The organism is Paraburkholderia sp. SIMBA_027, assembly GCF_046535315.1.
In the GTDB taxonomy this organism is placed as follows: Bacteria; Pseudomonadota; Gammaproteobacteria; order Burkholderiales; family Burkholderiaceae; genus Paraburkholderia; species Paraburkholderia tropica.
Genome location: NZ_JAWRWY010000004.1, coordinates 401273 through 458943, shown reverse-complemented (window position 1 = coordinate 458943; position 57671 = coordinate 401273). Strand labels below are relative to the sequence as shown.

General features: G+C 64.5%; 46 protein-coding genes and 1 riboswitch (2 of these 47 running past the window's edge). Of the genes, 25 read left to right on the top strand and 21 right to left on the bottom strand.

All coding sequences use genetic code 11. From position 1 onward, the window contains the following. The 3 genes from SB764_RS10055 to SB764_RS10045 form a co-directional block, all read right to left on the bottom strand. A protein-coding gene (locus SB764_RS10055; RefSeq protein ID WP_183717000.1) for an ABC transporter permease crosses the window boundary here: on the bottom strand, window positions 1-1015 show its 5' portion. It extends 23 nt beyond the left edge of the window; only the first 1015 of its 1038 coding nucleotides appear in the window; the start codon lies at window positions 1013-1015; its stop codon lies beyond the left edge, outside the window. Between the two features lie 25 nt (window positions 1016-1040). Next, window positions 1041-2042, bottom strand: a complete 1002-nt coding sequence (locus SB764_RS10050) for an ABC transporter substrate-binding protein (RefSeq protein ID WP_410863446.1) — start codon at window positions 2040-2042, stop codon at window positions 1041-1043. A gap of 158 nt (window positions 2043-2200) precedes the next feature. Further along, window positions 2201-2626, bottom strand: a complete 426-nt coding sequence (locus tag SB764_RS10045; protein ID WP_410863444.1) for a VOC family protein — start codon at window positions 2624-2626, stop codon at window positions 2201-2203. Between the two features lie 113 nt (window positions 2627-2739). On the opposite strand from SB764_RS10045, the gene SB764_RS10040 reads away from it, so the two are divergent. Next, entirely contained in the window at window positions 2740-3615 is an 876-nt protein-coding gene (locus tag SB764_RS10040; RefSeq protein WP_322005754.1) for a LysR family transcriptional regulator, read from the top strand. A 113-nt stretch (window positions 3616-3728) separates the two neighbouring features. Here the strand turns inward: SB764_RS10040 and SB764_RS10035 are convergent, their stop codons facing one another. Further along, window positions 3729-5840, bottom strand: coding sequence for a phosphocholine-specific phospholipase C (locus tag SB764_RS10035; RefSeq protein ID WP_065061493.1), 2112 nt, complete (start codon window positions 5838-5840; stop codon window positions 3729-3731). 92 nt (window positions 5841-5932) lie between these two features. Next, window positions 5933-6298 carry a hypothetical protein gene (locus tag SB764_RS10030; protein ID WP_156773814.1) on the bottom strand — a complete coding sequence of 122 codons (366 nt, stop codon included), beginning with the start codon at window positions 6296-6298 and terminating at the stop codon, window positions 5933-5935. A gap of 417 nt (window positions 6299-6715) precedes the next feature. Between SB764_RS10030 and SB764_RS10025 the strand changes: the two genes are divergently transcribed. From SB764_RS10025 to SB764_RS10015, 3 genes are all read left to right on the top strand, one after another. Continuing rightward, window positions 6716-7975 carry a DUF2252 domain-containing protein gene (locus SB764_RS10025; protein ID WP_410863441.1) on the top strand — a complete coding sequence of 420 codons (1260 nt, stop codon included), beginning with the start codon at window positions 6716-6718 and terminating at the stop codon, window positions 7973-7975. A gap of 180 nt (window positions 7976-8155) precedes the next feature. Continuing rightward, a complete protein-coding gene (zapE, locus tag SB764_RS10020) occupies window positions 8156-9220 on the top strand; it encodes a cell division protein ZapE (RefSeq protein ID WP_410863492.1) in 1065 nt (354 codons plus the stop codon). 97 nt (window positions 9221-9317) lie between these two features. Beyond that, on the top strand, window positions 9318-9920 hold the full coding sequence (locus tag SB764_RS10015) for a flavin reductase family protein (protein WP_065061490.1): 603 nt from the start codon (window positions 9318-9320) through the stop codon (window positions 9918-9920). 2562 nt (window positions 9921-12482) lie between these two features. Here the strand turns inward: SB764_RS10015 and SB764_RS10010 are convergent. Together SB764_RS10010 and SB764_RS10005 are read right to left on the bottom strand one after the other, a co-directional pair. Beyond that, window positions 12483-13478: a ParB/RepB/Spo0J family partition protein gene (locus tag SB764_RS10010; protein WP_065061546.1), complete on the bottom strand. Its 996-nt coding sequence runs from the start codon at window positions 13476-13478 to the stop codon at window positions 12483-12485. Then, on the bottom strand, window positions 13475-14683 hold the full coding sequence (locus tag SB764_RS10005; RefSeq protein WP_065061489.1) for an AAA family ATPase: 1209 nt from the start codon (window positions 14681-14683) through the stop codon (window positions 13475-13477). The genes SB764_RS10010 and SB764_RS10005 overlap by 4 nt, the downstream gene beginning before the upstream one ends. A 737-nt stretch (window positions 14684-15420) precedes the next feature. On the opposite strand from SB764_RS10005, the gene SB764_RS10000 reads away from it, so the two are divergent. Both SB764_RS10000 and SB764_RS09995 read left to right on the top strand, forming a co-directional pair. Further along, entirely contained in the window at window positions 15421-15786 is a 366-nt protein-coding gene (locus tag SB764_RS10000) for a hypothetical protein (protein WP_183716997.1), read from the top strand. A 312-nt stretch (window positions 15787-16098) separates the two neighbouring features. After that, a complete protein-coding gene (locus SB764_RS09995; RefSeq protein WP_234774693.1) occupies window positions 16099-17427 on the top strand; it encodes a replication initiation protein in 1329 nt (442 codons plus the stop codon). 279 nt (window positions 17428-17706) lie between these two features. On the opposite strand, the gene SB764_RS09990 is transcribed toward SB764_RS09995, so the two are convergent. From SB764_RS09990 to SB764_RS09980, 3 genes are all read right to left on the bottom strand, one after another. After that, window positions 17707-18189 carry an SET domain-containing protein gene (locus tag SB764_RS09990; protein ID WP_074981800.1) on the bottom strand — a complete coding sequence of 161 codons (483 nt, stop codon included), beginning with the start codon at window positions 18187-18189 and terminating at the stop codon, window positions 17707-17709. Window positions 18190-18347: 158 nt separating this feature from the next. After that, on the bottom strand, window positions 18348-18740 hold the full coding sequence (locus SB764_RS09985) for a YybH family protein (protein WP_410863438.1): 393 nt from the start codon (window positions 18738-18740) through the stop codon (window positions 18348-18350). A 1-nt stretch (window position 18741) separates the two neighbouring features. Then, window positions 18742-19638: a helix-turn-helix domain-containing protein gene (locus SB764_RS09980; RefSeq protein ID WP_321871131.1), complete on the bottom strand. Its 897-nt coding sequence runs from the start codon at window positions 19636-19638 to the stop codon at window positions 18742-18744. A 150-nt stretch (window positions 19639-19788) separates the two neighbouring features. Here SB764_RS09980 and SB764_RS09975 point away from each other — a divergent pair, with 150 nt between their 5' ends. From SB764_RS09975 to SB764_RS09945, 7 genes are all read left to right on the top strand, one after another. Then, window positions 19789-20640, top strand: a complete 852-nt coding sequence (locus tag SB764_RS09975; RefSeq protein ID WP_183716995.1) for an SDR family NAD(P)-dependent oxidoreductase — start codon at window positions 19789-19791, stop codon at window positions 20638-20640. Between the two features lie 40 nt (window positions 20641-20680). Then, a complete protein-coding gene (locus SB764_RS09970; protein WP_410863435.1) occupies window positions 20681-22471 on the top strand; it encodes an FAD-dependent oxidoreductase in 1791 nt (596 codons plus the stop codon). 23 nt (window positions 22472-22494) lie between these two features. Continuing rightward, a complete protein-coding gene (locus tag SB764_RS09965; protein WP_176080934.1) occupies window positions 22495-22830 on the top strand; it encodes an NIPSNAP family protein in 336 nt (111 codons plus the stop codon). A gap of 384 nt (window positions 22831-23214) precedes the next feature. Then, the gene (locus SB764_RS09960; protein WP_065061482.1) at window positions 23215-23763 is read left to right on the top strand and encodes an acyloxyacyl hydrolase; all 549 of its coding nucleotides are present in this window, start codon (window positions 23215-23217) and stop codon (window positions 23761-23763) included. A 416-nt stretch (window positions 23764-24179) separates the two neighbouring features. Further along, window positions 24180-25001, top strand: a complete 822-nt coding sequence (locus SB764_RS09955; RefSeq protein ID WP_082992046.1) for an acetoacetate decarboxylase — start codon at window positions 24180-24182, stop codon at window positions 24999-25001. A 46-nt stretch (window positions 25002-25047) separates the two neighbouring features. Then, window positions 25048-25830: a 3-hydroxybutyrate dehydrogenase gene (locus SB764_RS09950; RefSeq protein WP_065061481.1), complete on the top strand. Its 783-nt coding sequence runs from the start codon at window positions 25048-25050 to the stop codon at window positions 25828-25830. An 18-nt stretch (window positions 25831-25848) separates the two neighbouring features. Then, window positions 25849-27120, top strand: a complete 1272-nt coding sequence (locus SB764_RS09945) for a DUF3734 domain-containing protein (protein ID WP_065061480.1) — start codon at window positions 25849-25851, stop codon at window positions 27118-27120. Between the two features lie 53 nt (window positions 27121-27173). Here the strand turns inward: SB764_RS09945 and SB764_RS09940 are convergent, their stop codons facing one another. From SB764_RS09940 to SB764_RS09920, 5 genes are all read right to left on the bottom strand, one after another. Then, entirely contained in the window at window positions 27174-28406 is a 1233-nt protein-coding gene (locus SB764_RS09940) for a mechanosensitive ion channel family protein (RefSeq protein ID WP_410863433.1), read from the bottom strand. Between the two features lie 179 nt (window positions 28407-28585). Next, complete coding sequence (locus SB764_RS09935; protein WP_410863431.1) at window positions 28586-29464, bottom strand: crotonase/enoyl-CoA hydratase family protein; 879 nt, start codon at window positions 29462-29464, stop codon at window positions 28586-28588. After that, window positions 29461-30324: a crotonase/enoyl-CoA hydratase family protein gene (locus SB764_RS09930; protein WP_074981788.1), complete on the bottom strand. Its 864-nt coding sequence runs from the start codon at window positions 30322-30324 to the stop codon at window positions 29461-29463. Before SB764_RS09930 ends, SB764_RS09935 begins: the two co-directional genes overlap by 4 nt. Before the next feature lie 31 nt (window positions 30325-30355). Beyond that, on the bottom strand, window positions 30356-33706 hold the full coding sequence (locus tag SB764_RS09925; RefSeq protein ID WP_410863429.1) for a carboxyl transferase domain-containing protein: 3351 nt from the start codon (window positions 33704-33706) through the stop codon (window positions 30356-30358). Continuing rightward, on the bottom strand, window positions 33703-35394 hold the full coding sequence (locus SB764_RS09920; RefSeq protein WP_410863427.1) for an AMP-binding protein: 1692 nt from the start codon (window positions 35392-35394) through the stop codon (window positions 33703-33705). The genes SB764_RS09925 and SB764_RS09920 overlap by 4 nt, the downstream gene beginning before the upstream one ends. A gap of 284 nt (window positions 35395-35678) precedes the next feature. Between SB764_RS09920 and SB764_RS09915 the strand changes: the two genes are divergently transcribed. From SB764_RS09915 to SB764_RS09895, 5 genes are all read left to right on the top strand, one after another. Next, a complete protein-coding gene (locus tag SB764_RS09915; protein WP_065061477.1) occupies window positions 35679-36641 on the top strand; it encodes a cyclase family protein in 963 nt (320 codons plus the stop codon). A gap of 149 nt (window positions 36642-36790) precedes the next feature. Next, complete coding sequence (locus SB764_RS09910) at window positions 36791-38494, top strand: class I adenylate-forming enzyme family protein (protein WP_410863425.1); 1704 nt, start codon at window positions 36791-36793, stop codon at window positions 38492-38494. Between the two features lie 131 nt (window positions 38495-38625). After that, a complete protein-coding gene (locus tag SB764_RS09905; protein ID WP_410863423.1) occupies window positions 38626-39375 on the top strand; it encodes an electron transfer flavoprotein subunit beta/FixA family protein in 750 nt (249 codons plus the stop codon). A 14-nt stretch (window positions 39376-39389) separates the two neighbouring features. Continuing rightward, window positions 39390-40322: an electron transfer flavoprotein subunit alpha/FixB family protein gene (locus tag SB764_RS09900; RefSeq protein ID WP_410863421.1), complete on the top strand. Its 933-nt coding sequence runs from the start codon at window positions 39390-39392 to the stop codon at window positions 40320-40322. After that, window positions 40312-41187, top strand: coding sequence for an HpcH/HpaI aldolase/citrate lyase family protein (locus SB764_RS09895; protein ID WP_080180888.1), 876 nt, complete (start codon window positions 40312-40314; stop codon window positions 41185-41187). The genes SB764_RS09900 and SB764_RS09895 overlap by 11 nt, the downstream gene beginning before the upstream one ends. 460 nt (window positions 41188-41647) lie before the next feature. Here SB764_RS09895 and gstA read toward each other — a convergent pair whose 3' ends face one another. Continuing rightward, a complete protein-coding gene (gene gstA, locus SB764_RS09890; protein ID WP_065058620.1) occupies window positions 41648-42259 on the bottom strand; it encodes a glutathione transferase GstA in 612 nt (203 codons plus the stop codon). Between the two features lie 141 nt (window positions 42260-42400). On the opposite strand from gstA, the gene SB764_RS09885 reads away from it, so the two are divergent. Further along, the gene (locus SB764_RS09885) at window positions 42401-42766 is read left to right on the top strand and encodes a winged helix-turn-helix transcriptional regulator (RefSeq protein WP_065058621.1); all 366 of its coding nucleotides are present in this window, start codon (window positions 42401-42403) and stop codon (window positions 42764-42766) included. Between the two features lie 19 nt (window positions 42767-42785). Here SB764_RS09885 and SB764_RS09880 read toward each other — a convergent pair whose 3' ends face one another. Further along, entirely contained in the window at window positions 42786-45539 is a 2754-nt protein-coding gene (locus tag SB764_RS09880) for a cation-transporting P-type ATPase (RefSeq protein ID WP_410863489.1), read from the bottom strand. A gap of 314 nt (window positions 45540-45853) precedes the next feature. Beyond that, window positions 45854-47365, bottom strand: a complete 1512-nt coding sequence (locus SB764_RS09875) for a CoA-acylating methylmalonate-semialdehyde dehydrogenase (protein ID WP_065058623.1) — start codon at window positions 47363-47365, stop codon at window positions 45854-45856. A 208-nt stretch (window positions 47366-47573) separates the two neighbouring features. Here SB764_RS09875 and SB764_RS09870 point away from each other — a divergent pair, with 208 nt between their 5' ends. From SB764_RS09870 to SB764_RS09855, 4 genes are all read left to right on the top strand, one after another. Beyond that, window positions 47574-48515 (top strand): LysR family transcriptional regulator, encoded by a 942-nt coding sequence (locus SB764_RS09870; protein WP_176082088.1) that lies wholly within the window; start codon window positions 47574-47576, stop codon window positions 48513-48515. A gap of 81 nt (window positions 48516-48596) precedes the next feature. Beyond that, window positions 48597-48794: riboswitch (cobalamin riboswitch) on the top strand. Between the two features lie 90 nt (window positions 48795-48884). Then, a complete protein-coding gene (locus tag SB764_RS09865) occupies window positions 48885-50831 on the top strand; it encodes a TonB-dependent receptor domain-containing protein (RefSeq protein WP_322007585.1) in 1947 nt (648 codons plus the stop codon). Between the two features lie 241 nt (window positions 50832-51072). Beyond that, on the top strand, window positions 51073-51471 hold the full coding sequence (locus SB764_RS09860; RefSeq protein ID WP_410863417.1) for a DUF4148 domain-containing protein: 399 nt from the start codon (window positions 51073-51075) through the stop codon (window positions 51469-51471). Between the two features lie 125 nt (window positions 51472-51596). Then, entirely contained in the window at window positions 51597-52397 is an 801-nt protein-coding gene (locus SB764_RS09855) for an alpha/beta fold hydrolase (protein ID WP_110328807.1), read from the top strand. Window positions 52398-52493: 96 nt separating this feature from the next. Here SB764_RS09855 and SB764_RS09850 read toward each other — a convergent pair whose 3' ends face one another. Both SB764_RS09850 and SB764_RS09845 read right to left on the bottom strand, forming a co-directional pair. Continuing rightward, complete coding sequence (locus SB764_RS09850) at window positions 52494-53213, bottom strand: YceH family protein (protein ID WP_410863415.1); 720 nt, start codon at window positions 53211-53213, stop codon at window positions 52494-52496. Between the two features lie 76 nt (window positions 53214-53289). Continuing rightward, window positions 53290-54342, bottom strand: coding sequence for a histone deacetylase family protein (locus SB764_RS09845; protein ID WP_065058630.1), 1053 nt, complete (start codon window positions 54340-54342; stop codon window positions 53290-53292). 284 nt (window positions 54343-54626) lie between these two features. Here SB764_RS09845 and SB764_RS09840 point away from each other — a divergent pair, with 284 nt between their 5' ends. Together SB764_RS09840 and SB764_RS09835 are read left to right on the top strand one after the other, a co-directional pair. Continuing rightward, entirely contained in the window at window positions 54627-56036 is a 1410-nt protein-coding gene (locus SB764_RS09840; protein ID WP_065058632.1) for a purine-cytosine permease family protein, read from the top strand. A 47-nt stretch (window positions 56037-56083) separates the two neighbouring features. Beyond that, window positions 56084-57496 carry an aspartate aminotransferase family protein gene (locus tag SB764_RS09835; RefSeq protein WP_183039516.1) on the top strand — a complete coding sequence of 471 codons (1413 nt, stop codon included), beginning with the start codon at window positions 56084-56086 and terminating at the stop codon, window positions 57494-57496. A gap of 60 nt (window positions 57497-57556) precedes the next feature. Here SB764_RS09835 and SB764_RS09830 read toward each other — a convergent pair whose 3' ends face one another. After that, a protein-coding gene (locus SB764_RS09830; protein ID WP_065058635.1) for a LysR family transcriptional regulator crosses the window boundary here: on the bottom strand, window positions 57557-57671 show its 3' portion. 809 nt of this gene lie beyond the right edge of the window; the window shows 115 of its 924 coding nt (coding positions 810-924); the start codon falls outside the window, past its right edge; the stop codon is at window positions 57557-57559.

Genomic DNA, 57671 nt, shown 5'->3' with positions numbered 1-57671 from the left:
GCCAGCCGAGCAGGCGGTCGCGCACGCGAAAGAGCAGCGTGATGAGGCCCGAGCACATCAGCGCCATCACGAGCAGGCCCGCGTACATGTTCGAATAGGCGGCCCAGCCCTGGGCCCATTGCAGATACCAGCCGAGCCCGGCTTTCACGCCCATCATCTCGGCGACGATGAGTACGGAAAACGACGCGCCCAACCCCATGAACAGGCCGACGAACACCGACGGCAGCGCCGCAGGAATCGCCACGCGCACGATCAGGAACGCGGGCCGCGCGCCGAGCGTGCGCGCGACGTCGTAGAACGCGGCATTCACGCTCGCCACGCCCGACCACGTGAGGACCGCCACCGGAAACGCCGTGGCGAGCGCGATCAGAAATACGCTTGCGCTAAAGCTCGACGGAAAGAAGAAGAACGCGAGCGGCAGCCAGGCCGTTGCGGGCAGCGGGCCGACGAGGCGCAGCACCGGATGCAGCCAGTAGCCCACCGCGCGCGACCAGCCGATGCTTACGCCGACGACGAAACCCGTCGCCGCGCCGATCAGATAACCAAACGATAGCAATCCGAACGAATGTGCCACGCTCGATAAAAGCCGCGCGTAATCGTCGAAGAACACAGCGATGAGCGCTTGCGGCGGCGCGAAGAACGGACGCGGCAGGATTTCGAGCTTCGCCGTGACGATCTCCCACGCGCTGATGCCGAACGCGAGCGCCAGCAACCACGGCGCGATGGCGGGCGCCACGCCCGCGCGACGGCCGCGCCAGGCGAGCAGAAAGGCCACGACGGCGAGCGCGAGTTCGATCGCCAGCAGCGCATCGGTGTGCGGCCAGTCGTCGAGGCTCGGCCAGGCGCGCGTGACGGCCGCCGCGCCGAGCCATGCGAGCGATGCCGCCCAGGCGGTCCATGTTGTCCAGCGTCCGCGCGCGGCGCGCGTGGTCGATGAAGGCGCGCGCGCTGTCGCGGCCTGTTGCGTCTGTTGCGCCGGTGGCAGCGTCAACGTTCGTGCTGCGCGAGAAGTCATGATCGATCGTCCTCCGTTGCGAGATTCAGGCCGCGCCGATCTGCGTATCGGACACGGCGCGCACATCGATGCGGCGCGGCAGAATGCCGTCGTCCACGGCTTTGTCGGCGACACGCTGCAGCGTCGTGACATCGTCGCCGGTCACGAAGCGCAGCCTGAGCGCGGAGCGCTGCGTGATGGTGAGCGCCGCCGTATCGGGCGTGCGCGTGAGCGTGCCGTAGACGCGCGCGTAGGCTTGCGGATTCGCGAGCGCCCACTGCCCTGCGTGCTGGATGCGCACGAGCACGTCGGCGATGGCGGCGCGCTTGAGCGGGTCGGCGTGCGCCGCGCCCGACGCGGTGATGAAGTTGAGGCCGCTGTTGATGCCCGTGCCGTCGCGCAGCACGCGCGCGCCGCGCGACACCGCGATGCCGTAGTACGGATCGAAGGTCGCCCACACTTCGAGCGCGCCCGAGACGAATGCGGCGAACGCATCGACGGGCAGGATGTAGCGCACGTTCACGTCGTGGCGCGACAGGCCCGCTTCGGCGAGCGCGCCGTAGAGCTGGAATTCGGAAATGCTGCCGCGCGCCGACGACACCGCGATCGTGCGTCCCTTCAACTGCGCGACGGTGCGGATCGGCGAATCCTGCGGCACGAGCAGGCCGAGTTGCGTGGGCGAACCGACGCGCGTCGCCACGATGCGCAGTGACGGATCGCCGGTGGCCGCCGCGAGCACCGGCAAGTCGCCCGCAGGCGCGATATCGACGGCGTTCGCGCGCTGCGCTTCGAACAGCGGCGCGGCGCCCTGAAAATTCGCCCAACGATAACGATAAGACGCGCCGTCGAGCCCTTTCGCGGCTTCGACGAGCGCGCGCAAACCGCCCGCCTGATCGCCGAGCACGAGCGTGACCGACACAAGATCGGCGGCGCTGGCATGGCGCGGCGCCGTCGCGAGGCCGAGCGCCGCGAGCGGCGCAGCGGCGCACGCGCCGAGCAGACGCCGGCGCAGCAGGAACGACGTGGAAGCGGAGACAGAAGCGGACATAGGCCCTCGCGTGCAATATGGCTGCAAGCGTAGCGACGATATGTACCGCTGAGAATTATTCTATTTCGATATGTTTATATCGAAACACTATTTATGTTTTGCATGCAGGACGCACTGTTTTCGTGCGCCTGCGTTCGGCCGACATTATTCAGCAAACGTCACTTTGCAAACAGTTGGCCGATATCCTTGAACGCCTTGAATTCGAGCGCGTTGCCGCACGGGTCGAACAGGAACATGGTGGCCTGCTCGCCCACCTGGCCTTGGAAGCGGATATACGGTTCGATCACGAACGCCGTGCCGAAGGCGCGCAGGCGCTCCGCGAGCGCTTCCCACTGCGTCCATTCGAGCACCACGCCGAAGTGCGGCACCGGCACGTCGTGGCCATCGACGGGATTCGTGTGTGCGCTTTCCTGCGACGCCGTTTTCGGATGCTCGTGAATCACAAGTTGATGACCGAAGAAGTCGAAATCGACCCAGGCATCGCTCGAACGGCCTTCCGCGAAACCGAACACGCGGCCGTAGAAGTCGCGCGCGGCGGCCAGATCGTAGACGGGAATCGCCAGATGGAAGGGGGAAAGACTCATGACGCGCTCCGGTTTGCGGGGATGGTGTCGTGGGGAAATCGCCTCATCATACGCACGGGTTTGGCTCAATGAAATCAATATATAATTGTCGAATACATAAAGGAAATTTGTGAATGATTCGTGAGCTGAAAACGCTGATTGCTGTCGCGCGCGAAGGTACGTTCGCCGCTGCGGGCAAGCGCATCGGCCTCACGCAGGCAGCCGTCAGCGCGCAGATGCAGCGGCTCGAAGCCGAACTGGGTTTCGCGCTTTTCGAACGCGAAGGCCGCCATGCGCGCCTGAACGCGCGCGGCGAGCAACTGCTCGTGCAGGCGCAGGAAGTGATCCGTCTCTATGGCAATCTGAGCGCCGTTGCCGTCGATCCGGCCGTCGAGATGCGCGTGACGATCGGCGCAATCGCTTCGGTGCAGCGCGCGCTGTTGCCCGACGCGCTCGCCGCGTTCTACCGGCAATGGCCCGGCGCGCACACGCGCGTAATTCCCGGTTTGTCGATGGAACTCATCAATCTCGTCGATGCAGGCGAAGCCGATCTCGCCGCCATCATCCGTCCGCCCTTCGCGCTTCAGAGCGATTTGCGCTGGACCTCGCTGCGGCGCGAACCGTTCGCGCTGATCGTGCCGCGTGCCGTCAAGGGCAACGACTGGATGGAGCTGATCGCCACGCAACCGTATATCCGCTATGACCGCGCGTCGTTCGGCGGACGTCAGGTCGATCGCTTCTTGCGGCGTATGCAGTTGAACGTGCGCGAGATCTGCGAACTCGACGAACTCGAAGCGATCGTCAAGCTCGTCGAGAATGGCGTGGGCGTGGCGCTTGTGCCGCAAACGGCCACCTACCGGAAATGGCCCGCGAAAGTGCGCGCGCTCGATCTCGGCCATCACGTGTTTCACCGCGACATCGGCATCGTGCATCGCGCGGCGCGGCAGATGAGCGAATCGGCGAAACGCTTGCTCGGCTTGCTGGAAGAACAGGCTCAGCGCGACGCCTGAAGCATTGAAAAAGCCACGGCGCGCCGCGCGGGCGGCACCGTGGCTTCATCTGTTCGAGCGCATGCGTCGGATGACCGATCGACGCACGCGCGCTCAAACGCTGTCGACAATCCTCATGCGCCGAGTGCCGGATCGCTATAGCTCGGACGGCCCGTTTCCACGTGGCCGGCAATGCGGCGCACGAACGTCGCGTCGCTATCGACGGTAATGGTCAGGTCGTACCAGCCGTGCGCGTTGCGCAGGTCGAGATAGAGTTGCTCCGTATCGCCGCCGCGCACCGTGTGCTGGATCTTCGTGCTCGGGTCATACGCGTTGACGATCGTGAACTGGCAGCGCGCGCGACCCGTGTTTTCCAGTCGCAGTTGCAGATTGCCGTTCGCCACGTCGTAGCCTTCCGCCACTTCCGGACGCGCCACGTCGCTGCCGAACCAGCCAGTCTGCACCTGCTTGCCCGCGAAGCGGCGCAGGAAGCCGTTCGGACCATGCACGGTGAAATCGTAGGCGCCGGTCAGGCCAATCGTGAGCTTGTCTTCAAGACGCTTGCCTGATTCCACCGTGTAGGTGCGCGGCGCATCGAGACTGCCCGCCGTGTAGAGCAGGAACACTGCGCCCGCGCGGCCCGTGTTGATGAAGTGCGCGGCCGCCGTGCCCGTCGACACGTTCGCGTTGAAACGCACGAACAGTTCGTACGGCAGCGCGCGTGCGTGACGCACGCCGGATTCCTGCTTCGGCACCGCGCCGACGGCCGGCGGCAGCGGCACGTAATCGGGGTGACGGTTCTGGTCCGGCGGCGCGTAGCCGGTGGTCGAAGGCAGCGTGGGCAGCGCGGCATTCGGCGTGGCGAAGTCGAACGCAGCGGTCAGGTCGCCACACACGGCGCGACGCCACGGCGTGATATTCGCCTCACGCAAATCGTGATGGACTCCGAAGCGTTTTTCGATGAAGCGAATCACCGAGGTGTGATCGAAGGTTTCGGAGCACACCCAGCCGCCGCGCGACCACGGCGAGACCACCAGCATCGGCACGCGCGGTCCGAGACCGTACGGCCCCGACGCGTATTTGCTGCTGCCCGGGAAAATCTCGTTGGTGGTATCGACCGTCGACAGACCGTTCGCGCTCGACGCGGGCGGGAACGGCGGCGCAAGGTGATCGAAGAAGCCGTCGTTCTCGTCGTAGTTCACGAGCAGCACGGTCTTGCTCCAGAGATCGGGATTCGAGGTGAGAATCTGCAGCACCTGATCCACGTACCACGCACCGTAGTTCGCGGGCCAGTTCGGATGCTCCGAATAGGCTTCGGGCGCAACGATCCACGAAACCTGCGGCAGCGTGTTGTTGGCCACGTCCTGCTTGAGCACGTCGAAATAGCCGCCGCCCGCGAGCACGTTCGTGCCCGTGCGCGCGCGATCATAAAGCGGGTTGCCCGGCTGCGCGTTCTGGTATTGCGTGAAGTACAGCAGCGAGTTGTCGCCGTAATTGCCGATATATGGGTTGTCGCCGGTCCAGCCCCACGCGCCCTTCGCGTCGAGGCCCTCGCCCACGTCCTGATAGATCTTCCACGAAATACCCGCGTTTTGCAGCACTTCCGGATACGTGGACCAGCCGTAGCCCGCTTCGGCGTTGTCGACCACCGGGCCGCCGCCGCTGCCGTCGTTGCCCACCCAGCCGGTCCACATGTAGTAGCGGTTCGGGTCGGTCGAGGTCAGCGTCGAACAGTGATAGGCGTCGCAGATCGTGAAGGCGTCCGCGAGTTGATAGTGGAACGGAATGTCGTCGCGCGTGAGATACGCCATCGTCGTCGTGCCCTTCGCCGGCACCCACTGATCGTAGCGACCGCCGTTCCACGCGGCGTGCGTGGTGGGCCAGTCGTGCGGCAGATCCTGAAGGAACTGCAGGCCGAGATTGGCGGCGGTCGGATGGAACGGCAGCACTTCGCCGACACCCGCTGCGAGCGGCTGATTCCAAACCGGCTTGCCATTGGGCAACGTGATGGCGCGCGTGTCGCCGAAACCGCGCACGCCGCGCAGCGTGCCGAAGTAATGGTCGAACGAACGGTTCTCCTGCATGAGAATCACGATGTGCTCGACATCCTTGATGCTGCCCGTGCGATTGTTCGCGGGAATCGCGAGCGCGTTGCGGATGCCTTGCGGCAGCATCGTCAGGGCGGTGGCCGAACCGGCGCTCATCGCGGCGGTGCGGAGAAAGTCACGGCGGCTTCTCGAAGTCATGTTCTGGTTTCCATCTTCAGGTTGAGAAAGCGCGCGCGATGCGCCGACGCCGGTTCGTCCGGCAAGCGGCAAACGTCGCGCGGCCGGGGGCGTCAATCGGCGGTGTGAATCTCGGGTGTGGCGAGTGGTTCGTTCTGCGCGCTTTGCGCGCCGTCGCTCGCGGAAGGCTGCGCGGGCGACCGCACGGTATTCGCCGGCAACGCGGTCGCGCTGCTGGTGGTATCGGTTGAGTTCGATGCAGTGGAATCGGACGCGGGCGCGAACGTGGCAGCGAGCGGTTGCTGCTGCGACGGCTGCGATGGCTGTGCTCGTTGCGCGGAAGGCTGCACGTCGGCCAGTTCGCGCGCGGCGCCCGACGTGAGTGAGACGCGTGCGTCATCCGCGCGATCGCTGCACGCGCTGAACGCGCAGGCGGTGATCGCACAGACGAACGTCACGGCGCACGCGCGCATGGACATGCGCGCTCCGGGCAAGCTCAAACGTTTGCGCGGCGCGCTCCACCATAGCGGGCGCACCGGCGCGAAATCGACCGTCATCGAAGTCTCCAACCAGAGAGAGGTGCAACAACGGCTCGAGGAGCGGCCCGAGCGAAGCCCTCACCGCAGGTAAGCAGCGGTAAGGCAACGCTGAAGTGTAGCGAAACTGCTTTTAATTTTTATGACGGCGCGCGCAGGCGTGCACATTGGCCCACCCTCGCGAGTTCGCGCATTCGCGCGCGGCGTCGCGATTCGCTCATTACAGCCTTTCAATTCGTAATGTCGTGCGGCACGCCGTTTGCTGGGTTTGGGCACGCCGTTTGCTGGGTTTGCTGCCTATGCGCGCACAATGAACGCGGTATTGCCGAGCAACGTCACCCGCGCGAGCGAGGATGCATCATGGCCCATGAAAAAAAATCGAAGAAACCCAGCCGACAAGTCCATCACGCAAAGCGGTCCACGCGCTTTCCAAAATCATCCGAACGCCAGGCAATCCTGACTGAACAGCGACACCTGAAAATGGCGCGCTCGCCGCATGCGTACGTACGCGGCAACACCGCGCAATTCTATGCATGGATCAACGAATCCAACGGCAGCTCGCTGCCGCATGGCCCGGCGATCTGGATCTGCGGCGACTGCCATACCGGCAATCTCGGTCCAGTCGCGAATCAGGACGGCAAGGTCGAAGTGCATATTCGCGATCTCGATCAGACCGTGATCGGCAATCCGGTGCACGATCTGATTCGCCTCGGCCTTTCGCTGGCGACGGCGGCGCGCGGCTCATCGCTCTCAGGATTGACGATCGTGCATATGATGGAAGCGCTTGCGGCGGGCTATGAATCGGCGTTCGCCATCAAGCATAGGAATCCGAAGCTTCCTGATCGCCCCGAACCCGTTCACCTTGCGATGAAACTTGCCGTGCGTCGATCATGGAAGCATCTCGCGCAAGAGCGTATCGAGGATCTCAAGCCGACAATTCCGTTCGGCAAACGCTTCTGGCCGCTCACGCGCGCTGAAAACAAGGCAATCACGGAGATTTTCCGCGACGAAGCGATCGCCAGTTTGCCCACGGGACTGCGCGGGCGCAACGACGCAGGCAAAGTCGAAGTGCTCGACGCGGCGTACTGGGTGAAGGGTTGCAGTTCGCTCGGACGTCTGCGCTATGCGGTGTTGCTCGACGTCGATGGTGGCGTGATCGAAGGCGACGATCTCTGTCTCATGGACATCAAGGAAGGCGTGAAGGCGGCCGCGCCACGTTATGAAGACGCATCGATGCCGCGCGACAACGCCGAGCGCGTCGTCGAGGGCGCGCGTCATCTTTCGCCGTTTCTCGGCGAGCGCATGCGGGCCGCACGCATGCTCGATCGCGCGGTGGTGATCCGCGAATTGCTGCCGCAAGATCTCAAGCTCGAGATCGACGAACTCGACAAGGACGATGCGCGCGCGGTCGCCTTCTATCTTGCGGCGGTCGTCGGTAAAGCGCACGCGCGGCAGATGGACCCGCCCTCGCGACGCGCGTGGCTCGCAGAATTGCGGCGCAATCGTTCGAAGACGATCAACGCGCCGCTCTGGCTCTGGAACAGCGTCGTGCAACTCGCGAGCAGTCACGAAGCGGGCTATCTGGAGCATTGCCGACGCTACGCGACAGGTGTCAACTGACGCCGCAATGCACGCGCGACAGACGCACAAAACCAGCACAACGGGGCGCGAACGACTGCCCGCGAGCGGGCGCGCGATTCGGGCCGCCTGTTAAACTGGCGCGGTTGTGTCGTGCGTACCGTGCGCATTGCGCGTCGTGCGCCGCGCGCGTTTTCCGAAGCCCTTCCCGTTTTTATCCGCATGCTCGATCCGTTCGCCGTCATTCGCGCACTCGCTGCCAAAGCTATTCATGCGGACGACAGTCAGCGCCTCGCGATCGACGCGTTGCTGGCCATGATCAATCGCGAAGGCACGCAGGGCGTGTACTGTCACGGGCTGCCGGGACGCGGCAAAAGTCTGGTCGTCGATACGGTGTTCGCGCTCGCGCAATGCCCGAAGCGGCGCATTCACTTTCACGAGTTCACGCGCGAAGTGAATCGCCGGCTCGTGCAAGCGCCGCGCAGCGACGATCGTCTTGGCGACGTCTCGCGCGCGTGGCTCGAAGGCGTCGATCTGCTCTACTTCGATGAATTTCACGTCCACGATATCGCCGATGCTTTTCTGATCGGGCGCTTTCTCGAAACGGCGCTCGAACAAGGCACGCGCATCGTGCTGACCTCGAATTACAGCCCCGACAATCTGTTGCCCGATCCCGAGTTTCACGCGCGCTTCGAGCCGACCATCGCGTTGATCGCGCGGCACTTCAAGGTGATCGCCTTCGACGGCGCGCGCGATTATCGCGAACTCGGCGCGCAAGCCACGGAGCAGCGCTACTTCGCGCCGCTCGACGGCACGCGCGAGGCGTTGTGGTCGATCTATCGCGAGTATGAGGCACAAGGCGCGGTGCATCCGGCGACCATCGAGGTCGCGGGGCGACCGCTCGCCGTCACGGCTGCGGGCAAGCAACTGGTGTGGGCCGATTTCGATGCGCTGTGCGGCACTCACCGTTCGCACCTCGATTATCTTGCCCTCGCGGAACGCTGGCAGGGTCTGATTCTCGATGGCCTCGACACGTCGCTGCTCAAGCGCGGCGACGTGCTGCAGCGATTCGTCTGGCTCGTCGATATTCTCTACGATCGCAAACACGCGCTGTTCATCGCGTCCGACCGGCCGATTCGCGCGGCGCTTGAAGGACTCGACGGCGCGCACGATGTGTCGCGCACGACGAGCCGCCTCGCCGAGATGCAATCGCGCGGCTATGCGAGCGGCCTGGTGCGACGACACATCGCGGCCGCTTCGTCGCCGGATGCGGAAACGGTCGGTTGATGTCGACAGCGCGCGGGTTGACTCAGCGCGCGCCGCACGGTTTTTTCATCTGTTGTACAGTCCGTCGAATCTTGACTCGATGCGGACAGACAGCACGATGACTTCTCCCTCTTCTTTTCAACCCGCGTTTCAACCCGTCAAGCTCGAGCACGCGAGCCGGCTGATCAATCACGGCCCGACGGTGCTCGTCACGAGTTCCGACGGCAAGCGTCGCAACATCATGGCAGCCGCATGGTCGATGCCGGTCGAATTCACGCCGCCGCGTCTCGCGGTGGTCATCGACAAGAAAACGTTCACGCGCGAGCTCATTCAGGCGAGCGGCACGTTCGGTGTTTGCGTGCCGGGCTTCGCGGCGATGGATCTGACTTTTGCGGTCGGTACGATTAGCGGCCGCGACGCGGACAAGTTCGAACGCTTCGGCATCGATGCGGTGACGGGGCCGGTGCTCGGACTGCCGTTGCTCGAAAAGGGCTGCGCGGCGTGGATGGAGTGCAGGCTGATTCCGGAGAAGCATACCGAGGATGCTTACGACACGTGTTTCTGCGAAGTGGTGTCGGCGGCTGCGGATCCGCGGGTGTTCAACAACGGACATTGGATCTTCGACGATAGCAACACCGACCTGCACACGCTTCATCATTTGGGCGCCGGGAATTTCGCGCGCGCGAGCGGGATGGTGAAAGCGCGGGAAATTGGTGGTTAAATGCGGGATTGGCGTGGTGCGGGCGAGGTTTTGATGGTTTTTTGGCACCGCAGCGCGCTATTTGGCTTCGATAATTACAAAATACGTAGTGTTTTATACATTGAGGCCTTGCTCTGGGTTTTTTGGGCTCGCAGTGAGGGTCGGCCGGTAGTTTTTAGGTTCGAAAGTTCACCTATCCGTGGAACATTGGGGGTTGAACCCGTAGCTCAATCGCTGAATCGTCCGCCGGGCGGGCGTTTCAGCGATTTGGCGATATTTTCGGAAATGTTTCACGCGAGGCGGCGTCTGGATGCTCTAGCGGGCGCGGTGACGCGGTCCCAAGGGTTCTAGCGCCGGATTTAGAGGTGGATATAGCTAGAATTTCGCGCCTATTTGTACCGTTAGTTGCGTTAATGGAATATGGAAGCGGCTCATCTCGACGTGGTGATATGAGACTGTCTGGCCATGCCGAGAGTCTGCAAGATTAGTGTCGAGTCCAATCGCCGTTTGCGCGCGCGCCTAGCGGTCATCCGGTGCGAAAGTCCCGATGGCTCGTGTGCCGTAGTGACCGATAGACCGCCGACTCGAAATCGTTTGTCAGGACAGCCGCTGATGATTGAGGGCCGATCGATTCGCTCGTGCGCCATCATGCTGCGTTCGGCAAACCATTCGCATCAGGCTGGTCTTCGGTTGGTGTGACTTCTGCCGGGCACGTGGTACAACGAGCGCAGCCAAAGAAAAATTTCAATTCGGCTCGTCCGCCCTTTTGATGTTCGGTTAAGCAGTCTGAGAGTGCGGCGGGTGAACTTCGTCCAACCCCGTTCGCGAATCGTCATTGTCCCCCGCTAAGCGTACCGAGTATCAAGTCGACACATGTTTCGCCTTGTATTTGCCGAAACGCTGAATACCTTCCTGCAAACCTGGCAACCCTTCCCCACCACCGCTAAGCGTTCGACACATCGCAAAGGGCGCGACTTAGCGATTTGCTGTCGAATATCCGCGTGCGCTCGATGAGTGCGCGGCGCGCGTTCGGCACTGCAATGAGGCTAGTCGGGCGCAGTGTTATTTACTGGCAGAAGAAAGGTTGGCCTGTGTCGAGTCGACACAGGTCGTCACCCCAGCATGCTGCCGGCAGACGTCAGGCTGATTTGACTTTGGCGGTTTGGTCGATTCGGCGACGGCGCTGCGAACCGAGCGCTCGATGTAGCACTGTGTCGAGTCGACACAGTGGGCTCAGTTCGGCGGTGCGCCCCTCCTCATGCACCCAGGGCTCCTTTGAGCGGGTCATTGCGGCCATCATGGCTGCGAATCAGAGGTGATTGATGCGTCGACTCGACACATGAATCGTTAAGTAACCAAGGGGAGACAGACCGTCAACAACTGGTTTTGTGTTGTGTTGTGTTGTGTCGTCTCGACACAGACTCGCGCACCATCTAGTCGCCACGATTGCCTGCTATCCATGCTCCAGCAAAGGAGGATGTCGCGGATCCCGCTTGGCGATCACTCCGCCCAGCGATCGTACTTGGGGCAGCAACGGACGCAGATGGTGTGTCAAGTCGACACAATCAAACTCAACGGGCGCTTCACAGGTTGAATGTCTGAAGCCGGTTTGCCAAGTCGTGCAGAGCCGGTCCGTTTGGCTGATCAGAAACCTGTGTCGAGTCGACACACGGCAATGGCCCCCTGTCGCGAGTCACCACGATCGCGCCGGGCCAAGCTACGTAGATCGCGCAGCGAATTTTCCGCGCACGGCGCCTTACGTCGATCTTGTGTCGAGTCGACACAGCAAGCGCTTACTCTTCCCGGCCACTCGGGTGACCTCAACTGATTACCGAAACGGCCAGGTATCCGCCATGAGATATTGCTTCGCGGCGAGCGCGCTTCGTGTGTCGACTCGACACACGCTCCTACCCCCAACATCGGATCTGTTCCGTGCAGAGCGCTGCGTTCCCGGCGCTCCACGCCATCAATCAAACGCACGTCACGAAATACCATCGTGTGTCGACTCGACACATTCGGTCAGACCGGCGAACTTGAAAAGAACTTCTGCTTATCGCGAACGAAGCCAAGATCTTCGTCAGACGCGATAGAAGGCGAATCGGCAAGGGTTTTACATGCTGTGTCGACTCGACACAGCAGCAGCTAGCGGAATGATTGCAGCATCCGTTCCTCTTCCCAAAGCAGCCCCCGAGACGCGCACGACACATTGGGCTGTGTCGACTCGACACACGTCCGCCCTTTCCTTACCTCGCGGCTATCAACTTTCTCTCCGATCGAGATTGCGTAGAGGGATCTAGATAACCCAGCACTGCGAAAACCTAAAGCGTGTCGACTCGACACATCGAGGCAGACAACCTGATCGCAACCGATTCCATCCCGAGCGAAGCCAGAGCGACATCACCAGCAAACCCTCCCGCCGCGAGTCGCAACGCTGTGTCGACTCGACACAGCTTCAAGCGCCCCAACACCATCCCATCCCCCAGTTCGTGTCGACTCGACACACCCTCCCCTTTCCGCGACAGCAATAAAAAAAGCCCGCATATGCGGGCTTCGAATGTCAGCGTACATCCTACATACCAACCATCAGCCAGGCTTCACGTTAAACAGTTGGCTGATGAGTTCGCGAATCTGCGTCTCCTGCGCATCGGAAAGCACGCCGGTCTTGAGCTTCACTGTGAAGCTATTCGTATCCTTCGTGATGCTGCCCGCGTGACTCTTGCCCGAGAAAATCTTCTCGATGCTACGTTCCGACACGCTGCGCTCATCCACGGTCCGGTTCGACTGAGCGCCGATCGCCGCAGCCAGCTTACCCTGATCGAGCGTCCCTGCCACCACCGCCGGCCAAAGTTCGCGAGCCGACGCGAGCCCTGCCGCGCCGTGCTTCTTGATCGCCGACACAATCTCATCCGCTGCCGATCCACCCAGCAGACGCGGATTCAAATCGAGGTCCCGGCGCACAAAATCCGGCAGGCTTTCGAAGGCGAGAAATCGATACAGCCCTTTGCGCGACATACCCAGCGCCTCGGCCATGCGCGTGCGCGTCGGGAATTCGTGCTCGGCACGACGCAGCGATTGGGCGATTTCGTAGTCAGTCAGGTCTTCGCGGCCAACGTTCTCTACGAGCGCCAGCACTGCCATATCCTGATCCGAACAGTCGATCACCGACGCGCGGATCTCTTCCTCGTGCAGCAGCACGTGCGCACGCAGACGTCGCTCCCCGGCGATCAGTTGATAGCCGTTATCCGAGCGCCGCACGACAACCGGTTCAACGAGGCCCACTTCGCGAATCGATTCGGCCAGCGAAGCCAAACCTTCGTCGCTGAAAATCTTGCGCGGCTGCCACGGGTTCGGCTGGATCGCGTTCACTGGCAGCATGAGCTTGTCGCTCTTGGTCTCCAGTTCCTGAATGCGCTGCTGCGCAACCGCAAGCGCGCCGAGCATACCCGGGCCGGTCTTGAACGCGCTGCTGCGGCGCGGCTCGGGCGGCGGCGCCGCAGGACGCTCGGTGGTCGTCTGACGCTCTGCCGTCGAACCGAGCTCGGCAGTCTTCGCCGCCATCTTGTCGCGGAATGAACTCACTTGCCGGCCCTCCATTGTTCTACGTAAAGATCGTCGATCCAGCGCACGTAATCGGTAAGCGGCTGGCGCACGCGTGCGACCGTTTTATCGGCGAGATCGCCCTTGCTGATGTCGAATACCGTTGCCATGGCAAGCGCACCGTTACTCATCGCCGAGCTTGCTGGCACTTCGATCGCGCTCAGCCAGTCCTTATAGGTGCGCTGCACCCACGAGCGTACGACCGGCGCCGACGATGTCTTGCCGTAATCCACCTTCGACAGCAGCACTGAGACGAAGTCATAGGTCTTTTCGTCGCCGCGCTCCATGATCGTGTGCGCGAGATCGGAGAACAGACTCCAGAACGACACGGAGCTGATGAAGTCGAGACTCTCGGGCACCAGCGGCATGACCATCGCGTCGGCGGCCATCAGTGCGTTGATCGTCAGATACGACAGCGACGGCGCCGTATCGAGAATGATGTAGTCGTAGTGCTGGCGCAGCGTCTCCACGCCCTGACGCAAGAGGTCCCAGAATTTGAAGCCCGGGTTCTTGATCACGGTACCCGGAATATGAAATTCCGCCGAGAACAGCGTGGGGTGCGCCGGAATGACATCGAGGCCATCCCAATAAGTCGGCTGCACGAAATTAAGCAGACCGCCTTCCATGTGCGGATCGTAGATGTACGGCAGGACCGTACTGTCTTCCGTCACTTCCTTTTCCGCGTACAACCCGCACAATTCTGTGAGCGATGCCTGCGGATCGAGGTCGATCAGCAGCACGCGCCGGCCGCGCAGCGTCAGACCTTGCGCCAGGCACATCGTGGTCGTGGTCTTGGTCGAGCCGCCCTTGAAGTTGGCGACGAGCAGCACCTTGCCGTCCGCGTCGCGCACGCCGGTGTGCAGCGGCGTCTGATAAATATCCGAAACCTGCTGGACCCAGGTGCGTGCATCAGGCAAGGTAAACACGCGGCTGCGCCCCGAACCTTGCGCCTCGCCTTGCGGCAATCCTTCGCGCGTGGCCAGCAGGTTATTCAGCTTGATGCGGTCGATACCGCACATCTCGGCGACCTGCGCCGACGTGAACGTAGGCGCTGCCTTGCGCGGCTTCGGTGCCAGCATCATTTCCCGAAGCTCTTCTGACAGATGACCGGCTTCCTCCGCGAATTGCGTAACCGTCGAAAGGTCGACGCGCCGATCAATTGATGGGAATTCGATAGTCTTTGCCATTAATACGCTTTTTATCGGAATTTGGATAAAGCGTAGAATACAGGAAAAGCGTTTCAGAACACACTGATTGAGGCCAGTATTTTAAAAAAAACGACCTTTTTATTCGTCTTTTGCGGGCTTCCCGGACCTTGGTCAAGGCTTAGACCTTCGCCGGACACTCAGGCCCGCTAAGAGGCGTTTAGAGGGGTTCTCGGCGGCCTGCTTAATTCTTCAGCAAATCGTCAGTTGAATGACAGGTGATTTTGCCTGGCTGCCTTCAATTGCGTTCTATTTTCTCGCGCTTTTCTGACTTCTCCTTCGGCGAGTCGCGCCGAGGTCACGGTTTTTGTGCGCTTTCCTGAATCGCGGATTCACCGCTTCGCGCCATCGTTCCGCGGTAACGGATTTTGTGCAGCTAATCCGCGATCTATCGCCGCGACGCCCGACCTCGCACAAATTCCGTTACCTCTGAATCCCGGTCTCCAAAGCGGATAAGCCTTGGCGGCGACAAGCGCTCACGCATTGCACAAAAAACGTCACCTTTCCGATGCAGTTCTGCCAAATTGCATTTCTGTGCAGTCGCGTGTGCAGTATCGCGTCGCTACGGGCCGTGCTCCGCCTCTACGAACGCACAAAAACCGTTACCACGATGTCCTTGAGTCACCTCTTTCGATCGACGCAGGTACGTTCCGACCTTTCCGCGATCGCTGCACATTAAACGTTACCCTCGCGATGCCCCACTGCCCTGCACAGAAAACGTGACCTTCAAGGTCGCCTTCCGTCGACGCACAAAAATCGTTACCTCGAGGAGATTTCTCCGGGCTTCATCTCACGTCGCCGCAGCTGAAAACGGTCATGCACAAAAAACGTCACCTCCTGAAATAGCAGACGCACACAAAACGTTGCCTCTCGCCAAGGCTTGTATGCCCGAATCGCTCGATGAGGGATCGAAATACGCCCGTCTGGCTCACACTCCTCCCTGTAAATGGCCAGAAAATCTACCTCTCGCGCAGAAATTCGCCTTCGTGTTGCAAGGCAATCTGCGTCGAAATTTGCGCGAAGCGTCTTTTGCAGCACCGGGTTGGTTTGTTTACTTAAAGATAGAAAACCCACAAACCCACTAACAGCAGGCTCGGGATCGTTCACAATCAAGCACTTGGCATCCAGAAGCATCGGTCTATGTGCAAGAGGCAGCGATTTATGTGCAATGGATTGCCGTTTTTTGTGCAAGTGATGTCGCGTTCTATGTGCAGCAAGGTACGGTTTTTGTGCCGGACCCCAATCCACACCCTGCATCGGGTAACGTTTATTGTGTTGACTTGTGTTTGAGGAGTGATAGAGTCGCGGCCAATATCGACGGAGAGAGCACGCGAATGTCGGAGGACATCGGTCGAAGGACGACGACCCAGCAAATGTCGCTGGGGCTGTTTGAGGAAATGTCTGGACAGCCCATCAGCGAGAGCACGCGGGAAATCGGCTTTCAGCGCAATAACGTTTTTGTAGCGATCAACGGGCTCGGCCTGTCGTCGCGGCGTTTCATCGACGCCGCGTATTTCATCGCGGCCCAGGAACCGATTGCGCACGAGACCTACGACGTCGACCTGAACTACTTCAAGTGGCTCATGCGTTACGAGAGCCGCAACGTGCGCCACCTGCAGAGCGTGATCAAGGAGGCGCAGCGCGTGCTGATCGAGGTGACCGACACGCCGCCCGACCGCGCCCCCACCGAAGACGATCAGTGGGTGTCCGAGCAGCTCATGGGCAGCGTCAAGATCGGCAAGGGGCGCATCCAGTTCCGCATTCCCCCGCTGATGCTGCGTCACATCACCGGTCCGGAAAAGCATCACTGGCTGAACCTGTGCATCACGGCGGCGTTTTCGCAGACCTTCGCGCGCGCGATCTACGACTACATTCAGCCCTTCGTGACAGCGGGCCTCACCGACTGGATCGAGCTCGACGTCATGCGGCGCTGGCCCGGCAAGCTCGGTTCGAGCGCGTCGGAGTTCAAGCATTTCCGGCCGAAGTATCTCGATCCGGCGGTCAAACAGATCAACGAGCTTTCCGACCTCGACATCAGCTACGAGACGCGCGCGGACGGCGAAAGCTCGCGCAAGATCAACAAGATCCGCTTCCGGCTGAAGCGCAAGGACACGGTCGCGGCCATGCTCACGCGGCAGCCGAACGCGCACGACCTGCTGCTCACGCTCAAGGAGGAGTTCGGCCTGAGCAACAAGCAGTTCGACGTGATCGCCGAGCACCGCATGAGCTGGAACGACGAGCGCATCCAGCAGGCGATCGAGTACACGCGCTTCCGTCTGAACCAGGGCAAGGTCACCAAGAGCCCGGCCGGCTATCTGATGAAGGCGCTGAGCCACAACTGGCAGGTGTCCGAGGCCGAGCGCAAGATGGTCGCGATCCAGACCGAGATCGCCACCGCGGAAACGGCGAAGGAGGCGGCGAAGGAAGCCGCCAAGGCCGAGGCGGGCGCTGCCGTGAAGCAGAGCATCGCCACGCGCGACGAAGAGGCGCGCACGCGCCGCAACGACGAAGTGCAGCGCGGCCGCGAGCACTTCGAGTCGGCCGACGACAAGACGCGCAAGGAGCTCGTGCGCCTCTACATCGCTTCGCAGGCGGGCAAGCTCATGTTGCGTCGTCTGAAGCTCGAGGCCGGCGCGCTGTCCGACGCCAACATCCTCAATCACTCGGATTTGTCGTGGTATTTCGGTCAGTTCGTGTACGGCAAGCTCAAGCAGAACGCAGCGTAAGCGGGCGGATATCGCGCGCCGCCAGGGCCTGAAATCGCCGATTTCGGGCTGGTTTGCTCATTGTGTGTTCGCCCCGAAACGGGGCGTCGCGCTATCTGCGAATTAGTTGCAAAATCAGTCGCTTAGTTGATTCGTCCCCGGGCGTGTCCACAGAGTTTTCAACAAAATCTGTGGATAAATCAGACGTGAACCGGCGCGCTGATCCGCACAGTCCCGCAAGTCCGAAAATGCGGTTTTATCGACCGTGATTCCATCGGATTCCTGATTAATGTTGACCGTTCAGACGGTCACAGCCACCGGCGCCGCCGCCGTCATGGCGGCGGCGGCCAGCACGCCCAGCATCGTCCCCCGGCACAACGACGACCCGCATCGGCACGCATACTGGCGCTGCGCTTCGTCGGCCTCGCACTGCTCGATCACCAGCGCATAGTCGATGAACAGTTCCTCGCCGGGCGCGATGTCGCGAACGGCTTCGATGAAGACGCGTCCATCGTCTTCGATCGCCTCGCAATTCGCGGCGCATGCGTGATTGAGCCAGCGTGCGCCGTTGCCGCCGCGCCCGCCGTCGATCACGCGTCCATCGGAAAGTCCGAACAAAAACGTGTGCCCCGACTCGTCGCGACGCGCGTTCCAGCGCGTCGCCTCGCGCCACGTCGTCACCTTGCCCTTGTATTCGAAGATGCGCTCGCCGGCACGCAACGCGCGCAGTGCGAAGACGCCTTTGCCATGCACCGGCGATTGCCGGACGGTCATACGTTTCATAGTCGCCGCCGTGGGGAAGATGGAAGTGGCGAGCTGAGTATAAGTCGAGAAAATGACGGCGAATCAAGGATGCGCGATGCGCTGAAAAATAACGGACGCGAGGGGCGGGCGACGCCGAGCGGCCACCGTTCTGGTGCAGCGAGCGAGCGCGAACAAGCCTATGCGTCGGTCTGGAGCGTGAGCAGATTCGCGTCGCGCGCGAGCACCCAACTGCCCGCTGCACGTCGATAGATCGAGAGCACGTTGCCTGCACGGCGCATGGTTGCGCCGCCCGCACGCGGGATCACGCGCACGTCGAGCGCGTTCCAGCAGTACGCGAAACCGCCCTCCACCACCAGCTCGCGGATCTCGCCCGACGACGCCATGCTGTGCGTCACGAGCAACGCCGAGAGCGCATCGGCAAATGCCTCGCGGCCGCGCATGGGCGGCTGACCGGCAACGAGGAACACAACGTCGGCCGCCATCAGCCCGCGCAAGGTGTCGATGTCGCCGGCGGCCGTCGCGGCGTGCCAGCGCGCGATCAGATCGCGAATCTGCGTTTCGTCGTTCATCTCAAGGCTCCTGGGTCCATTGACGGTGCGCGGCCGCGCGGAACGCCACCGGCGTGAGGCCCGTCTGCTTGCGGAAATAGCGGCTGAAATAGGCGCTGTCCTCGAAGCCCATCGCGTGCGCGATCTGCTTCACGCTCAGCGCCGAATAGGCGAGCTCGCGCTGCGCCTCGCGAATCAGATGCTCGTTGACGACGGCCGTGGGCGACTGCGCGAGCGCCTCGCGGCAGACACGCGCGAGCTGGGCAGACGCGACGCCCAGACGCTGCGCGTAGAACGCCACGGGCCGATGCTCGCGTCCATGGGCCGCCACGAGCTCCCGGAAGCGTCGTAGCAGCTCGGCGCGGCGATTGCCACCCGCACCGGCGGGCGCCGCCGCGAGGTCGCTCAGGCGCGCGACATGCACGAATAGCGCGGCCATCAGCGCCATGCCGGACGCGGCGTGCCCGCGCCCGCCGCTGCGGTACTCCTGTTCGAGCAGCGCAAAGAGCGGCGCAAGCATGCCGACGCTCGGATCGGCCCCGCGTACCGGAATGACGGCGGCGCGCGCGCAGATCGCGGCGATACCCGGCGCGGTGACCTCCACGAGCGCTTCGAGTGGCCGCTGCGCCGCCGTGATGACGAGGCCGTCGATCTGCGGGGAGAACGCGAAGGCATGCACGGTTTGCGCGGGCAGCACGACGAGGCAGGGCGGATCGAACGCGTGCCGGACGCCTTCGATGGTGACGTGACCGCCGCCGCCGCGTATGTAGAGCAGTTGCAGCAGCGCGTCGTGCCGATGCGCGGCGATCTGCCAGTCGTTCGGGCGGCTGCGCTCGGGAATCCACTCGAAGTTGAACGCGCCGTATCCGGGCGGCTGTGCCGACTCGCCGTACAGATCGTAGTTAGGGATTCTCCGCATGCGGTCTTGCCTCCTGTGTACAAATTGTCCTGTTCATCGACACGTTTGTCCACTTCGCGCGCAACCCCCGCCTCTATACTTCTTCGCAGATCGACGCAGCCACGGTGAATGCCGTCGCTAGCGTAATCGTCAATTCAATCAGGATTCCAGATGAATAATGAAAGATCGAAAAACCCGAGCTCGGGATGGCTGCAACTCGATGGTCAGGTCTGCGTGATAACCGGCGCGGCGGGCGGTATCGGCGCGGCGATTGCGCAGACGCTCGCGGCTGCCGGCGCGCGACTCGCATTGCTCGATCGCGACTTCGATAAAGCCCAGGCACTCGCCGCACAATTGCAGAATCAAGCTGAAAAACAGGCACAAAACGCGATCATCGCCATCGGTTGCGATATCGGCGATGCGGCAAGCGTGGCAGCCGCCGCCGCGCGCGTGGCAAGCGAATTCGGCACAGCCGACGTGCTGGTGAACAACGCAGGACTGCTGCGTCCGGGCGGAATCGAATCGCTGTCGCTCGACGACTGGAACGCGATGCTGCGCGTGAATCTCACGGGCTACATGCTGTGTTCGCAGGCGTTCGGCAGGCCGATGCTCGCGCGCGGGTCGGGCGCGCTCGTGCACGTGGCGTCGATTGCGGCGCGTTATCCGCAGACGCATAGCGGCGCGTACAGCGCGAGCAAGGCGGCCGTCGCGATGCTGGCGCGTCAGCTTGCGGCGGAATGGGGGCCGCGCGGCGTGCGCAGCAATACCGTCTGCCCCGGCATGATCCGCACGCCGCTGTCCGCAGCGTTTTATACGCACGGCGATATCGAGGCGCGGCGTAGCGCGATGACCGCGAGCCGCCGTATCGGCGAGCCGCAGGATATCGCCAACGTGGTGGCATTTCTCGCAAGCGATCGCGCGGCGTATGTGAACGGCGCTGAACTTGTCGTCGACGGCGGCCTCGACGCGATGCTGATGGATCTCGTGCCGCGTCCAGGCTACGAAGGCGCGGCGGCGCGCTAAAGCATGTGCCTATCGACATGAAGACATGAAGGAGACAAACATGAAGCAGCGAAATAACACGAATACGCCGCCGATTCCCGCGACCTGCGATGTGCTCGTGATCGGCGCGGGCGCGGGCGGACTCTCGACGGCCATCACGGCGCGCAAGGCGGGACTCGACGTGGTCGTGGTCGAAAAAGCCGAAGTTTTCGGCGGCACGACGGCGTTTTCGGGCGGCGTGCTCTGGATTCCGGGCAACCGTCACGGCATGCGTTCCGACGCGCGCGAAGCGCCGGACACACGCGAAGCCGCACGCACGTATCTGCGCGGCGAACTCGGTGCGTTCTACGATGAAGACGCGATCGAAGCGTTCCTCGAACACGGTCCGCGCATGCTCGAATTCTTCGAACGCGAGACGGAAGTGCAATTCGCGCCGACGCTTTATCCCGACTATCATCCGGATGCGCCCGGCGGCGTCGATGTGGGACGCTCGGTGGTCGCCGCGCCATACGACGCGAGTCGCCTCGGCCGCGATCTCGCGCGTCTGCGGCCGCCGCTCCGGAGCATTACCTTTATCGGCATGATGTTCAATTCGTCCAATGCCGATCTCAAGCACTTCTTCAACGCCACGCGTTCGCCGGCGTCGGCGTGGTACGTGGCGAAGCGGCTCGGATCGCATCTGAAGGAACTGGCAATACACGGACGCGGCGTGCAGGTCACGAGCGGCAACGCGCTGGCCGCGCGCCTTGCGAAGTCCGCGCTCGATCTGCGTATTCCGATTCTCGCGGCCACAGCGGCGCGCGAATTGATCGTCGAAGCGGGGCGCGTGACGGGCGCGGTGGTCGAACGCACGGGCCAGGGCGAGGGCGGCCAGCGCATCGCGGCGCGCCGCGCCGTGGTGCTCGCGGGCGGCGGTTTCTCGCACGACGCCGTGCGCACCGCGCAAACCTACGCGCATCTGCAACGCGGCGGCACGCACGCCTCGCCGGTTCCTGAGGACAACACCGGCGACGGCGCGCGGTTGGCCGAGCGTGCAGGCGCGCGCGTGACGCCGCGTTATCCGCAGCCCGCCGCGTGGATGCCGGTCTCGCGCGTACCGCGCGGCAAGGGCCGCTTCGCGGTGTTCCCGCATTTGCTCGATCGCTACAAGCCGGGCATCATCGGCGTGACGCGTCGCGGCGAGCGCTTCACCAACGAATCGAATTCGTATCACGACGTGGGCGCGGCGATGATCGAGGCGTGCCGCGGCGACGCGCAGACCGCGATGTGGCTGATCTGCGATCACGCGACGATCCGCCAATACGGCCTCGGCTACGCGAAGCCCGCGCCGGTGCCGCTCGGCCCGATGCTGCGCAACGGCTATCTCGCGAAAGGGCGCTCGCTCGCCGAACTCGCGCAGCGCGCAGGCATCGACGCGCACGGGCTCGAAGCGACCGTGCGCCGCTACAACGAGCATGCGGTGCGCGGCGAAGATCCCGCGTTCGGGCGCGGCACGACGTCGTTCAACCGCTATCTGGCCGACCCCGTGCAGCGCCCGAACCCGTGCGTCGCGCCGATCGGCGACGGTCCGTATTACGCGCTGAAGGTCGTGATGGGCGACCTCGGCACCTTCGACGGTTTGCGCACGAGCGTGGAGGGCGCCGTACTCGCCGACGACGGCCGCGCCATCGCCGGCCTCTACGCGGTGGGCAACGACCGCGCGAGCATCATGGGCGGCAACTATCCGGGCGCGGGCATCACGCTCGGCCCGATCATGACCTTCGGCTACCTCACGGGCCGCCATCTCGCCGGACTCGACAACGCCGTCGATTCCTCCGCAGACGCTGCGCGCGCGACGCGCGTAGCGGCATGACTTTTCATCAGGCGGAGAGCCGCATGAGCAAGCCTTTTATCGATCACCGCACCTACACGATCCGTGCGCGCGGCATGGCCGAATTCATCGACGTATTCGACCGCCTCGCCATGCCGATCCAGCTGAAGTATCTGGGCGCGCCGGCCGGTTTCTATATGAGCGACATTGGCGCGCTGAATCAGGTCGTGCATCTCTGGGCGTACGAAAGCATCGCCGATTACGACGCGCGCCGTACCGCACGCGATGTCGATCCGCATTGGCCCGCGTATTTGCAGGCGTCCGCGCATTTGATCGTGGCACAGGAAAGCCGCATCATCCGGCGCGTGGAATTCAAAAGTCTTGCGCGTTTTGCGGACTGACTCGCGTAACGACCTGCTTAACAAAGCCGCATTGCTGCTGCATTCGAAAAGGATTGATGCGCGGTGCCGCGTTTATCGCAAGCGTTTCGCGCATTAAGATTGGCACGCGTCGTTCAGGCGATGAACGATGCTGGTCTCCAAACCGACTTGACCTCCGTTTGCGCAAAACGGAGGTCTTTTTTTATCGAATTTATTTCGCGAAACGCAATAGCGCATTGTGCTTTCCGGCGGTAAGGATTTTGCCTGTTTTGGTAATGCTTCATTGCATTGATGCAACGTTAACAAATGTGATTCAGCTCTTATAATCCGCGAGCATTCGATTCAGCGCACTCCTTATTCAAGGCATGCGCGGACCCACAATCGAATAACGAAAAGAGAGAAGAAATGCGAAAACGAAAGCTGCCGGTAGCGGTTCTCTTCGCAGGACTGCTCGCGGGCTCGACGGCGGCGCACGCCGATCAATGGGGCATTCAGTTCGCGGGCGGCGTTGCGGATCATGACGTGAAGAAAGCGGATCTTGGCATCGTGTGGGATCCGGGCTGGCAATGGTGGGCGATAGGCGGCTATCACTTCACCGTGGTAGGTGAAGGACACGTGGCGTACTGGGACACGCGGGAGAATCCGGCGTCGCATGCGAACATCTGGGAGTTCGGTTTTACGCCGGTTCTCCGCTTCGTGAAGAACTCAGGCTTCATTCGCCCGTTCATCGAAGCGGGCGTGGGCGTGCGTCTGCTGTCGCACGTCGACGAAACGCCGGACCGCAGCTTTTCGTCGTCGTTTCAATTCGCGGATATGGTGGGCGTGGGCGCAATCTTCGGCGAGCACCAGAACTATCAGGCGGGCTTTCGCTTCCAGCATCTGTCGAATGCGGGACTCAAGCATCCGAACCCCGGCATCAACTTCAGCCAGGTCTACGTACAGTACAACTTCTGACCGGGCAGGTCCGGTTCGATATCTCGCAGGCGCTTCGCCGCACGGTCGCTCGACCCGTTGCGCGACGCGCCTTTTTCATTGGAATTTCGCTACTCGCATCACCGCCGCGCGGGCGCATTGCAAACATTGCATGCGCCGTGTTGTTGCGACGTTCGACATCAATCTATTGCGTCATTTGAATCGTAAGCAAAATGTGGGGTGCGCCGCTTACAGAAATGCCATGAAATGCCGATGAAGAAAGGCTTTCGGAATGACCGGTTCATCTCATAAAAACCCGAACTGTTAATTAATGCTTTCAGATGGCTTGTTAATTAACGGAATCGCAACGGTGTATATTCACCAAAAATGCGAACGCGCTACCGTTTGCCTCTATGATTAGTCGCGACGTTTTACCGCAGCTCAGCCATGAGGACAAAATGGATCTAGCCCAAATCCGCCGCGAAGCCTTCGCGATGCCTGTGCACAATCCCGCGTATCCGCGCCCGCCGTTCCGCTTCGTCAATCGCGAATACTTCATCATTTCCTACGAGACCGATCCCGACGCGCTGCGCGCGATCGTGCCGGAACCGCTCACGCCGGAAAACAATCTCGTCCATTACGAGTTCATCCGCATGCCGGACTCGTCGGGTTTCGGCGATTACACCGAAAGTGGCCAGGTCGTGTCGGTGCGCGACCCGCAAGGCCGCCTCGGCAACTACACGCACTCGATGTATCTCGACGACGAAGGCCCGATTGCGGGCGGTCGCGAAATCTGGGGTTTCCCGAAGAAGCTCGCGCGCCCGGTGCTCGCCGTGGACGGCAACGACACGCTGCTCGGCACGCTCGACTACGGCACGCAGCGCATCGCCACGGGCACGATGGGCTACAAGCATCACGTGCTGAACAACGAAGACGAGCGCCGCAAGCTCGCCGACACGCCCAACTATCTGCTCAAGGTGATTCCGCACGTGGACGGCAGCGCGCGCATCTGCGAACTGGTGCGTTTCTATCTGCGCGACGTGACGGTGCATGGCGCGTGGAGCGGTCCGGCCGCGATCGAACTGCATCCGCATGCGCTCGCGCCGGTCGCCGACCTGCCGGTGCGCCGCGTGGTGGGCGCGCGTCACGTGATCGCCGACCTCACGCTCGATATCGGCGAAGTGGCGTACGACTATCTCGCCGAACCGGCCGGCCATGCGAATGCCGCCGCGTCCACGCGCCAGACCGGTCTGGACGAACGCGAAGCCGAACTGGCCTGATGCACTGTGCATTTCTAACATTTGTCTAAACCAATAAGGATTACTTATGTCGTTGCAGAACAAGGTTGCAGTCATCACGGGGGCCGCGAGCGGCATCGGCGAACATTGCGCGCGGACGTTTGCCAGCCAGGGCGCGGCGGTCGTGATCGCCGACCTGAACCTCGCGGCGGCGGGCAAGGTGGCCGACAGCATCGTGTCGGCCGGCGGCAAGGCGCTCGCCGTGGCGATGGACGTGACCAATGAAGAAGCCGTGAATGCGGGCATCGAAGAAGCGGTGAAGGTGTTCGGCGGCATCGACGTGCTGGTGTCGAACGCGGGCATCCAGATCATCAGCCCGGTCGAGGACTTTCCGTTCGCCGACTGGAAGAAGATGCTCGCGATCCATCTGGACGGAGCGTTTCTCACCACGAAGGCCGTGCTCAAGCACATGTACGGCAGCGGCAAGGGCGGCTCGATCGTCTATATGGGTTCGGTGCATTCGCACGAGGCGTCGAAGCTGAAGTCGGCCTACGTGACCGCGAAGCACGGCCTGCTCGGCCTCGCGCGCGTGGTGGCGAAGGAAGGCGGCCCGCGCGGCGTGCGCGCGAACGTGGTGTGCCCGGGCTTCGTGCGCACGCCGCTCGTCGACAAGCAGATTCCCGAGCAGGCGAAGGCGCTCGGCATTTCGGAAGCCGACGTGGTCAGGAACGTCATGCTCAAAGACACCGTCGACGGCGAATTCACCACGCTCGACGACGTGGCGAACACGGTGGCGTTCCTCGCCGGATTCGGGTCGGCGGCGTTGACGGGGCAGTCGGTGCTCGTCACGCACGGCTGGTCGATGCACTAAATCACGCGAGGAGAACGTATGCGCAGCAGCACGAAAATAGACGCAACCGCACGCAAGGAGCGCAAGCCGGTCGAGCTGCCGCGCTACGACGAAATCGCCCTTGTTTTGCAGGGCGGCGGCGCGCTCGGCTCGTATCAGGCCGGAGTGTTCGAAGGGCTCGCCCAGTCGGGCGTGGAACCGCATCGCATCGCGGGCGTGTCGATCGGCGCGCTCAACACGGCGATCATCGCGGGTAACGAACCGGGCAAGCGTGTCGCAGCGCTGCGCGGATTCTGGGAGTCGATCTGCCATCCGCTCGACTGGTTCGGCAACCTCGGCGCACTGGCGCTGCCGCTGTTCGGTCATCAGGCGCTGTCGCGCCGCTGGGCCAGCATGTGGGCCGCGAGCCGCGCGCTTACCGAAGGCCAGCCGGGCTTCTTCGCGCCGCGCCTGCCGCTGCCGGTGGCGGGCTGGCACAAGGCGCCGCCCACGGCCGTGAGCTATTACGACACGGCCGCGCTCAAGGCCACGCTGCAACGTTTCGCCGATTTCGACCGCATCAACGACGGCCCGATCCGCGTGTCGGTCGGCGCGGTGAATGTGCGCAGCGGCAATCTGATCTATTTCGACAACGCGAAGATGCGTCTCGAACCCGAGCACTTCATGGCCTCGGGCGCGCTGCCGCCGGGCTTTCCGGCCGTGGAGATCGACGGCGAGTTCTACTGGGACGGCGGACTCGTCTCGAACACGCCGCTCACCGAAGTGCTGCGCGACGCCGATCACAAGGACACGCTGGTGTTTCAGGTCGATCTATGGAGCGCGAACGGCAGCGTGCCCGCCGACTTTCTCGACGTGGCCGAACGCGCGAAGGACATCCAGTATTCGAGCCGCACGCGCGCGATCACGAACATGCTCGCCGATCGCCAGAAGCACGCGCGTTTCATCAAGGAACTGCTCGAGCATGTGCCGCCCGAAACGCGCCGCGGCGACCCGCTGTTCCGTCTCGCCGAGCGTGTGGCCGACGGTTCGTCGATCAACGTGGTGCATCTGATCTACAAGAACAAACCGTATGAAGGCCACTACAAGGATTACGAATTCAGCGTCGATACGATGGAAGAGCACTGGGCGAGCGGACTCGAAGATATCCGCGCGTCGTTTGCGCATCCAGACTGGTTCGCGGTGCCTAGCCGCGAACAGGGTTTTGTCACGCACGATATCCATCGCCGCGCTGGCGAAGTGCCGGAGTCGGACCGCGACGAACTGACGACCGGCGCGAGCGGCCAGACCGAAACGCCGCGCGTGACGGCTTGATCGTTCGAGGCAGGCAGCGGGCGCGCGAACTGTCGCGGGAACCGCTGCCTGCCTCACGCGGCGAGCGAAGTCTCGCGCGCCGCGTGCCAACCCTGCTGCATGTCGTAGCCCGACGGCTGCTGATAAACGCGCAAGCCGAACTCGGGCAGCACGGCAATCAGGTGATCGAACAGGTCGGCCTGAATCGCCTCGTAATCGCTCCACTTCGTGGTGTTGGTGAAGCAATAGAGTTCGAGCGGAATGCCGTCGGCGCCGCTCGCCAGTTGCCGCGCCATGCAGGTCATCTCGTGATGAATCTGCGGATGGCGTTCGAGATACGCCTGCACGTAGGCGCGGAACGTGCCGAGATTGGTGAGCTGCCGACGGTTCGCCGCGCAGTCGGCCGCGCTGCCGAGCGCACCATTGAACTGCGTCAGTGCGTGGCGCTTGTCGTTCAGATAATCGGTGAGCAGCGTGAGGCGTTCGAGCCGCGCGATTTCGCCGGCGTCGAGAAAACGCACGCTCGTTGCGTCGAGCATGAGCGCGCGCTTGATCCGCCGCCCGCCCGATTCCGTCATGCCGCGCCAGTTCTGGTAGCTCTCGGTGATGAGCTTCCACGTCGGAATCGTGATGATGGTGTTGTCGAAATTCACCACTTTCACGGTGTTCAGCGTGATGTCGACGACGGTGCCGTCCGCGCCCGAGCTTGGCATCGTGATCCAGTCGCCAATGCGCAGCATGTCGTTCGACGAAAGCTGCACGCCCGCCACGAGCCCGAGCAGCGTGTCCTTGAAGATCAACATGAGCACCGCCGACATCGCACCGATGCCCGAGAGCAGCAGGCCGATCTGCTTGCCGGTGGCGTCGCCGATCACGACCAGCGCCGCGGTGATGAACATCACGAGCTTGACGAGTTGCATCGCGCCCTTGAGCGAGAGGCGCGGCTGATCCTGGCGCGCGGTGCGATGACTGTGTTCGAGCGCGGAGAGCGTGGCGCTGATCGTCATCGTGACGAGGAAGACGATCAGCGCGAAGACGATCTTGTCGGCGAGTTGCAGCGCGTTGTCGGGCAGACCCGGCACCAAGCCGAGACCGAGCTTGATGACGACGAAGGGCGCGACGCGGCTGAGCCAGGTGAACGCGCCGAATTCGAACAGGGCGTCGTCGATGCGGGTGGTGGAGCGCCGCGCCAGACGCGCGACCACGCGGAACAGCAGGAAGTGAGCGATGGCGGCCACGGCGAAGGCGGCGGCCAGCAAGACGAGCGCGCCGACCAGCGGCGCAAACCAGATTTCATGCACGGTCATGGGGTAATGCGGGTTCCTTTTTCAAGCGTTGAAACAAGCGTTCAAACACGCGCCGCGCGCGGCGCCTGCCCTGCGGGCAGACCCGTAGGGTACTTGAAAGGGACATCGCGTGCGAGTCGGGGCTCCGCGCGCCGCGTGCGCCTCGCTCACAGGCGCAGGCGCACGGCAGGCCGCATCGATCAGATAAACGGCGGCTCGCTCTGCCAGTCGAAGAAGTCCGGCATGTCAGTGGAAACGCGATTGGGGAACGCCGCCGCGCGCTTGTCGAGGAACGCGCTCACGCCTTCGGCCGCATCCGCCGAGCGCCCGCGCGACTGGATCGCGCGGCTGTCGAGGCGGTGCGCTTCCATCGGATGCTGCGCGCCCGCCATGCGCCAGATCATCTGCCGCGCAATGGCGGCGGACACCGGCGCGACGTTGTCGGCGATCTCGCGGGCGAGCGCGTAGGCCGCGGGCAGCAGGTCCTCCGCGGCGTGAACGGAGCGCACGAGCCCGCGCGCCAGCGCTTCCTGCGCGCTGAACACGCGTCCTGTGAAACACCATTCGAGCGCCGACGAGATGCCCACCACGCGCGACAGAAACCACGACGAAGCCGCTTCGGGCGTGATGCCGCGCCGCCCGAACACGAAGCCGAATTTCGCGTCGGCGGACGCGAGGCGGATGTCCATCGGCAACTGCATGGTCACGCCGATGCCGACCGCCGCGCCGTTGATCGCGCCGATCACCGGCTTGAGGCTGCGGAAGATGCGCAGCGCGACGCGGCCGCCGCCGTCGCGATGCACGGCGTCCACGCTCGTGCCGAGGCGTTTCGCGTAGTCGAAAGTTTCGCCGCCCGAGGACAGGTCCGCGCCCGCGCAGAACGCGCGTCCCGACCCGGTGACGATCACGCAGCGCACGGCGTCGTCGGCGTCGGTGGCGTCGAAGGCGGCGATCAGCTCCTGCATCATCGTCGCGGTGAATGCGTTGAGTTTTTCCGGCCGATGCAGCGTGATCGTGGCGATGCCGTCCTCGACCGCGTAGCGCAGCGTTTCGAATTGCGGCAATTGCGATGCGTTCATGACGGTTCCTCCACGCGATGCGGCGTGGCCGCGACGAAGCGCGGCGCGCGTTGCTCGACGTTCGCGAGCACGGCTTCACGCTGATTCGCGCCGCCGATCAGCGCATCCTGCTCGACCGATTCGGCGATCAGCGTGGCCGCCGCGTCGCCGCGCGAGGCCACGTGCAACAGACGCTTCGCGGCGCGAATCGCGTCGGGGCTTTTCTGCGCGATTTCGCGCGCCGTTTGCAAAGCGAGCGCAAGCGGATCGTCGCTCACGCGCGTGGCGAGACCGATCTCGACTGCCTCCGGTCCTGCCACCACACGCGCCGTATAGATCAGCTCGCGCAGACGGTCGTCGCGCACGAGGTCGCGCGTGAGCACCATGCCGCCCATATCGGGCACGAGGCCCCACTTCATTTCCATCACGGAGAGCCGCGCGTCGGGCGTCACGTAGCGCATGTCCGCGCCCAGCGCGAGTTGCAGCCCGCCGCCGAACGCCACGCCATGCACGGCCGCGATCACCGGCACCGGCAGCTCGCGCCAGAGCGTGCAGATGTACTGGAAGTCGTTGCTCAGCCCGCGCGTGCGCACGGCGATGGGCGTCGTGCGCGTGGTCTGCGCGAGCGCGGCCATGCTTTGCATGTCGAGGCCCGCGCAAAACGCCTTGCCGTTGCCCGAGAGCACGACGGCGCGCAGATCGGCTTCGCTCGCGAGCCGCTCGCCCGCGGCGATGAGCGCCGCGAACAGGCCGGGGTTCAGCGCGTTCATCTTTTCCGCGCGATTGAGCCGCACGTCGGCGACGCCGTCCGCGATGGCGATCTGCACGAGTCCTTCGCCGCTCTCTGCGCCTGCTGCGTCTACTTTACTGCCTGGATTCATTGCCCTTGCTCCTTGAGTGAAGATTCGCGCGTCACCACGTATCGACGAAACGCCGCTTCGCGTCGTGCGCCGCCGCCGTCGAACCGTTCGCGGGCGGCGGGCTCGCGTTGAGTCCGCGCATGAGCCAGCGGCGCGTGTCGGCGGGATCGATCACGCCGTCGATTTCGAGGAAACTCGCCATGTTGATGGCCTTGCCGTTGCGATACGCGTCGGCGACCATGCGTTCGAACAGCGCTTGCCGTTCGGCGGGATCGTCGATGGCCGCGAGTTCCTTGGCGTAGCCGAGCCGCACCGCGCCTTCGAGCCCCATCGCGCCGAACTCGCCGCTCGGCCACGCGATGGTGAACAGCGGCGCGTGGAAGCTGCCCGCCGCCATCGCCTGCGCGCCCAGCCCGTAGCCCTTGCGCAGCACGACGGTGAAAAACGGCACACGCAGGCTCGCGCCCGCGACGAACATGCGCGAGACGTGGCGCACCGTGGCCTGCTTTTCCGAATCGGGGCCGACCATGAAACCGGGCGTGTCGCACAGCGAGACCAGCGGGATGCCGAAGGTGTCGCACAACTGCATGAAGCGCGCGGCCTTGTCGCCCGCCTGCGCGTCGATCGCGCCGCCCAGATGCATCGGATTGTTGGCGAGCAATCCGAACGGCTTGCCTTCGATGCGCACGAACGCGGTGATGAGGCCCGGCGCAAAGTCGCGACGCAGTTCGAGCACGGAGCCGGTGTCGGCGAGCGTGTCGATCACGCGGCGGATGTCGTAGACGCGCAGCCGGTTCTCCGGAATCGCCTCGCGCAGCAGCCGCTGATCGGCGCAATCGCCATCGCCTTCCTGTGCGAATGACGCAAACGGCCCCTGAAAATACGAGAGATACTGCTTCGCGACGCGCACGGCGGCTGCTTCGTCGTCGACCAGAATATCGATCACGCCGTTGGGTGACTGCACGCTGGTCGGGCCCACTTCCTCGGGCGAGAACTTGCCGAGGCCGCCGCCTTCGATCATCGCCGGTCCGGCCATGCCGATGCTCGCGTTGCGCGTGGCGATGATCACGTCGCAGCAGCCGAGCAGCGCCGCATTGCCCGCGAAGCAGCGTCCCGACACCACGCCGACGAGCGGCACCTGGCCCGAGAGCCGCGCCATGCTCGCGAAGGTGCGGCAGTCGAGGCCCGCGACGCCCACATGGTCGGTGTCGCCGGGTCGCCCGCCGCCGCCTTCCGCGAACAGCACGAGCGGCAGCCGCCATTGCTCCGCGAGTTGCAGCATGCGGTCGGTTTTCTTGTGGCTCATCATGCCCTGCGTGCCCGCGAACACCGTGTAGTCATAGGCGATCGCCATGCAGCGCGCGGCCTGTGCGCCGAAGCGCGCCGCGTTCACGGTGCCGATGCCGGCGATCAGGCCGTCGGCGGGACTCTGCGCGATGAGCTCGTCGAGCGGACGGCGGCCGCGTTGCGCCGCGAGCGCAAGCGCGCCGTATTCGACGAAGCTGTCGGCGTCGAGCAGATCGTCGAGATTTTCGCGCGCGGTGCGCTGGCCGGTCTTGCGCCGCTTCGCGACCGCGTGCGGACGGCGTTCGTCGCGCGTGAGCGCATGGCGTTCGAGCACTTCGGCGAGGTCGGCGCGAATGTGCGCGAGGTCGCGGCTCGCTTCGGTCTCGATGCCGGCCGCGGCCACCTCGGCGGGTTCGATGAACAGCAGCGGCGCGCCTTCGAACACGCTGCCGCCCGGTTCGAGCGCCAGCGCGCGCACGATGCCGCTTTGCGTGGCCTGCACGACGAACTCCATCTTCATCGCTTCGAGCACGGCGACTTGCTGGCCGACGGCGACAGCGTCGCCGGGCTGCACGTCGAGGCTCACCAGCACGCCCTGGCTCGGTGCGACGAGCGGCACGCAGCCTGGCGGCGCGCTATCTGCGCTTTGTGCATCGGTGTGAGATGGCGAATGGGCGCCGCCCGGCTGATCGGCGCGGAAATGCAGCTGCGGATGCGCCTGCCCGCCCGACGCGATCAGTTCGCCGATATGACGTTCGATGAAGCGCGTATCGATGTCGTAGCCCGGCAGTTCGGGGCGCTGCAACACCGTCTGCAGAAACGGCAGCGTGTTCGCCACGCCTTCGAGCCGGAATTCGCCCAGGCCGCGATACGCGCGGCGCAGCGCGCCCGCGAAGTCGTCGGCGTGCGCGATCACTTTCGCGAGCAGCGAGTCGTAGCTCGGGCTCGTCGTGTAGCCCGCATAGCCGTAGCCGTCCACGCGCAGGCCCGCGCCGCTCGGCGGCTCGTAGGCGCTCAGCGTGCCGCCCGCCGCGCGCGCGCTGCCGTCGGCCTGCATCGTTTCCAGATTGACGCGCGCCTGCACCGCGAAGCCGCGCACCGGCGGCGGATCTTGCAGCCGGAGGTCGGCGAGCGTCGCGCCTTCGGCTAGGCGCAACTGCGTGCGGACGAGATCGATGCCGGTGACGGCTTCCGTCACGCAATGCTCGACCTGCACGCGCGGATTCGCCTCCATGAACACGAAGTCGCCGCGCGCGGTATCGACGAGAAATTCGAACGTGCCGATGCCGCGATACTGCACGGCGCGCGCGAGCGTGAGCGCCGCGTCGATGATCCTGCGCCGCAGCGCGCCGTCCAGATGCGGCGCGGGCGCGATCTCGATCACTTTCTGATGGCGCCGTTGCAGACTGCAATCGCGTTCCCAGAGATGACTCGCGTGCGTGCCGTCGCCGACGATCTGCACTTCGACATGACGCGCATGCTCGATCAACCGTTCGACGTACAGCGCGCCGTTGCCGAAGGCCGCGCGCGCTTCCGATTCGCAGCGCGCCCAGGCGTCGGCGAGACTGGCCGCGTCGCGCACGGCGCGCATGCCGCGTCCGCCGCCGCCCGCGAGGGCCTTCACCATGATCGCGCCGTGTTCGGCGAGCAGGGCGCGCGCTTCGTCGAGCGTGGCCGCGCGATTGCTGCCCGCCGCGAGCGGCACGCCGCAGCGCGTCGCGAGTTCGCGCGCGCGGGCTTTGTCGCCGAAAGTGTCCAGCACGAGCGGCGACGGCCCGACGAAGCGCAAACCGGTCGCCGCGCAGGCGCGTGCGAATTCGGCGCTTTCGCTCAGGAAACCGTAGCCGGGATGCACGGCGTCGCAGCCGTTCGCGCGCGCGGCCTCGACCAGTTGCGCGATGTCGAGATACGCGGCGGCGCCGCGTCCGGCGAGCGGCACGGCGAGGTCGGCACGGCGCACGTGCAGCGACTGCGCGTCGTCTTCGGCATAGACCGCGACGCTGCGCAGATTCGCTTCGGCGGCGGCGCGCGCGATGCGCACGGCAATCTCGCCGCGATTGGCGATCAACAGTGAGCGCAGCGCAGCGTGGGGAGCAGGGGAGGCGGAGTTCGTCACAGCAGCTTGTCCAGTTCCTGTTTTCTGACCTTGCCGGTCGCGGTCATCGGCAATGCGTCGATCACGCGGATTTCCGGCACCTTGTAGACGGCCATCGAGGCGCGGCACCACGCGGCGAGTTCGTCGCCGCTCGCTTCGCTGCCCGGTTTGAGCACGACGAAGGCAACCGGCTGCTGACCGCGCGCGGCGTCCGCCTTGCCGATCACCGCGCTGCCCGCAATCGCCGGATGCTGGCCGAGCAGCGCTTCGAGTTCGCTCGGAAATACGCTCATGCCGTTCACCTTGAGCATTTCCTTGCGCCGTCCGAGATAGCGGATGAAGCCTTCTTCGGTGATCGTGGCGAGGTCGCCGGTATGCAGCCAGCCGTCGTGCAGCGCGTCGGCGCTGGCCGCCTCGCGCTGCCAGTAGCCTTTGAACAGCGACGGCGAGCGCACGCACAGTTCGCCTTCGCCGCCCGGCGGCAGCAGCGCGCCGCTCGCGAAATCGCAGACCTTGAATTCGGTGCCCGGCACCGGCAGACCGACGAAGGTCGGCTGCGCGCGCAGGTCGCGGTCGTCGTCCTGAAGGCCGAGCGTGAAGGTGTCGCAGGTGTGCGTCTCGGTCATGCCGTACGCGAATTCGTAGAGCGTGCAGCCCGTGAGTTCGCGCCAGCGGCGGCGGTAATCGGGCGTGAGCTTCTTGATGAACGAGATCGCGCCCACGCGTCGCAGCGAGCCGTAATCGAAGTCGCGCACGTTTGGCTGATTGAGCACGTCGGCGACGCTGTCGACGAGCATGCCGCAATGCGTCACGCGATAGTGCTGCACGGCGCGCATCCAGGCGAGCGCGTCCCAGCGCGCGAGCAGCACGAGCGCGGCGCCCGCGAACACCGGAAACAGCAGGCCCGCGTTTTCGCCCGCGATCCAGAACTCGGGCAGGAAGTTGAGGAAGACGGTGTGCTCGTCGGCGTGCAGCGCGACCGGCGTGAAGCTCGCGCAGGTGTAGAGCATGTCGCCGTGCGTGTGGATGCAGCCCTTCGGCAAGCCCGTCGTGCCGCCCGTGTAGTTGAGTGCGGCGATGTCGTCGAGTTGCGGTTCGTCGTCGGGCACCGGGCCGTTGGCCGCGTCGAGCGCGGGCAGAAAGTCGATGGCGCGAGCGCTCGTCAGCTTGGGCGCGAGCACGATATCGGGCAGCGGCACCGCCGATTGCGCGCCGCGCATCTCGCCCACGCCGGTCGCGATCACCTCGCGCAACGCGCACTCGTCGCGCACCTGATCGACCACGGACAGCAGCTGATCGGCGCAGATCACCACGCGCGCGCCGCTGTCCTTGAGCTGATAACCAAGTTCGAGCGCCTTCGAGAGCGGGCTCACGGGCGCATGCACGGCGCCGAGCTTGAGGATGCCGTAGAACGCCACGTGCATCTGCGGACAGTTGGGCATGAAGACGGCGACGCGGTCGCCGCGCTGCACGCCGAGCGACGCAAGCAGCGCCGCGCAACGGTCGCTCAGGCGATTGAGTTCGCCGTAGCTGAGCGTGCGGCCATAGAAGTGCACGGCGGGACGTTGCGGCGCGCGACGCGCCCACTCGCGCAGATAGGCCGTCAAAGGCCGCTGGCCGAGCGGATACTGCGGCTCGCGCGGCGCATCGGCGGGCCAGGCGTGCGCCCACTTTCGATGCAGATCGTCCAGATACTCGCGTTCGTTCATGGAAAGCCTCGCGGAACGCACCTAGGTGCGCCGGTTCGCAATGCGCGTTGAATCGCGGCGTGGAAACGACACAACCCTGAATCGGTGATTCAGCGCGCCGCGCGGGAGAGAGAGGTCGCCGACCGTCCATGATGTGCACGAACGCACTTTTCTGCGCCTGCTGTTTTTCCCGGTTGACTTTGCCGCACGGTCGTGCGATTTATTTCGATACCCCGAACGCGCACCGCGTTCGCGTCGTTCCATCTGCATCACCCATCAACGTGTGAGAGGAAAGGAGACAGCGCATGGAGTCGAAGAACGTTCCGGAAGTGGCCGAACTGCTGCAGGATTCGCCGAAGAATTGGGGCAAGTGGGGCAGCGACGACGAAGTGGGCTCGCTCAACTATCTGACGCAGGCCGAGGTGTTGCGTGGCGTGGCGTCGGTGCGATCGGGCAAGACCTTCACGCTGCAGATCCAGATGGGGCATCCGAAGGGCGATCCGGTCTGGCCGGGGCGTTCGCAGGCGCGCCGCATGAACGTGATGGACAAGGGCCATTACCTGTGCGGGAAAGGCCCGCTGTTTCCGGGGCTCGCCGAATACGCCGACGACATGATGATCATGTATCTGCAAGGCTCGACGCAGTACGACGCGCTCGGCCACGTCTGGTACGACGATCAGCTCTGGAACGGCTACGACGCGAAGTCGACCATCGGCGGGCTGGAAAAAGCGAGCGTGCTGCCGATCGCCGAGCGCGGCGTGGTGGGGCGCGGCGTGCTGATCGACATGGCGCGCCATCGCGGCAAGGCCGTGCTCGATCCGGGCGAAACCTTCACGCACGAAGACCTGCTCGCGGCTGCGAAGGCACAGGGCGTGGAGATCGAAAAGCGCGACATTCTGGTGATCCGCACGGGCTGGATCGGTTCGTTCTACGAGCGCGATCAGGCCGAGTTCTATCAGAACTTCGTCGAGCCGGGGCTCACGTACAGCCGTGAACTCGTCGAGTGGTTCCATCGCATGGAGATCCCGAATCTCGTCACCGACACAATTGCAAACGAAGTCACCGTCGATCCCGTTTCGGGCGTGGCGCTGCCGCTGCACAACGCGCTGATGCGCAATCTGGGCGTGACGCTCACCGAAATCGCGCAACTCGATCCGCTCGCCGCCGATTGCGCCGAAGACGGCCAGTGGAATTTCCTCTACACCGCCGCGCCGCTGAAAGTGGTGAACGGCAGCGGCGCGCCGGTGAATCCGGTGGTGGTGAAGTAGGCGTAGCATCGCCTGCATCGCTTCCGCTGCGGCATCTTTCGTCGATTGATTGAGAACCGGTCCGCCTGCGCGGCGCCGCGATGCCGTCGTGTCGCGTTGAAAAATCGCCCCGCGGCGGCCGTTTTTTTGCTGGAATTGCTGGAGCGCTCATGACGCCCTATGAAAGCAAACCGTGGCTCGCGCATTACGCGGCGGGTCACGCGGCCACCATCGACCCGCAATACGGCGATGCCCTGAGTCTCTTTCGCGCGGCTGTGGCGCGCGCGCCCGAGCGGCCCGCGCTGCTGTATTTCGACGGCGCGCTCACCTACGCCGAACTCGATGCGCAATCGGATGCGCTCGCCTGCGCGTGGCGCGAACGCGGCATCGCGCGCGGCGAGCGCGTGGCGATCTATCTGCAGAACGTGCCGCAATTCGTGATCGCGCTGGTGGCCGCGTGGAAACTCGGCGCGATTGCGGTGCCGGTCAATCCGATGAATCGTGCGCGCGAATTGCGCGTGCTGCTCGCGGATTCGGGCGCGCGTCTGCTCGTGTGTCATGGCACGCTGCACGACGAGGTGGTGCGTCCGCTGCTGGCCGAAGAAGACGCGCGCGTGGCGAACGGCGAGATCGCGGCGAGTGCGCGCGTGCACCCGCAGGTGATGACGACTTCGGCGCTCGATTATCAACAGCGCCACGACGAGCGTCTGTTCGCGGGCATGGACCGCGCGCGCGAAACTCAACCGCGCGACGACGCCGAAGACTTCCGCACCGTCATCGACGCGTATCGCGGCCAGACGCCGCCCGCGATCGACCTCCACAGCGACGACGTCGCCATGCTCGTCTACACCTCGGGCACCACGGGCGTGCCGAAGGGCGCGATGAACACGCACGGCAACGTGGCCTTCAACGCGCAGGTCTATCGCGACTGGGTGGGCTTGCGCGAAGGCGCGCCGCTGCTCGGCGTGGCGCCGCTCTTTCATATCACCGGGCTGGTCGGCCATGTGGGCGCGGCCTTCATCTGCGCCGCGCCGCTCGTGCTGGCGTTCCGCTTCGAACCGGGTGTGCTGCTCGACGCCATCGCCGAACACAAGCCGGAGTTCACCATCGGCGCGATTACGGTGTTTATCGCGCTGATGAATCATCCGCGCGCGACGCGCGAGCATTTGGCCTCGCTGCGCCGCATCTATTCGGGCGGCGCGCCGATTCCGCCGAGCGTGATCGAAGCGTTCCGTTCGCGCTTCGGCCACTACATTCACAACGGCTACGGGCTGACCGAAACGAATTCCCCCACGCACGTCGTGCCGGTCGGCAGCGAAGCGCCCGTCGATGCCGCGTCGGGCACGCTGGCCATCGGCGTGCCGGCGTTCAACGTGGAGTCGTATATCGGCGACGATGCGGGTCAGCCGCTGCCGGCGGGCGAAGTGGGCGAGATCATTTCGCGCGGGCCGATGATCGTGCCCGGCTACTGGAACAAGCCGCAGGAAAGCGCGAAGGCGATCGTCGACGGTTACTTCCGCACCGGCGACGTGGGCTTCATGGATGCGCAGGGCTGGTTCTATCTCGTGGATCGCAAGAAGGACATGATCAACGCGGGCGGTTACAAGGTCTGGCCGCGCGAAGTGGAGGACGTGCTGTACACGCATCCGGCCGTGCGCGAGGCGGCCGTGGTCGGCGTGCCGGACAGTTATCGCGGCGAGACCGTGAAGGCCGTGGTGAGTCTCAAGCCGGGCGCGAACGTGACGCCCGACGAGCTGGCCGCATACTGCAAGGAACGTATGGCGGCGTATAAATATCCGCGCATCGTGACGATTATCGACGAGTTGCCGAAGACCGTGACGGGCAAGATTCTGCGCCGCGAATTGCGGGGTTGAAACCGCGTTGAGACCTCGCCAATAGGTCTGGGCTATGACCGGTAGAGTTAATCGATAGTGGCCGATTTCGCTGATCCCACGTGTAATGCGTCAATCGTGCAATTCGAATGATGCATTGGAGGAGATCGAAAGTGAAAATCGTGGTGCCGGTCAAACGCGTGGTCGATTACAACGTGAAGGTTCGTGTGAAGTCGGACGGCACGGGCGTGGATATCGCGAACGTCAAGATGTCGATGAATCCGTTCGATGAAATCGCGGTCGAGGAAGCGGTGCGCTTGAAAGAAGCGGGCATCGCAACGGAAGTGATTGCGGTTTCGGCGGGCGTTTCGCAGGCGCAGGAAACGCTGCGCACGGCACTGGCGATTGGCGCGGATCGCGCGGTGCTGATCGAATCGAATGAGGAATTGCAACCGTTGGCTGTTGCGAAGCTTTTGAAAGCGCTCGTCGATAAAGAGCAGCCTTCGCTGGTGATTCTCGGCAAACAAGCCATCGACGACGATTCGAATCAGACCGGTCAGATGCTTGCCGCTTTGGCGAATCTGCCGCAAGCGACGTTTGCTTCGAAAATCACGGTTGCGGATGGCAAGGCGACGGTGGCGCGTGAAGTCGATGGCGGCGCGGAAACCTTGGCGTTGACATTGCCCGCTGTCGTGACGACGGATTTGCGTTTGAACGAGCCGCGCTACGTCACGCTTCCCAACATCATGAAGGCGAAGAAGAAGCCGCTCGAAACGATCACGCCGGAAGATCTCGGCGTGGATGTCGCTCCGCGTTTGAAGACGCTGAAAGTTTCGGAACCGCCCAAGCGCAGCGCAGGCGTGAAAGTGCCTGACGTGAAAACGCTGGTCGAAAAGCTGAAGACCGAAGCCAAGGTGCTGTGAGGAGCGAATCGAAAATGACGAACCTGGTAATTGCAGAACACGACAATCAGTCGATTAAAGCCGCAACATTGAACACGATTGCAGCGGCGCAGAAAATTGGCGGCGATGTGCATGTGCTGATTGCTGGCCACAACGCGAAAGCGGCTGCGGATGCAGCGGCGAAAATCGTCGGCGTTTCTAAGGTGCTGCTCGCCGATGCGCCGCAACTCGAACACAGTCTCGCGGAAAACGTCGAGGCGACGGTGCTTTCCTTAGCGAAGAACTACTCGCATATTCTCGCGCCTGCTACGGCAAGCGGTAAAAACGTTACGCCGCGTATTGCCGCCAAGCTCGACGTTGCGCAGATCAGCGATATCACTGCGGTTGAAAACGCCGATACGTTTGAGCGTCCGATTTACGCTGGCAATGCGATTGCGACCGTGCAATCGGCTGATCCGGTGAAAGTCATCACCGTTCGCACCACCGCATTCGATGCCGTCGCTGCGGAAGGCGGCAACGCATCGGTAGAAAAAATCGAAGCGGCAGCGGATAACGGCAAAGCGCAATTCGTCAATCGCGAAGTCACGAAACTCGATCGCCCCGAACTCACCAGCGCAAAGATTATCGTGTCAGGCGGACGCGGTCTGGGCAGCGGCGAAAACTACACGAAGGTACTGGAACCGCTCGCCGACAAACTCAACGCGGCACTCGGCGCGTCACGCGCAGCCGTCGACGCAGGCTACGTGCCGAACGATTATCAGGTCGGTCAAACCGGCAAGATCGTCGCGCCGCAGCTTTACGTCGCCATCGGTATTTCAGGCGCGATTCAACATCTCGCGGGCATGAAAGATTCGAAGGTGATCGTCGCGATCAACAAGGACGAGGAAGCGCCGATTTTCACCGTAGCCGACTACGGTCTCGTCGGCGATCTGTTCACGGCCGTGCCGGAGCTTGCCGATGCACTTTGAGCCCAACACCGCGACGCCCGTCCGCGACGACGCCGCCAAAGCCGCGTTCTCGCCGCAATCGTTCCTGTTCGTGCCGGGCAGCCGCCCCGAGCGTTTCGAACGCGCGCTCGAGAGCGGCGCGGACGCGGTCATCATCGACCTCGAAGATGCAGTCGAGCCCGCCGCGAAGGACGCGGCGCGCGAGAACATCGCGAACTGGGTCTCGCGCCGCCATCCCGTGCTGGTGCGCATCAATGGCCGCGCCACGCCGTGGTTCGAGGCCGATGCGAAACTTGGCGCGCTCGACGGCGTCGCGGGCATCGTGCTGCCGAAAGCCGAACACGGCACCGACGTAAGCGCGACTGTCGCGCTCGCGCGTCGCCGCGTGCCGGTGTTTCCGCTGATCGAAAGCGCGCTCGGCATGTGGAACGCGATGGACGTCGCGCGCGCGCCGTTCGTGAAGCGCTTGATGTTCGGCACGCTCGACTTCATCGCCGAAATGGGCATGCCCGACGACGGCGAGCCGCTCAATCACTATCGCTCGCAACTGGCGCTGATCTCGCGCGTGGCGGGCATCGACGCGCCGGTCGATGGCGTGACGCCCGACATTCAGGATCTCGCGCGCATCGAGGCCGACGCGCTCAACGGCAAGCGGCTCGGCTTCGGCGCCAAGCTCTGCATTCATCCGAAGCAGATCGACGCCGTGCACCGCTGCTATCGCCCGAGCGAAGCGGAACTCGCGTGGGCCGCACGCGTGGCGCAAGCTGCGCGCGAGGCGCAGGCGGGCGCGATTACCGTCGACGGCAAGATGGTCGACCGCCCCGTGATCCTGCGCGCGCAGCAACTGCTCGCGCTGGCCGCGGCGGTGGCGCAGCAGGGCGCGTGAAATCAGCGCGCGCGGCGTCGGGCGTCGAGCCCGGCGCTTTCTGCCTGACGCTTTTATCCTGATGCAACCGCCGCGCCCCGCGCAGCTTCGCGACGAGTGGCGCGAACACTTCCATCAACTCGGTCGTGCCGGAGCGCCGCTCGGGCTGACCGAATTCCACGTCGATTTTCCCCGCGTTGTGCACGTCGTAGAGATCGGTGATCAGACGCGCGTGCGCGTCGCTGAGTCCGGCGAGCTTTAGCGCGGGCGTCCATGGCTCGCGCGGCAACTCGCGCGCGGCGATGTCGCGTACGCGCGTCTGCCGCATCTCGCCTGGGCGTTGATCGCGGAACTCGAAGCGCTGGCGGAACTCAGCACGCCGCATTTCAAGGCGCTGTTTCGTGCGACGGTCGGCTTGCCGGTGCATCACTACGTGGTGCGGCGGCGGGTGCGAACGCACGGCGTGCCGCGTGCAGCGTACTCACCCGCCCACGAGACCTTCGGCGACGAGCGCGGCGCGAACGTGCGGCCGGCTTGCGACGCGCTGCTGAAACGCCGTGAGCGCGGGCAGATGCGAAAGATCGACGCCGACGTGCGGCGCCCAGTTCGTCACCGTGAACAGATAGGCGTCGGCGGCCGAGAAGTGATTGCCGAGCAGCCAGGCCTGCGGCGTCAGGATCTCTTCGAGCCACGCATAATATTTGCCGAGCGCGGCTTGCCGTTCCGCGCGAACCTCGGCGGGCGTCGCCGGATTGAACAGCGGCGAATAACTCTTGTGCACATCGGAATTGATGAACGCGAGCCACTCCTGCAAGCGGTAGCGCGCCATCGATTCATGGGCCGGCGCGAGTTCGGCTTCGGGCGCACTGTCCGCGAGAAACTGGAGGATGGCGGGGCCTTCGGTCAGGATCGTCCCGTCGTCGAGTTCGAGTGTGGGCACGTTGCCCTTCGGATTGATGCTGAAGAAGTCGACGCCGCTTTGCGTGCGTTTCGTCGCCAGGTCGACTTTTTCGAGTGCGATGGGAATGCCGCATTCGCGCGCGACGATATGGGCGGCAAGCGAGCACGCACCCGGCGAGTAATAGAGCTTCATATCGGTTCCTGACTGGAGTGAAAACGGTCGCGGATCACACGGTCCGCGCTACGCATGGTAGCGGCACGGCGCGGCGATGTGGCAAGTGCGCCGATATAATCCGGTTACTCCGCAGTTACCGTTTGACGAGGACGATCGACGATGGGTTTGGCGGTCCGCAAGAACAGGGCACCCGCGCCGCCCGCGTGTCAGGTGACCGACGCGCTGGGTTTTTTGCGCGGCGCATGGGCATTGAACGTGATCTGGCAGTTGCGCGATCAGGCGCGCCGGTTTGGCGAATTGCGCCGCGATTTGCCGGGCATTTCGGCGCGCGTGCTCAGCGTGCGTCTGCGCGAACTGGAGACGCGCGGGCTCGTCGCGAAACACAAGCTCGACAGTTCGCCGCCGTCGGCCGAATACGTGCTGACCGATCTCGGGCGCGAATTGCTGCCGGCCATCGACATCTTCGCGGCCGTGGGGCAGAAGGTGCTGGCGGCGTGGCAAGCGTCGCCAGCGGCTATCGCGTAACCCAGGTAAGCCGCCCGGCTCATTCCTCACCGCCGAGCCGTCGCGCCAGCCCGCTCGTGCGCACGACCCACTTCTCCAGTTCCGCGCCGAGAAACACCACGAGCCCCGCGCCCAGCACCTTGAGCCATTCCTGCGGGACGAGCGCCGCCGAGCCGAACAGTTGCTGCATGAAGGGCGCATACGTGAACGCGATCTGCATCAGCACGCACGCGCCAATCGCGAGCAGCGCGTAACGGTTGCCGGTGAGCCCCTGCCAGCTCAGCACGGAGTGGAAGATCGAGCGGCTGTTGATGAGGTAGAGCATCTCGGACATCACCACCGCATTCACGGCGATCGTGCGTGCGCGCTCGATGCCGGTGCCCGCGCTCAACTCCCAGTAAAACAGGCCGAACGCGCCGATCATCATCAGCGCCGAAACCATCGCCACGCGCCACATGAAGAAGCCCGAGAGCAGCGATTCGCCGGGCGCGCGCGGCTTGCGGCGCATGATGCCCGGTTCGGCGCGCTCGAACGCGAGCGCGATGCCGAGCGTGCTCGCCGTCACCATGTTGACCCACAGCACCTGCGCGGGCGTGAGCGGAATGCCCAGACCCGTGAGCGCGCCCGCGAGCACGACGAGCGCTTCGCCGCCGTTGGTCGGCAGCGTGAAGAGGATGAACTTCTTGAGGTTGTCGTAGACGGCGCGGCCTTCGCGCACGGCGCGCGCGATGGTGGCGAAGTTGTCGTCGGCGAGCACCATGTCGGCGGCTTCCTTGGCCGCTTCGGTGCCTTTCGCGCCCATCGCCACGCCCACGTCCGCGCGCTTGAGCGCGGGCGCGTCGTTCACGCCGTCGCCGGTCATCGCCACCACCTGGCCGTCCTGCTGCAAGGCTTCGACCAGACGCAGCTTGTGCTCGGGACTCGCGCGCGCGAACACGTCGATATCGAGCGCCACGCGGCGCAGTTCCGCATCGCCCATCAGCGCGACTTCCGCGCCCGTAACGGCCGGCTTGCCCACGCCGATCGCCAGTTGCGCGCCGATCGCGCGCGCGGTTTCCGCGTGATCGCCGGTGATCATCTTCACGCGGATGCCCGCGCGATGGCAGTCGGCCACGGCCTGGATCGCCTCGTCGCGCGGCGGGTCGATGATGCCCGCGAGCGCGAGCAGCGTGAAGCCCTGCGCGACAGCGTCGAAATCGAGCGTGTTGTGCGCGGGCGCGCCGCGCCGGTACGCGAGCGCGAGCACGCGCAAGCCCTGCGCGCCGAGGTCGGTCTGCATGCGCCGCCAGTAGTCGGGATCGATGCGTTCTTCCACGCCGTGCGCGAGTTGCGTCGAGCACATGTCGAAGAGGCGTTCGGGCGCGCCTTTCACGAAGATCCATGCGTGGCCTTCGGCGTCCGTGTTCCAGCTCGCCATGAAGCGATGCTGCGACTCGAACGGAATGCTGTCGCGGCGCGCCCACGGCGTGCCCGCGCGCGCCTGCGGTTCGTGCGCGATGCCCGCCTTCGCGCCGAGCACCAGCAGCGCGCCTTCGGTGGGATCGCCTTCGACGTGCCACAGGCCCGCTTCGTCGCGACGCATCTGCGCGTCGTTGCAGAGCACGCCCGCGCGCACCGCGAGCGCGAGCTCGGGGCAGCGCGCGGGCCATTGCGCGGCGTCGAACGCGTGTTGATCGATCGTGAAGGCGCCTTCGGGCGCGTAGCCTACGCCGCTCACGTTGATCACGTCGCGCGCGCACACCACGCGCTGCACGGTCATCTCGTTGCGCGTGAGCGTGCCGGTCTTGTCGGAGCAGACGACGTTGACTGCGCCGAGCGCTTCCACGGCGGGCAGGCGACGCACGATGGCGTGGTGCCGCGCCATGCGCTGCACGCCGAGCGCGAGGATGATCGTCATGATCGCGGGCAGGCCTTCCGGAATGCCGGAGGCGACCAGCGCGACGACGATCAGGAACATGTCGCTCGCGCTTTCGCCGCGCCACAGCGTGCCGAGCGCGAAGGTGAGCGCGCCCAGCGCGAGGATCACGACGGCGAGCACGCGGCCGAAGCGGTCGATCTGGCGCAGCAGCGGCGTGGCCATCGTATCGACATCGGCGAGCATGCGGTTGATGTGGCCGATCTCGGTGTCCGCGCCCGTGGCCACGACCACGCCGCGCGCCTGGCCGTACACCACCAGCGTGCCCGAATACGCCATGCCCCAGCGGTCGCCGAGCGGCGCGGCGGCGTCGACGCTCGCGGTCTGTTTATCGACGGGCAGCGACTCGCCGGTGAGCGCCGCTTCGTCCACGCGCAGTTCGCGCACGGCGATCAGCCGCAGGTCGGCGGGCACGCGGTCGCCCGATGCGAGCACGACGATGTCGCCGGGCACGAGCTGCGTGGCGTCGACGGTCACGCGCTCGCCGTGGCGAATCGCGGTGGCGTGCGGCGAGAGCATCGAGCGGATCGCTTCGAGCGCCGATTCGGCCTTGCCTTCCTGAATGAAACCGATGGCCACGTTGACGAGCACCGCCGCGAGCAGCACGCAGGTGTCGAGCCAATGCCGCAGCACGGCCGTGACGAGCGCGCCCGCGAGCATGACGTAGATCAGCACGTTGTGGAATTGCAGCGCGAGGCGCAGCAGCGGGCCGCGGCGTTTGGGCGGCAGCAGACGGTTCTCGCCGTAGCGCGCGCGGCGGCGCGCCACTTCGGCGTCGTCGAGACCTTCGGGCGTGGTGCCGAGATCGGCGAGCGCCTGGTCGGCATCGACGTTGTGCCACGCGCGCGGCGCGGCGGCGGCAGGCGGCTGATCGGGCATCGTGCGGTCCTCCGTCGTGCGGGTTCGCACGATGGCGGTCGATTGCAGGGGCAACGAAGCGCACCGTCGAACGTCTGCGGAAAAAATCAGTACGACGGTACCGGAATTGGCGTGCGCGTGCGCCGGACGTGCGTGCGGCGATGCGGCGCGCGACATGGGTGGATCGCGCGCGTGCGACAAACGTGGCGAACGTGGCAAACGCACGCGCGCAAAAAAACCGCGCCGCCGTCCGCAAGAAGCGGAACGGCGGCGCGGCTGATAATTGAGTCGATATCCGAATTATTTAAAAACGATATCGCGTTCGGATCAATGCATCACTTCGCGACCGGCATCGTGAATTCCGCACCCTTTTCGGTGCTTTCCGGCCAGCGCTGCATGATCGACTTCTGCTTGGTGTAGAAGCGCACGCCTTCCTCGCCATACGCGTGCATGTCGCCGAACAGGCTGCGTTTCCAGCCGCCGAAACCGTGCCACGCCATCGGCACCGGAATCGGCACGTTGATGCCCACCATGCCCACTTCGATCTGGCGGCCGAATTCGCGCGCCACGTTGCCGTCGCGCGTGAAGCAGGCCACGCCGTTGCCGAACTCGTGGTCGTTGATCAGTTGCACGGCTTCGGAGAAGTCCTTCACGCGCACGCAGGCGAGCACCGGGCCGAAAATCTCTTCCTTGTAGATGCGCATGTCAGGCGTGACGTCGTCGAACAGCGTGCCGCCGGTGAAGAAGCCGTTTTCGTGACCCGGCACCGTGAGGCCGCGGCCGTCCACGACGAGCTTCGCGCCTTCCTCGATGCCCGTGGCGATATAGCCTTCGATGCGTTCCAGCGCCTGTTTCGTGACGATCGGGCCCATTTCGGCGTCGGCTTCCATGCCGTTCTTCACCTTGAGCGTGCGCGCGCGCTCGGCCAGACGCGGCACGATCTTGTCGGCGACATCGCCGACCAGCACCGCCACCGAGATCGCCATGCAGCGCTCGCCCGCCGAACCGTAGGCCGCGCCGATCAGCGCGTCGACGGCCTGGTCGAGATCGGCGTCGGGCATCACGACCATGTGATTCTTCGCGCCGCCCAGCGCCTGCACGCGCTTGCCGTGCTTCGCGCCGGTTTCGTAGATGTAGTTCGCGATGGGCGTGCTGCCGACGAAGCTCACGGCCTTCACGTCGCGATGCGCGAGCAGTGCGTCGACCACGATCTTGTCGCCTTGCACGACGTTGAACACGCCGTCGGGCAGGCCGGCTTCGGTCAGCAGACGCGCCATGAACAGCGCGGCCGACGGATCGCGTTCGCTCGGCTTGAGCACGAAGGTGCAGCCCGCCGCGAGCGCGACCGGGAACATCCAGCACGGCACCATGCACGGGAAGTTGAACGGCGTGATGCCCGCGACCACGCCCAGCGGCTGGCGCACGGTCCAGTTGTCCATGCCCGTGGAGACCTGCTCGGTGTAGTCGCCCTTGAGCAGTTGCGGAATGCCGCAGGCGAATTCGATCACGTCGATGCCGCGGGCGACTTCGCCTTGCGCGTCGGCGAACACCTTGCCGTGCTCGGCGGTGATGATCGCCGCGAGTTCGTCCTTGTGGCGGTTCATCAGTTCGAGAAAGCGCAGCATGACGCGCGCGCGGCGGATCGGCGGCGTGTCGCGCCAGGCCGGGAACGCGGCTTTCGCGCTCGCCACGGCGGCGTCGACGTCGGCGACTTCGCCCAGCACCAGACGGCGCGCGGCGGCGCCGGTCGCCGGATTGAAGACGGATTGCGTGCGGTCGCCCGCGCCGCGTTCGCGCTTGCCGCCGATGTAGTTGACTACGTCCGCGGAATCGGTAAAGGGCTGCATGTCATCTCCTCGAAGTTGGGTATCGATTGAGCATCGGTTGATCGTCACTATGACGGCCAGTGTACGGAGGCGGCAGGCGTCTGCACAGCCACGCAGGCTGAATTGATTGTTTTCCAGCGTGAACAATCGCCATGCGCAGCGCTGAAAGATACGCGGGCGCGGTGCTATCATCGGCGCATCTTTGAGGATTCGGGGCAGGAGTCATTTCGTGGATACGCAGAACGTCGAAGCGCTCTGGACCCATTTGCACTGGCTGAACGTGCTGGCGGCGCAGGGCAGTTATACGGCGGCCGCTGCGCGGCTCGGCGTGAGCAAAGCCGCGATGAGCCAGCGGATCGCCGAACTGGAACGCGTGGCGGGCGTCGCGCTGGTGCAGCGCACCACGCGCAGCGTGCGCTTCACGGAAGCGGGGCGGCGGCTCGTGGAGGACACGCGCGCGCAGTTCGAGCGCATCGCCACGAGTTTCGCGAGCGTGCGCGAAATGGCCGACGTCGCGCGCGGCACGGTGCGCGTGACCGCGCCCGTGGCCTTCGCGCGTCAGCAACTGGTGCCGCGGCTTGCGCAGTTCGCGCGGGCGAATCCCGAGGTGCGCGTGCAGCTCGAATTGTCCGACCGGCTTACGTCGATCGCGAGCGAGGGTTTCGATCTCGCGATCCGCCACAGCGCGCAGGTGCCGGAAACGCATGTGGCGTTCAAGCTCTGCGACACGCGTTCGGTGATCGTCGCCACGCGCGCGTATCTGAAGCTGCGCGGCACGCCGCAAACGCCCGCCGATCTTGCGCAGCACGACTGTCTTTACTATCCGCGCACGCTCGGGTCGGGCGCGTGGTCGTTCGAAAAAGCCGGGCGGCGCGCCGAGCAGTCGCGCGTGAACGTGACCGTGAACGGGCCGGTGTCGGCCAATAACAGCGAGGCGCTGCGCGACGCCGCGCTCGAAAATCTGGGCATTGCGCTGCTGCCCGATTTCAGCGCGCAGGCCGCGTTGCAGGCGGGCAAGCTCGTCGTGCTGCTGCCGGCGTGGCGGCCGGTGGGGGCGTTCGCGTCGCAGTTGCACGTGGTGCGGCCCTATGGCGCGCATGTGCCGCGCGCGGTGACGCTGTTCGCCGATTTTCTGCGTCAGACCTTCAGGCAGGGCTTTCCGCTCGAATGAGCGATGCGGGCGGCGAGTCGCATCTGACGTTTTTTCGCATCGCCCGGCGCGCCGGAGGTTGACGCGCGGAACGCGCCGCCTTTACGCTCGCGCGCTGATGGTTCCCGGCGACGGGATCAAAAGGGAACGCAGTAACGGCGCGCGCGCCGGAAGTCTGCGGCTGTCCCCGCAACTGTGAGCGGCGAGTCCATGCCAGCGAGGGCCACTGGGAAACCGGGAAGGCCGGCATCGGGCGACGACCCGCGAGCCAGGAGACCTGCCATCGACCGAGGTCCAAGCAGCCGCAAAGGGCGGGGTGTCCCGATGCGCGCGCGCCGCCCGCGCGGCCGCCCGTTGCAAGGACAGTTCGACCTCTGGATCTGTCTGCTCATGAAGTATCGTCAATTCGCTTCCACCGTTCTCGCGTCCGCCGTCGCGGCCTGCGCCTGGCAAGGCGCTTATGCGCAAACGTCGCCGCAAAGTGCTGAAGAAAGCGCTGAACCAACCCAGGCCGACGCCACGTTGCCGAACATTCTCGTGGTTGGCGACACGCAGCATCTGCCGCAATCGTTCGATCAGCGTTACGCCAGCACGCAGGTGCTCACGCGCGCCGATCTCGACCGGCTCGACCCGATCGACCCGAGCATCACGCAGGCGCTCGCCACGCTGCCGGGCGTCAGCGTTTCGCAGAGCGGCGGTCCCGGCGCGACGGCGTCGGTCAGCATTCGCGGCTCGGCGGCCAATCAGGTGGCCGTGTTCATCGACGGCATCCGCGTGGGCTCGGCGACCACGGGCACGGCCGCGTGGGCCGATCTGCCGACCTCGGCGTTCGATCGCGTGGAAGTGATTTCCGGCCCGGCGGCGGCGTCGTTCGGCGCGGATGCGGTGGGCGGCGTCGTGCAGCTCTTCACGCGCCACGCCTCGAATCAGCCGAACCAAACCACGGTGTCATTCGGCGGCGGCTCGAACAAGACCTTCGACACGCAGCTGCGCACCTCGGGCACCGTGCCGTCGAGCGGGCCGCTCGCGGCGCTCGGCGGACTCACGTATTCGCTCGGTCTGCACGACTACAACACCGCGGGCATCGACGCGACCAAGCCGTGGGCCTACGGTCACGAGGACGGCCGCAATCCGTATCACGCGCAGGACGTGGACGCGCGTCTTGGCTACGCGCGCGAGAACTGGTCGATCTCGACCTTCGCGCTCTATCACCGCTCGGATCTCTCGTACGACAACGCGGGCTACGCGGATCGCCAGCGCGATCATCAGCTCACGACCGGCGTGGCGTTTCATCTCGACATCACGCCGACCACGCAGTTCGACCAGTCGTTCGGCTATGCGTACGACCGCCAGTTCCTCTACGCGAACGACCCCGGCATGCCGACCGACGAAATCGATTCGACGCGCCTGAGCACGTCGACGTCGATCACGCATCAGGAAACCGGTCACACGCTGTTCGGTCACGCGCTCTCGGGCGAGACCAAGCTCGCGTACGACTTCACGCGCGAGCAGGCGTATCTTCCCGTCGATGTGCCGGACGGCCTGCCCGCGCGCAACGATTCCGCCGTCTCGCTGCATCAGTCGGCGACGCTCGGCGACTGGACGCTGTTCCTCGCCGGGCGCCACGAGATCGTACAGGGGCAAAGCGTGAACACGGGCAACGCGGCGCTCGCGTGGGCGATCACGCCGGTCTATACCGCGCGCGTGTCGTACGGCAACGCGTTCCGTCTGCCGACCTTCAACGACCTCTACTATCCGGGCTACGCGAATCCGAATCTGCAACCCGAGCGCAGCGACACGGTGGAAGTGGCGCTCGACGCGGCGACGTCGATCGGCACCTTCACGGCGGCGCTCTACGACACGCGCGTGCACGACCTCATCACCTACGATTCGCAGACCTTCCTGCCCGTCAACGTGGGCCGAGCGCATATTCAGGGCATCGATCTCTCGTACAAGGGCACGCTTGGGGCGAACACGCCGGTCAGCGTCGCGGTGGGGCTGCTCAATCCGCAGGACGTGAGCGATCAGACCTGGTTGAACCGGCGTCCGCGTCAGACTGTGAATCTGAGCGTCGATCACACGTGGGACGCGTTTCATCTGCACGCGCTGAGCACGGGCATTTCGCTGCTCTACGGTGGCTCGACTTTCGACGACCAGTACAACACGACGTATCTGCCCTCGTACACGACGGTCAATCTGCGCGCCACGTACAAGATCAATGCGCATCTCGCGCTGTCGGCCACGCTATCGAACCTGTTCAATCGCGACTACTCGACCGCATACGGCTACAACTCGCTGGGCCGCACGGCGTTCGGCAAGATCACGTACACGTTCTGAGCGCGTTCGAACGGCGATTCGTTAGCAATCGTTGAGCGGAGTTGAGGGGAAACGTCTCGCGGCGGCGCGCGGTTTTGTACCGCAATGTATCTGCGCCGTCGCGGGAAAAACTCGCTTGCAATAAAGGGGGACGACGGAAACAAGCCAGATACGTCCAGCGGTTCAAATATCTCCAACGCAAGGTTGAACACAGACAACAGTGCGCCGACCGACTCACTCACTCATCGACTGGAGATTGACCATGAACCTCGTTCGTACCCTCGTTGCTGCCGCCGTCGTCGCCGTTCCCGCGCTTTCGTTCGCCGCCCAGCCGGCCCAGCAAGGCCTCACCCGCGCCCAGGTGCGCGCGGAACTGGTCCAGCTTCAGCAAGCCGGCTATCGCCAGTCGAGCGATAACAACCAGTATCCGGTTCACCTCCAGGCCGCGCTGGCGCGCATCGCCGCGAGCCAGGACGTCGCGCACGTCAACGCGCCTTCGCATGACGCCGATGCCAACGCCGTGCAGACCTCGTTCGGCGGCGTGACGGGCGGCAGCTCGGCTTCGGGCTCGCACGTCAAGCCCGCGCACGCGACGCTGCACGACTTCTCCGGCGCGCAGGCGGATCAGGTCGGCCTCGAACCGATCTACGCCCACTCCTAATGCGCCGGCCGTCGCGAGGCGCGTGCTTGAAACAAGCCTGAATCACGCTTGAATCACGCGCGCCTTCGCCTGGCGTTCTGCCGACCATTCCTCTCTTTTCCACACTCATTCCACGGAGTCAGACGATGCTTCGTCTTCTTCGCAAGTCCCTCGCGTTCGCCGGTCTGCTGGGCGGACTCTTCGCCTTGCCCGCCGCGCATGCCGCACAACCGGCGGCTCAAGCCGCCGCATCCGCCGATCTGCAAGGCAAGAACGTCGTGCTCGTGCACGGCGCATTCGCCGACGGTTCGAGTTGGGACAAGGTGATCCCGCTGCTCGAAGCGCGCGGGCTGCATGTGGTGGCGGTGCAGAATCCGCTCAGTTCGCTCGCCGACGACGCGGCCGCGACGAAGCGCGTAATCGATCAGCAGACTGGGCCGGTGGTGCTGGTCGGCCATTCGTGGGCGGGCGTGGTGATCAGCGAAGCCGGTAACGACGACAAGGTGAAGGCGCTCGTCTACGTGGCCGCGTTCGCGCCCGACGACGGCCAGTCGATCAGCGACATCACGAAGGGACTGCCGCCGCCCGTGTGGGCGAACGCGCTGCGCAAGGATTCGGCGGGCTATCTGACGCTCTCGACCGAAGCGGTGCTCGACGACTTCGCGCAGGACTTGCCGCTCGCGCAGCGCCGCCTGATTGCGGCCACGCAGGCGCCGTGGTTCTCGGGCTGCATCGATCAAAAGGTGGATCAGGCCGCGTGGCGCGGCCGTCCGTCATACTTCGTGATTCCCACGCACGACCGCATGATCGACCCGCAATTGCAGGCGAAGATGGCGGCGCATATCGGCGCGACGGTGACGCACGTGAACGCGAGCCACGTGGCGATGGCGGGTCAGCCGCAGCAGGTGGCCGACGTGATTATCGAAGCGGCGCGCAAGGCGCAGTGAGCGCCGCCTGAAGTTCGCATGAGGCGGCACGATGCAGCACGAGGCGGCACGGTGGATCCGGAAATCGAATCCATCGTGCGCGCTATCGTTGCCGCCTTAGTCGGACGCTTCCAGCTTGTCGATCGCGATGCCGAGTTCGCCGGCCATGCGCTCGACGAGCTGTTGCAGACGCGTGACTTCATCGGCGAGACGCTGATGATCGGCGCGCAACGCCTCGAAATCCTCGGAGGAAACGCTGCCTTCCGCCACGCTGTCGCGCTCGCCCGCATAGGACGTGGGCACGCTCAGACTGACTTCGCCGCACAGCAGATGCATCCAGCGGCTCTCGCGCTCGCCGGGCGCACGCGGCAGCTTGACGACGAACGGCGGCTCGCGTTCGGCGAGTTCGCTGAGAAACGCTTCCACCGACGACACATCGGCGAAACCATGTAGACGCGCGGAGTTCAGCCGCAGTTCGGCGGCCGTCTGCGCGCCGCGCAGCAGCAGCACCGTGAGGAGCGCGCCGGCCTGGGTGGGCACGCCGAGCACGCGGTTCAGGTTGTGCTCGAAGCGCGGCACGCGGCTGCTGCTGCCTTCGAACACGAGGCTCAGGTGCTTGAGGTCTTCGATGGCGCTGAGCACCTCGGCTTCGCTCACGTTCATCACGGGCGCGCGCGCCGTCTTCTGGTTGCAGCCCGAGGTGAGCGAGTTCAGCGAGAGCGGATAGGTGTCGGGCACCGTATGCTGCTTCTCGACCAGCACGCCGACGATGCGCGCTTCGAGCGGCGTGAGCGCGCGCAACGCGCGCGGCGAGGAACCTTCGGCGGGAGAATTCATAGGCGGGTCAGGCAAGAGTTTTGCACGGGATTCGATCATACCCGCCCTGAGCCGCTTGCCGGAACCCTCGCGCGTGCTAGCGCGCCGCCCGCGCGAGCGCGTGCTCCTCGAAACCGGCCAGCACGTTGACCACGTTCACACCGATTTCTTCGACCGCATAGCCGCCTTCCATCACGAACAGCGTGGGCAGACCGAGCCCGGCGATACGCGCGCCGATACGCGAAAAGTCCGCCGATTTCAGCTTGAAACGCGAGATCGGATCGCCCTCGAAGGTGTCGACGCCCAGCGAGACGACGAGCGCGTCGGGGCCGAAGCCCGCGATGCGCGCGCCCGCGTGATCGAGCGCCTGCGCGTAGCGGCTCCAATCCGTCCCCCACGGCAGCGGATAGTTCAGATTGAAACCCTCGCCCGCGCCGCGCCCGGTTTCATCCGCGTGACCGAGCAGATACGGATAGTCGAGCAGCGGGTCGGCATGCAGCGAGGCAAACAGCACGTCGTCGCGATCGTAGAAGATCGACTGCGTGCCGTTGCCGTGGTGATAGTCGATGTCGAGAATCGCCACGCGCCGCGCGCCTTGCGCGAGCCAGTGCGCGGCGGCGAGCGCCGCGTTGTTGAGGTAGCAGTAGCCGCCCATCACGTCGCGGCCCGCGTGATGGCCGGGCGGGCGGCACAGCGCGAACGCGGCCTGTGCGCCGTCGTGCACGCGCTGCGCGCCCGTGAGCGCGAGATTCGCCGACTCCTCGACCGCGTCCCAGGTGCCCGCCGTGATCGGCGCGCCCGCGTCCATCGCATAGAAGCCGAGCTTGCCGTCGATGCTGTGCGGAGCGCGGTCGCGGCGCAGACCGCGCGCGGGCCAGATGGTCGGCAGCGCGTCGTGCGTGCGGCCCAGCGCGGTCCATTCTCCCCACGCGCCGTGCAGGAAGTCGAGATACGCATCGCTGTGCACGCGGCGCAGCGCGTCGACGCCGAACGCATCGGGCGCGATCGTCTCGTCGAAACCGGCTTCGGTCAGCCGCGCGCGCACGATATCGACGCGCTTCGGCATTTCGAAACAGGGCTTGAGTTCGCCGTCGATCAGTTCGCTACGGCCGTGATGCAGGCGATGGCGCTCGCCGAGGATGGTCAGCATGCAGGTCTCCCGTCGTGAATGTGTCGCGAACGTGAGGCGCTCATGCTGCGCACACGTTCGGTGCATGCAGCGACTATGGCCGCACGCCGATTTTCTTTCCAAGAAGAAATATCCGATTCACAAGCAAGCCCGCGGCTATGCAGGCGTGAGAACTGCATAAGAAAAAGCTATTCACTAGCAAAGAATTTCGTTCTTTTCCGCGCAATATTGGCGGTCGAAAGTGCGTCATCACAACGCACTTTCGTGCGTCTACGTCACGCACTTTCCTTTCGCAGGAGCCGCCGATGAGCCAATCCGATACCGTCGCTCGCCTCGAGCAGAGCACGATCCAGCCCATACCCGACGCCGAGCGTCACGGCCGCGCGAGCGACCTGTTCACGATCTGGTTCGGCTCGAACATCATGTTGCTGACCATCGTCACGGGCGCGCTGGCCGTGACCGTGTTCAAGCAGCCGTTCTGGTGGGGCGTGCTCGGCATCGTGATCGGCACGCTGGTGGGCGCCGTGTTCATGGCGCTGCATTCGGCGCAAGGTCCGCAACTCGGCGTCCCGCAGATGGTGCAGACGCGCGGCCAGTTCGGCTCGCTCGGCTCTCTGCTGGTGGTCGGCCTCGTCGTGGTGATGTATCTGGGCTTCTTCGCGTCGAACCTCGTGCTGGGCGGTCAGGCGCTGCACAGCCTCACCACGCACGTGAGCGTGAACGACGGCGTGCTCGTGGTCGGCGCGCTCAGTCTCGTGGCGACCATCTTCGGCTACAACCTGATCCACGCCTACACGCGCCTGATGACGTGGTGCTCGGGCGCGGTGCTGCTGCTCGCGTTCATCTGGATCGTGGGCGTGCACGGCTTGCCCGCCGACTTCTTCGCACGCAACACCGCGAACGCCACGGGCTTTCTCGGCACGATTTCGATCGCGGCACTCTGGCAGATCGCGTACGCGCCGTATGTCTCCGACTACTCGCGCTACATGCCGCGCGCAACCGGCGCACGCGTGGCGTTCTGGTCGAGCTACTGGGGCTGCTCGCTCGGCTCGATCTTCCCGATGGTGCTGGGCGCGATGGTCGGCCTGATGGTCGCCGACGGCGACGTGGTCAACGGCCTCACCACGCTCACGCACGGCATCAGCGGTCTGGTGGTGATCGTGCTCTCGGTGGGCATTGCCGCGACCAACGCGATGAACCTGTACTGCGGCGCGCTCTCGTCGATGACGATCGTGCAGACGCTGTTTCCCTCGTGGTCGGGCCAGGCGCGCGCACGCGCCGTGACGGCGGTGATCCTGTTCGCGATCTCGCTGGCCATCGCACTGTTCGGCCAGAGCAACTTCCTCGCCGAATACACCAACTTCATTCTGCTGCTGCTCTACGTGCTGGTGCCCTGGACGGCGGTGAACCTGATCGATTACTACCTCGTCTGCCACGGCGACTATCACATCGACTCGTTCTTCCGCCAGGACGGCGGCATCTACGGACGCTTCAACGGCGTGGCGATCTTCGCCTACCTGTTCGGCATCGCCGTGCAACTGCCGTTCGTCGCGACCGATCTGTACACCGGCCCGATCGCCAAACGCCTCGGCGGCGCCGATATCTCGTGGATCGTCGGGCTGATTCTCACTTCGGTCGTGTACTACGCGGGTTGCAAACGCTTCTCGCGCGCGGGCGCCGCACAAAATCAGACCGACGTTGCCGTGGGCATCTGACACGCACGATTAAAGCAAACGCATTCCGTACAGAGGAGACACCGCGCATGAACGCACCTGAATTCGCCCACGCCAGCACGTCCGGCGGCAAAGCACGCAGCACCGAAGACTGGCAACGCAGCGACGCCGCCCATCACCTGCACGCTTTCGTCGATCAAAAGGCGCTCAACGCCGAAGGTCCGCGCGTGATGGTGCGCGGCGAAGGCGTGTATCTGTGGGACAACGACGGCAAGCGCTATATCGACGGCATGTCGGGCCTCTGGTGCACCAACGTCGGCTATGGCCGCGCCGAACTCGTCGAGGCCGCCGCGCGCCAGATGAGCACGCTGTCTTACTACAACATGTTCTTTCACACCACGCATCCGGCCGTGATCGAATTGTCGGAGCGGCTGTTTGCGTTGCTGGGCGATCGCTTCAGTCACGTGGTGTATACCAATTCGGGATCCGAATCAAATGAAGTGCTGATTCGCACGGTGCGCCGCTTCTGGGACGTAATGGGCCAGCCGAACAAGAAGATCATGATCGGCCGCGTGAACGGCTATCACGGTTCGACGGTCGGCAGCGCGTCGCTTGGCGGCATGGCGTTCATGCACGAAATGGGCGATCTGCCGATTCCGAATATCACGCACGTGGACGAGCCGTACTGGTACGCGAACGGCGGCGACCTTACGCCCGAGGCGTTCGGCTTGCAGGCCGCGCAATCGCTCGAACGCAAGATTCTCGAACTGGGCGCGGAAAACGTGGCGGCGTTCGTCGCCGAGCCGTTCCAGGGCGCGGGCGGCATGATCTTCCCGCCCGAAGGCTACTGGCCGGAAATCGAGCGCATCTGCCGAAAATACGACGTGCTGCTTTGCGCGGACGAAGTGATCGGCGGATTCGGCCGCACGGGCGAATGGTTCGCGCATCGCCATTTCGGCTTCGAGCCGGATCTCGTGTCGATCGCCAAGGGACTGACGTCGGGTTATGTGCCGATGGGCGGTCTGGTCATGAGCCGCCGCATCGGCGAGGCGCTGGTGGAGCGCGGCGGCGTCTACGCGCATGGGCTCACGTATTCGGGCCATCCGGTGGCCGCGGCCGTGGCGCTCGCGAATCTCGACGTGCTCGAACGCGAGCAACTGGTCGCGCGCACGAAGGAAGACACCGGTCCGTATTTGCAGCGCGCGCTACGCGAGGCGTTCGCGGATCATCCGTTGATCGGCGAGATTCAAGGCGTGGGCGCGGTGGGGGCGATTCAGTTCGCGAAGGATAAGACCACGCGTGAACGCTACGCCAACGAGGCTGATCTCACGTGGCACAGCCGCACCGAAGGATTCGAGCGCGGGGCGATCGTGCGTTCGACCAATGGCCGTTTGATCGTTGCGCCGCCGCTCGTGATCGACCATGCGCAGATCGACGCGTTGATCGGCACGATGCGCGATGCCGTGGAGGCGACGTGGCGGCATATTCAACGCGCTGGCTGAAGCGCGCGCTCTACGCTGCGCGCCGCGCGCCTATTCACGGCGCGCGGCGTGTCGACCCATTTACTTCGTCCACGCGCGCGAGACTTCGTCGTAGCAGAACGCGGTGAAGTCGCGAATCAGTTGCCGCGGATGCGAACGCGTCGAACGCGCGACGCCCAGCACCGTCGGCTTCACT

Excerpts from the sequence above, each read along its gene's own strand:
- SB764_RS10050 (WP_410863446.1), bottom strand. The coding sequence starts at position 2,042 with ATGTCCGCTTCTGTCTCCGCTTCCACGTCGTTCCTGCTGCGCCGGCGT.
- SB764_RS10045 (WP_410863444.1), bottom strand. The coding sequence starts at position 2,626 with ATGAGTCTTTCCCCCTTCCATCTGGCGATTCCCGTCTACGATCTGGCC.
- SB764_RS10040 (WP_322005754.1), top strand. The coding sequence starts at position 2,740 with ATGATTCGTGAGCTGAAAACGCTGATTGCTGTCGCGCGCGAAGGTACG.
- SB764_RS10035 (WP_065061493.1), bottom strand. The coding sequence starts at position 5,840 with ATGACTTCGAGAAGCCGCCGTGACTTTCTCCGCACCGCCGCGATGAGC.
- SB764_RS10030 (WP_156773814.1), bottom strand. The coding sequence starts at position 6,298 with ATGTCCATGCGCGCGTGCGCCGTGACGTTCGTCTGTGCGATCACCGCC.
- SB764_RS10025 (WP_410863441.1), top strand. The coding sequence starts at position 6,716 with ATGGCCCATGAAAAAAAATCGAAGAAACCCAGCCGACAAGTCCATCAC.
- zapE (WP_410863492.1), top strand. The coding sequence starts at position 8,156 with ATGCTCGATCCGTTCGCCGTCATTCGCGCACTCGCTGCCAAAGCTATT.
- SB764_RS10015 (WP_065061490.1), top strand. The coding sequence starts at position 9,318 with ATGACTTCTCCCTCTTCTTTTCAACCCGCGTTTCAACCCGTCAAGCTC.
- SB764_RS10005 (WP_065061489.1), bottom strand. The coding sequence starts at position 14,683 with ATGGCAAAGACTATCGAATTCCCATCAATTGATCGGCGCGTCGACCTT.
- SB764_RS09995 (WP_234774693.1), top strand. The coding sequence starts at position 16,099 with ATGTCTGGACAGCCCATCAGCGAGAGCACGCGGGAAATCGGCTTTCAG.
- SB764_RS09990 (WP_074981800.1), bottom strand. The coding sequence starts at position 18,189 with ATGAAACGTATGACCGTCCGGCAATCGCCGGTGCATGGCAAAGGCGTC.
- SB764_RS09985 (WP_410863438.1), bottom strand. The coding sequence starts at position 18,740 with ATGAACGACGAAACGCAGATTCGCGATCTGATCGCGCGCTGGCACGCC.
- SB764_RS09980 (WP_321871131.1), bottom strand. The coding sequence starts at position 19,638 with ATGCGGAGAATCCCTAACTACGATCTGTACGGCGAGTCGGCACAGCCG.
- SB764_RS09975 (WP_183716995.1), top strand. The coding sequence starts at position 19,789 with ATGAATAATGAAAGATCGAAAAACCCGAGCTCGGGATGGCTGCAACTC.
- SB764_RS09970 (WP_410863435.1), top strand. The coding sequence starts at position 20,681 with ATGAAGCAGCGAAATAACACGAATACGCCGCCGATTCCCGCGACCTGC.
- SB764_RS09965 (WP_176080934.1), top strand. The coding sequence starts at position 22,495 with ATGAGCAAGCCTTTTATCGATCACCGCACCTACACGATCCGTGCGCGC.
- SB764_RS09960 (WP_065061482.1), top strand. The coding sequence starts at position 23,215 with ATGCGAAAACGAAAGCTGCCGGTAGCGGTTCTCTTCGCAGGACTGCTC.
- SB764_RS09955 (WP_082992046.1), top strand. The coding sequence starts at position 24,180 with ATGGATCTAGCCCAAATCCGCCGCGAAGCCTTCGCGATGCCTGTGCAC.
- SB764_RS09950 (WP_065061481.1), top strand. The coding sequence starts at position 25,048 with ATGTCGTTGCAGAACAAGGTTGCAGTCATCACGGGGGCCGCGAGCGGC.
- SB764_RS09945 (WP_065061480.1), top strand. The coding sequence starts at position 25,849 with ATGCGCAGCAGCACGAAAATAGACGCAACCGCACGCAAGGAGCGCAAG.
- SB764_RS09940 (WP_410863433.1), bottom strand. The coding sequence starts at position 28,406 with ATGACCGTGCATGAAATCTGGTTTGCGCCGCTGGTCGGCGCGCTCGTC.
- SB764_RS09935 (WP_410863431.1), bottom strand. The coding sequence starts at position 29,464 with ATGAACGCATCGCAATTGCCGCAATTCGAAACGCTGCGCTACGCGGTC.
- SB764_RS09930 (WP_074981788.1), bottom strand. The coding sequence starts at position 30,324 with ATGAATCCAGGCAGTAAAGTAGACGCAGCAGGCGCAGAGAGCGGCGAA.
- SB764_RS09920 (WP_410863427.1), bottom strand. The coding sequence starts at position 35,394 with ATGAACGAACGCGAGTATCTGGACGATCTGCATCGAAAGTGGGCGCAC.
- SB764_RS09915 (WP_065061477.1), top strand. The coding sequence starts at position 35,679 with ATGGAGTCGAAGAACGTTCCGGAAGTGGCCGAACTGCTGCAGGATTCG.
- SB764_RS09910 (WP_410863425.1), top strand. The coding sequence starts at position 36,791 with ATGACGCCCTATGAAAGCAAACCGTGGCTCGCGCATTACGCGGCGGGT.
- SB764_RS09900 (WP_410863421.1), top strand. The coding sequence starts at position 39,390 with ATGACGAACCTGGTAATTGCAGAACACGACAATCAGTCGATTAAAGCC.
- SB764_RS09895 (WP_080180888.1), top strand. The coding sequence starts at position 40,312 with ATGCACTTTGAGCCCAACACCGCGACGCCCGTCCGCGACGACGCCGCC.
- gstA (WP_065058620.1), bottom strand. The coding sequence starts at position 42,259 with ATGAAGCTCTATTACTCGCCGGGTGCGTGCTCGCTTGCCGCCCATATC.
- SB764_RS09885 (WP_065058621.1), top strand. The coding sequence starts at position 42,401 with ATGGGTTTGGCGGTCCGCAAGAACAGGGCACCCGCGCCGCCCGCGTGT.
- SB764_RS09880 (WP_410863489.1), bottom strand. The coding sequence starts at position 45,539 with ATGCCCGATCAGCCGCCTGCCGCCGCCGCGCCGCGCGCGTGGCACAAC.
- SB764_RS09875 (WP_065058623.1), bottom strand. The coding sequence starts at position 47,365 with ATGCAGCCCTTTACCGATTCCGCGGACGTAGTCAACTACATCGGCGGC.
- SB764_RS09865 (WP_322007585.1), top strand. The coding sequence starts at position 48,885 with ATGAAGTATCGTCAATTCGCTTCCACCGTTCTCGCGTCCGCCGTCGCG.
- SB764_RS09860 (WP_410863417.1), top strand. The coding sequence starts at position 51,073 with ATGAACCTCGTTCGTACCCTCGTTGCTGCCGCCGTCGTCGCCGTTCCC.
- SB764_RS09855 (WP_110328807.1), top strand. The coding sequence starts at position 51,597 with ATGCTTCGTCTTCTTCGCAAGTCCCTCGCGTTCGCCGGTCTGCTGGGC.
- SB764_RS09850 (WP_410863415.1), bottom strand. The coding sequence starts at position 53,213 with ATGAATTCTCCCGCCGAAGGTTCCTCGCCGCGCGCGTTGCGCGCGCTC.
- SB764_RS09845 (WP_065058630.1), bottom strand. The coding sequence starts at position 54,342 with ATGCTGACCATCCTCGGCGAGCGCCATCGCCTGCATCACGGCCGTAGC.
- SB764_RS09840 (WP_065058632.1), top strand. The coding sequence starts at position 54,627 with ATGAGCCAATCCGATACCGTCGCTCGCCTCGAGCAGAGCACGATCCAG.
- SB764_RS09835 (WP_183039516.1), top strand. The coding sequence starts at position 56,084 with ATGAACGCACCTGAATTCGCCCACGCCAGCACGTCCGGCGGCAAAGCA.